The organism is Pseudoduganella namucuonensis, from assembly GCF_900116645.1.
In the GTDB taxonomy this organism is placed as follows: Bacteria; Pseudomonadota; Gammaproteobacteria; order Burkholderiales; family Burkholderiaceae_D; genus Rugamonas; species Rugamonas namucuonensis.
Window position 1 is genome coordinate 56,661 of record NZ_FPBO01000034.1, and the last position, 44,940, is coordinate 101,600.

At 69.0% G+C, this 44,940-nt stretch carries 41 protein-coding genes and 1 pseudogene (1 of these 42 cut by a window edge); 20 read left to right on the top strand and 22 right to left on the bottom strand.

Annotation, left to right across the window (positions count from 1 at the left end):
• From BM436_RS27655 to BM436_RS27670, 5 genes are all read left to right on the top strand, one after another.
• Positions 1-1,198: the 3' portion of a CaiB/BaiF CoA transferase family protein gene (locus BM436_RS27655; protein WP_093558838.1), read on the top strand. It extends 56 nt beyond the left edge of the window; the window shows 1,198 of its 1,254 coding nt (coding positions 57-1,254); its start codon lies beyond the left edge, outside the window; its stop codon occupies positions 1,196-1,198.
• Positions 1,199-1,233: 35 nt separating this feature from the next.
• Positions 1,234-2,664, top strand: coding sequence for an aldehyde dehydrogenase family protein (locus BM436_RS27660; RefSeq protein ID WP_093558918.1), 1,431 nt, complete (start codon positions 1,234-1,236; stop codon positions 2,662-2,664).
• 41 nt (positions 2,665-2,705) lie between these two features.
• Entirely contained in the window at positions 2,706-2,882 is a 177-nt protein-coding gene (locus BM436_RS37250) for a hypothetical protein (protein WP_177307549.1), read from the top strand.
• Between the two features lie 4 nt (positions 2,883-2,886).
• Positions 2,887-3,654, top strand: a complete 768-nt coding sequence (locus BM436_RS27665; protein WP_093558839.1) for a TIM barrel protein — start codon at positions 2,887-2,889, stop codon at positions 3,652-3,654.
• Between the two features lie 165 nt (positions 3,655-3,819).
• The gene (locus tag BM436_RS27670) at positions 3,820-5,001 is read left to right on the top strand and encodes a chromate transporter (protein ID WP_093558920.1); all 1,182 of its coding nucleotides are present in this window, start codon (positions 3,820-3,822) and stop codon (positions 4,999-5,001) included.
• A gap of 17 nt (positions 5,002-5,018) precedes the next feature.
• Here BM436_RS27670 and BM436_RS27675 read toward each other — a convergent pair whose 3' ends face one another.
• From BM436_RS27675 to BM436_RS27685, 3 genes are read right to left on the bottom strand one after another with little or no spacing between them, the layout of a single operon-like run.
• On the bottom strand, positions 5,019-5,630 hold the full coding sequence (locus BM436_RS27675) for a transmembrane anchor protein (protein ID WP_093558841.1): 612 nt from the start codon (positions 5,628-5,630) through the stop codon (positions 5,019-5,021).
• A gap of 11 nt (positions 5,631-5,641) precedes the next feature.
• Positions 5,642-6,382, bottom strand: coding sequence for a HupE/UreJ family protein (locus BM436_RS27680; protein ID WP_229490799.1), 741 nt, complete (start codon positions 6,380-6,382; stop codon positions 5,642-5,644).
• 58 nt (positions 6,383-6,440) lie between these two features.
• On the bottom strand, positions 6,441-6,863 hold the full coding sequence (locus tag BM436_RS27685) for a hypothetical protein (RefSeq protein ID WP_143133328.1): 423 nt from the start codon (positions 6,861-6,863) through the stop codon (positions 6,441-6,443).
• A gap of 173 nt (positions 6,864-7,036) precedes the next feature.
• Between BM436_RS27685 and BM436_RS27690 the strand changes: the two genes are divergently transcribed.
• The 7 genes from BM436_RS27690 (at position 7,037) to BM436_RS27720 (ending at position 12,380) form a co-directional block, all read left to right on the top strand.
• Complete coding sequence (locus BM436_RS27690) at positions 7,037-7,303, top strand: hypothetical protein (protein WP_093558845.1); 267 nt, start codon at positions 7,037-7,039, stop codon at positions 7,301-7,303.
• A 23-nt stretch (positions 7,304-7,326) separates the two neighbouring features.
• Entirely contained in the window at positions 7,327-8,127 is an 801-nt protein-coding gene (locus tag BM436_RS27695; RefSeq protein WP_093558847.1) for a ThuA domain-containing protein, read from the top strand.
• Positions 8,128-8,228: 101 nt separating this feature from the next.
• The gene (locus BM436_RS27700) at positions 8,229-8,897 is read left to right on the top strand and encodes a glutathione S-transferase family protein (protein ID WP_093558849.1); all 669 of its coding nucleotides are present in this window, start codon (positions 8,229-8,231) and stop codon (positions 8,895-8,897) included.
• A 99-nt stretch (positions 8,898-8,996) separates the two neighbouring features.
• Positions 8,997-10,643, top strand: a complete 1,647-nt coding sequence (locus BM436_RS27705; RefSeq protein ID WP_093558851.1) for a right-handed parallel beta-helix repeat-containing protein — start codon at positions 8,997-8,999, stop codon at positions 10,641-10,643.
• Positions 10,644-10,654: 11 nt separating this feature from the next.
• The gene (locus BM436_RS27710; protein ID WP_093558853.1) at positions 10,655-11,254 is read left to right on the top strand and encodes an NF038129 family PEP-CTERM protein; all 600 of its coding nucleotides are present in this window, start codon (positions 10,655-10,657) and stop codon (positions 11,252-11,254) included.
• A 102-nt stretch (positions 11,255-11,356) separates the two neighbouring features.
• Complete coding sequence (locus tag BM436_RS27715; protein WP_093558855.1) at positions 11,357-12,085, top strand: GntR family transcriptional regulator; 729 nt, start codon at positions 11,357-11,359, stop codon at positions 12,083-12,085.
• A gap of 16 nt (positions 12,086-12,101) precedes the next feature.
• A complete protein-coding gene (locus BM436_RS27720; protein ID WP_093558857.1) occupies positions 12,102-12,380 on the top strand; it encodes an acylphosphatase in 279 nt (92 codons plus the stop codon).
• A gap of 111 nt (positions 12,381-12,491) precedes the next feature.
• Here the strand turns inward: BM436_RS27720 and BM436_RS27725 are convergent, their stop codons facing one another.
• A complete protein-coding gene (locus BM436_RS27725; RefSeq protein WP_177307551.1) occupies positions 12,492-15,458 on the bottom strand; it encodes a glycoside hydrolase family 2 protein in 2,967 nt (988 codons plus the stop codon).
• A gap of 144 nt (positions 15,459-15,602) precedes the next feature.
• On the opposite strand from BM436_RS27725, the gene BM436_RS27730 reads away from it, so the two are divergent.
• A complete protein-coding gene (locus BM436_RS27730; protein ID WP_093558859.1) occupies positions 15,603-17,084 on the top strand; it encodes a glycoside hydrolase family 88 protein in 1,482 nt (493 codons plus the stop codon).
• 215 nt (positions 17,085-17,299) lie between these two features.
• Here BM436_RS27730 and BM436_RS37585 read toward each other — a convergent pair whose 3' ends face one another.
• The 4 genes from BM436_RS37585 to BM436_RS27750 all read right to left on the bottom strand — a co-directional run bounded on the left by BM436_RS37585 (position 17,300) and on the right by BM436_RS27750 (position 21,474).
• A complete protein-coding gene (locus BM436_RS37585) occupies positions 17,300-19,516 on the bottom strand; it encodes a sialate O-acetylesterase (protein ID WP_218164942.1) in 2,217 nt (738 codons plus the stop codon).
• Between the two features lie 107 nt (positions 19,517-19,623).
• Positions 19,624-20,001 carry a cupin domain-containing protein gene (locus BM436_RS27740; RefSeq protein ID WP_093558861.1) on the bottom strand — a complete coding sequence of 126 codons (378 nt, stop codon included), beginning with the start codon at positions 19,999-20,001 and terminating at the stop codon, positions 19,624-19,626.
• A gap of 46 nt (positions 20,002-20,047) precedes the next feature.
• Positions 20,048-21,022, bottom strand: coding sequence for a DUF2145 domain-containing protein (locus BM436_RS27745; RefSeq protein ID WP_093558863.1), 975 nt, complete (start codon positions 21,020-21,022; stop codon positions 20,048-20,050).
• Positions 21,019-21,474, bottom strand: a complete 456-nt coding sequence (locus tag BM436_RS27750) for a hypothetical protein (protein WP_093558865.1) — start codon at positions 21,472-21,474, stop codon at positions 21,019-21,021. Before BM436_RS27750 ends, BM436_RS27745 begins: the two co-directional genes overlap by 4 nt.
• A 103-nt stretch (positions 21,475-21,577) precedes the next feature.
• Between BM436_RS27750 and BM436_RS27755 the strand changes: the two genes are divergently transcribed.
• A complete protein-coding gene (locus BM436_RS27755; RefSeq protein ID WP_093558867.1) occupies positions 21,578-22,189 on the top strand; it encodes a glutathione S-transferase family protein in 612 nt (203 codons plus the stop codon).
• A 49-nt stretch (positions 22,190-22,238) separates the two neighbouring features.
• Positions 22,239-23,039 (top strand): ferritin-like domain-containing protein, encoded by an 801-nt coding sequence (locus BM436_RS27760; RefSeq protein WP_093558869.1) that lies wholly within the window; start codon positions 22,239-22,241, stop codon positions 23,037-23,039.
• A 24-nt stretch (positions 23,040-23,063) separates the two neighbouring features.
• Here BM436_RS27760 and BM436_RS27765 read toward each other — a convergent pair whose 3' ends face one another.
• The 9 genes from BM436_RS27765 to BM436_RS27805 all read right to left on the bottom strand — a co-directional run bounded on the left by BM436_RS27765 (position 23,064) and on the right by BM436_RS27805 (position 33,890).
• Positions 23,064-23,765, bottom strand: coding sequence for a response regulator (locus BM436_RS27765; RefSeq protein WP_093558871.1), 702 nt, complete (start codon positions 23,763-23,765; stop codon positions 23,064-23,066).
• Position 23,766: 1 nt separating this feature from the next.
• Complete coding sequence (locus tag BM436_RS27770) at positions 23,767-25,269, bottom strand: DUF4118 domain-containing protein (RefSeq protein WP_093558873.1); 1,503 nt, start codon at positions 25,267-25,269, stop codon at positions 23,767-23,769.
• Positions 25,259-27,139 (bottom strand): potassium transporter Kup, encoded by a 1,881-nt coding sequence (locus BM436_RS27775; RefSeq protein WP_093558875.1) that lies wholly within the window; start codon positions 27,137-27,139, stop codon positions 25,259-25,261. The genes BM436_RS27770 and BM436_RS27775 overlap by 11 nt, the downstream gene beginning before the upstream one ends.
• 108 nt (positions 27,140-27,247) lie before the next feature.
• Positions 27,248-28,594 (bottom strand): DUF3526 domain-containing protein, encoded by a 1,347-nt coding sequence (locus BM436_RS27780; protein ID WP_093558877.1) that lies wholly within the window; start codon positions 28,592-28,594, stop codon positions 27,248-27,250.
• Positions 28,594-30,081, bottom strand: coding sequence for a DUF3526 domain-containing protein (locus BM436_RS27785; RefSeq protein WP_093558879.1), 1,488 nt, complete (start codon positions 30,079-30,081; stop codon positions 28,594-28,596). Before BM436_RS27785 ends, BM436_RS27780 begins: the two co-directional genes overlap by 1 nt.
• The gene (locus tag BM436_RS27790; protein ID WP_093558881.1) at positions 30,078-30,809 is read right to left on the bottom strand and encodes an ABC transporter ATP-binding protein; all 732 of its coding nucleotides are present in this window, start codon (positions 30,807-30,809) and stop codon (positions 30,078-30,080) included. Before BM436_RS27790 ends, BM436_RS27785 begins: the two co-directional genes overlap by 4 nt.
• A 23-nt stretch (positions 30,810-30,832) precedes the next feature.
• A complete protein-coding gene (locus tag BM436_RS27795; RefSeq protein ID WP_093558883.1) occupies positions 30,833-33,007 on the bottom strand; it encodes a TonB-dependent siderophore receptor in 2,175 nt (724 codons plus the stop codon).
• Between the two features lie 100 nt (positions 33,008-33,107).
• Positions 33,108-33,437 carry a hypothetical protein gene (locus BM436_RS27800; RefSeq protein WP_093558885.1) on the bottom strand — a complete coding sequence of 110 codons (330 nt, stop codon included), beginning with the start codon at positions 33,435-33,437 and terminating at the stop codon, positions 33,108-33,110.
• Positions 33,438-33,554: 117 nt separating this feature from the next.
• Positions 33,555-33,890 (bottom strand): hypothetical protein, encoded by a 336-nt coding sequence (locus BM436_RS27805; RefSeq protein WP_143133329.1) that lies wholly within the window; start codon positions 33,888-33,890, stop codon positions 33,555-33,557.
• A 208-nt stretch (positions 33,891-34,098) separates the two neighbouring features.
• Here BM436_RS27805 and galB point away from each other — a divergent pair, with 208 nt between their 5' ends.
• Positions 34,099-36,603 carry a beta-galactosidase GalB gene (gene galB, locus BM436_RS27810; RefSeq protein WP_218164943.1) on the top strand — a complete coding sequence of 835 codons (2,505 nt, stop codon included), beginning with the start codon at positions 34,099-34,101 and terminating at the stop codon, positions 36,601-36,603.
• Between the two features lie 58 nt (positions 36,604-36,661).
• Here the strand turns inward: galB and BM436_RS27815 are convergent, their stop codons facing one another.
• On the bottom strand, positions 36,662-38,860 hold the full coding sequence (locus BM436_RS27815; protein WP_093558891.1) for a xanthine dehydrogenase family protein molybdopterin-binding subunit: 2,199 nt from the start codon (positions 38,858-38,860) through the stop codon (positions 36,662-36,664).
• A 15-nt stretch (positions 38,861-38,875) separates the two neighbouring features.
• Positions 38,876-39,334, bottom strand: coding sequence for a (2Fe-2S)-binding protein (locus BM436_RS27820; protein ID WP_093558892.1), 459 nt, complete (start codon positions 39,332-39,334; stop codon positions 38,876-38,878).
• Positions 39,335-39,486: 152 nt separating this feature from the next.
• Here BM436_RS27820 and BM436_RS27825 point away from each other — a divergent pair, with 152 nt between their 5' ends.
• Positions 39,487-40,392: an AraC family transcriptional regulator gene (locus BM436_RS27825; RefSeq protein WP_093558894.1), complete on the top strand. Its 906-nt coding sequence runs from the start codon at positions 39,487-39,489 to the stop codon at positions 40,390-40,392.
• Positions 40,393-40,408: 16 nt separating this feature from the next.
• Here BM436_RS27825 and BM436_RS27830 read toward each other — a convergent pair whose 3' ends face one another.
• The 3 genes from BM436_RS27830 to BM436_RS27840 all read right to left on the bottom strand — a co-directional run bounded on the left by BM436_RS27830 (position 40,409) and on the right by BM436_RS27840 (position 43,516).
• Complete coding sequence (locus BM436_RS27830; protein ID WP_093558896.1) at positions 40,409-42,319, bottom strand: hybrid sensor histidine kinase/response regulator; 1,911 nt, start codon at positions 42,317-42,319, stop codon at positions 40,409-40,411.
• Between the two features lie 128 nt (positions 42,320-42,447).
• Positions 42,448-42,972, bottom strand: a complete 525-nt coding sequence (locus tag BM436_RS27835; RefSeq protein WP_093558898.1) for a hemerythrin domain-containing protein — start codon at positions 42,970-42,972, stop codon at positions 42,448-42,450.
• Positions 42,973-43,024: 52 nt separating this feature from the next.
• A complete protein-coding gene (locus BM436_RS27840) occupies positions 43,025-43,516 on the bottom strand; it encodes a KGG domain-containing protein (protein WP_093558900.1) in 492 nt (163 codons plus the stop codon).
• 257 nt (positions 43,517-43,773) lie between these two features.
• On the opposite strand from BM436_RS27840, the gene BM436_RS27845 reads away from it, so the two are divergent.
• From BM436_RS27845 to BM436_RS27855, 3 genes and pseudogenes are all read left to right on the top strand, one after another.
• Positions 43,774-44,157 carry a hypothetical protein gene (locus BM436_RS27845; RefSeq protein WP_143133330.1) on the top strand — a complete coding sequence of 128 codons (384 nt, stop codon included), beginning with the start codon at positions 43,774-43,776 and terminating at the stop codon, positions 44,155-44,157.
• Positions 44,158-44,242: 85 nt separating this feature from the next.
• Positions 44,243-44,527 carry a type II toxin-antitoxin system Phd/YefM family antitoxin gene (locus BM436_RS27850; RefSeq protein ID WP_093558904.1) on the top strand — a complete coding sequence of 95 codons (285 nt, stop codon included), beginning with the start codon at positions 44,243-44,245 and terminating at the stop codon, positions 44,525-44,527.
• 116 nt (positions 44,528-44,643) lie between these two features.
• Positions 44,644-44,940, top strand: a pseudogene (locus BM436_RS27855) (transposase); the annotation flags it as partial.

The following is a 44,940-nucleotide window of genomic DNA, read 5'->3' on the forward strand; positions in this document are numbered from 1 at the left end:
GGTGCTGGACCTGTCGCGCGTGCTGGCCGGGCCGCTGGCCGGGCAGGTGCTGGGCGACCTGGGCGCGGACGTCATCAAGGTCGAGCGCCCGGAGCAGGGCGACGACACGCGCGCCTGGGGCCCGCCCTACCTGAAGGACGAGGAGGGGACGGACACCGACGTCGCCGCCTACTTCCTGTGCGCCAACCGCAACAAGCGTTCGGTGGCCATCGACATCGCGCGGCCGGAAGGCCAGGCGCTGGTGCGCAAGCTCGCCATGCGGGCCGACGTGGTGCTGGAGAACTTCAAGGTGGGCGGCCTGGCGCAGTACGGCCTGGACGCGGCCAGCCTGATGGCGCTCAATCCGCGCCTGGTGTACTGCTCCATCACCGGCTTCGGCCAGGACGGGCCCTACGCCGCGCGGGCCGGCTACGACTTCCTGATCCAGGGCATGGGCGGCCTGATGAGCGTGACCGGCGCGCCCGACGGCGAACCGGGCGGCGGCCCGCAAAAGGTGGGCGTGGCGCTGACCGACGTGATGACCGGCCTGTACGCCGCCATCGCCGTGCAGGCCGCGCTGCTGGAACGCACCCGCTCCGGCCTGGGTCAGCACATCGACCTGGCCCTGCTGGACGTGCAGATCGCCGGCCTGGCCAACCAGGCCTCGAACTACCTGGCGGGTGGCGTGCTGCCGCGCCGCATGGGCAACAGCCATCCCAACATCGTGCCCTACCAGGACTTCCCCACGGCCGACGGCGACATGATCCTGGCGATCGGCAACGACGGCCAGTTCGCGCGTTTCTGCGGCGTGGCGGGACATCCGGAGTGGGCGACGGACGAGCGCTTCGCCACCAACCCGCGGCGCGTGGCGCACCGCGCCGAACTGATACGCATGATGCGCCAGGCGACGATCTTGCGCGGCACCGCCGAATGGATCGCCGCGCTGGAATCGGCCGGCGTGCCCTGCGGACCGATCAACCGCATCGACCAGGTGTTCGACGACCCGCACGTGCGCGCGCGCGGCATGCGCATCGAGGTGCCGCATCCCGAGGCGGGCGTGGCGCCGCTGGTGGCCAGCCCGATGCGCCTGTCGGCGTCGCCGGTGCGCTACCGCATGCCGCCGCCGGCGCTCGGCGAGCATACCGACCAGGTGCTGGCCGAGTGGCTGGACATGGACGCGGACCAGCTGCACCAGCTGTATTTGAACGCGGCGATTTGAACGCGGCAATCCAGGAAGAAGAAAAGAAAATGGACATGAAACCGAACTATATCGACGGGGCCTGGCGGGAAGCCGCCAGCGCCAGGCCGAACATCAACCCCTCGGACACGGACGACGTGATCGCCCACTACGCGCAGGGCGACGCGGCGCAGGCCGAGCAAGCCGTGGCGGCGGCGCGCGCCGCCTTCCCCGCGTGGTCGCGCGGCGGCATCCAGCAGCGCGCCGACGCGCTGGACCGCATCGGCGCCGAATTGCTGGCGCGCCAGCGCGAACTGGGCGAGCTGCTGGCGCGCGAGGAGGGCAAGACCTTGCCCGAGGCCGTGGCCGAGGTGGCGCGCGCCGGCATGATCTTCCGCTTCTTCGCCGGCGAGGCGCTGCGGCCGAGGGGCGAATGCCTGCCGTCCGTGCGGCCCGGCATCGACGTCGAGATACGGCGCGAACCGGTGGGCGTGGTCGCCATCATCACGCCGTGGAACTTCCCCATCGCCATCCCGGCGTGGAAGATCGCGCCCGCGCTGGCCTACGGCAATTGCGTGGTGTTCAAGCCGGCCGACCTGGTGCCGGGATCGGCCTGGGCGCTCAGTGAAATCATCAGCCGTTCCGGCCTGCCGCCGGGCGTGTTCAACCTGGTGATGGGGCCGGGAAGCATGGTGGGGCAGACCTTCATCAACGCGCGCGCCGTCAACGCCATCAGCTTCACCGGCTCGGTGGGCACGGGACGGCGCATCATCGCGGCCGGCTGCGAACGCGGCGCCAAGGTGCAAGTGGAAATGGGCGGCAAGAACCCGCTGGTGGTGCTGGCCGACGCCGACCTGGCGCAGGCGGTCGAGGTGGCGGTGCAGGGCTCCTATTTCAGCACCGGCCAGCGCTGCACGGCGTCCAGCCGGCTGATCGTGGAGAAGGCCGTGCTGCCGCGCTTCGTTGAGGCGGTGGTTGCGCGCCTGGGCGAGTTGCGGGTCGGGGACGCGCGCGCCCCGGGCACCCATATCGGCCCGGTGGTGGACGAGGGCCAGCTGCGGCATGACCTCGACTATATCGCCCTGGGCCGGGAAGAGGGGGCCACGCTGGCCTTCGGCGGCAGGCGCCTGGAGCGCGAGCGGCCGGGCTTCTACCTGGAGCCGGCGCTGTTCGTCGACGCCGATCCCGGCATGCGCGTCGCGCGCGAGGAGATCTTCGGGCCCGTGGCCTGCGTGATCGCGGCCGACGATTACGAGCACGCGCTGGCGCTGGCCAATGACAGCGAATTCGGGCTGTCGGCCGGCATCTGCACCACCTCGCTCAAGCACGCGGTGCATTTCAAGCGCGAGGCGCAGGCCGGCATGGTGATGGTGAACGCGGCGACGGCCGGTGTCGACTACCACGTGCCCTTCGGCGGCAGCAAGGGCTCCAGCTACGGCGCGCGCGAGCAGGGGAGCTACGCCGCCGAGTTCTACACCACCGTGAAGACCGCGTACACGGCCTGCTGATGCGATACGAGGGGGCAGCCGCGCCGGGGGAGCGCTTCAGCATGTCGAGACTGACCGACCTCGGCAAGGAGAAGCGCTGCCTCACCTGCGGCGAGTATTGGCCGGCGGACGGCGAGTTCTTCGAGCCCACCAAGAAAACGCGCGATCGCCTGTCGGCGCGCTGCATCGCCTGCATCAAGGAGAAAACATGGTCGTCGGTATTGCTGCGCGGGGGCTGAGGCCATGAGGTTCGTGGCCAATCTCGGCATGCTGTTCGCCGACCTGCCGTTCCGGCGGCGCTTCGCGGCCGCCAGGGCGGCGGGATTCGACTGCGTCGAATTCACGTTTCAGCAAGAACCGAGCGGGCCCGACGTGGCGGCCCTGCTGCGTGAACACGGCTTGACACAGCTGCTCGCCGGCCTGCCCGGCGCCGCGGACGACAAGGGACTCGCCGCCGCCCCCGGCAGGGAGAGCGAGTTCCGCGAGCGTTTCGCGCGCGGCCTGGCCCGCGCGGTGGAGGCGCGCGCGCCACTGCTCCATGTGACCACCGGCGTCGTCGCCGACGCGGATCTGACGGTCTCCGGCGACACATTCGCCGCCAATATGCGCTGGGCGGCTGGATTGGCCGCCAACGAAAACGTGTGCCTGGTGCTCGAGGCGATCAATCAGACCGACGTGCCGGGCTATTTTCTGCGTTCGCTGGCGGACACCATCGCATGGCTGGCTCGGCTGGACCTGCCGAACGTGGGCCTGATACTGGACCTGTATCACGCGGCCAGGGAGGGGTTGCCGCTGGCACGGGCGGTGGACCTCGGCTTGCCGTGGGCGTGGCACGTGCAGGTGGCCGACCCGCGGACCCGCCATGAACCGGTGATCGCGGGCGAGCTGGCGCTGGCCCTGCGTACCATCCACCGGCGGCGCGAAGACGCGACCATCGGCTGCGAATACAGTCCGGCGGGCGACACCGTCGCGGGCCTGGCGTGGATGGCGGAGTTGAAAAACGTTTGGTAGGTATCGCCACATAATTTGTAAAGTTCGATTCATTCCAATATCATGCCGGGATGACATCCCCCCAATTCCCGGGCCAGGCCGCCATGTTGGCCGAGGCCGGCGGCTTCGAGGCGATGCTGTCCGGCGCGCGCCAACGCGCGCGGACGTTAGCGAATGAAGGAGAACATGTTGTCGGCAGACGAGAATCACGGCGGGGCCCCCCCTTACACCTTGTGGCAGATGGTGTTGTACATGCTGCGGCTGGGTAGCCTGGGCTTTGGCGGGCCGGTGGCCCTGGTCGGCTATATGCACCGCGACCTGGTGGAAGCGCGCGGCTGGGTTTCGGAGGCCGATTACAAGGAGGGCCTGGCGCTGGCGCAGTTGGCGCCCGGGCCGTTGGCCGCGCAGCTCGGCATCTATATGGGCTATGTGCATTACCGGATCATGGGCGCGACACTGGCCGGATTGGCCTTCGTTCTTCCCTCGTTCCTGATGGTGGTGGCCCTGGGCTGGGCCTATACCCGCTTCGGCGGCCTCTCCTGGATGCAGGCCGTGTTCTACGGCGTTGGCGCGGCGGTGATCGGCATTATCGCGATCAGCGCCAGGAAGCTGACCATGAAGAGCGTCGGCAAGGACAAGCTGCTGTGGGCGATCTACCTGCTGCTGGCGGTCGTCACCGTGGTGACCGAATCGGAAATCGCCTGGCTGTTCATCGCGTCGGGCGTGTTGGTCTGGCTGCTGCGCGCGCCGCCCAAGTGGCTGGCCAAGGGCAGCCTGCCCGCGGTCGGGCTGGCGCAGGCGCCGGCGCTGCCGGCGCTCCTCGCCGGCGCGGATGTCGGCGTGCTGACGCAGATCGCGGTTTTCTTCGCCAAGGCCGGGGCCTTCGTGTTCGGCTCCGGGCTGGCGATCGTGCCCTTCCTGTACGGCGGCGTGGTGACGGAACACCATTGGCTCAGCGACAAGCAGTTCGTGGACGCGGTCGCGGTGGCGATGATCACGCCCGGTCCGGTGGTGATCACGGTCGGCTTCATCGGCTACCTGGTGGCCGGTTTGCCCGGCGCCACGGTGGCGGCGCTGGCGACCTTCATTCCCTGCTACCTGTTCACGATCCTGCCGGCGCCGTACTTCAAGAAGTACGGCAAGCTGCCCGGCGTGCTGGCTTTCGTCGATGGCATTACGGCGGCCGCCATCGGCGCGATCACCGGATCGGTGATCGTGATCGCCCGGCGCTCGATCGTGGACGTGCCCACCGCGCTGATCGCGCTGGTCACGATCGTCCTGCTGCTGAAATATAAGAAGCTGCAGGAGCCCGTTGTGATCGCCGCCGCCGCCGCGGCCGGCCTGCTGATCTATCCGATGCTGCACTGACGCCGGCGGCGCCAGGCCTACGTCATTCTCTTGATGCTCGAGTAGACGCCGTTGGTCTTCAGCGTGATCGTGACGGGCTTGTCGCCGCGATTGCGCCAGAACCAGCCGTGCTTGCCGTCGAAGACCGCCTGGAACTCGCCGCTGCTGCCCGCCACCTGCTTTTCCTTCTTGTAGCTGTGGAAGGCGTTCGCCGGGCCGTTCGCCGGGTCGCCGTGGGTGTCGTGATTGACCAGGCCTCCGTCGGTTTTCCATTCATAGTGGACGGTGGCGCCTTTCAACATGGTCATCTTGACCTCGGTGCCCTCTCCGGGATTGAGCGTCACGGTCATCTCGTCAGAACGGAGCGCGCCGGCCGCGGCGACCGGCGCTTCGGTCGGCGCGGCTTTCGGCTTGCGCGCGACCGGGGACGCCTGGTCCGCCGCGGCCTCCGCCGCGAGCGACGTCTTGATCTTGCCCATTTCCGTCAGGCCGAGGACGCGCCCGATCCCGCTGGGATCGATGCCGTATTCGGAGGGCAGCACGACGGTGGTGAGCAGGACGGCCGCCACGACGATCGCGGTGGCGGTGGAGCGCAGAAGCTGGCGCGTGCTGGGGAGTTCGGCGCGGGTGGGGATATCGGTGTTGTACATGATCGATCCATTCAAAGAGTAGAGTAGCCGGCCAGCTGGTAGCCGATCAGCATGAAGCCACAGGTCATCATGGCGATGTTGGCGGTGTAGGCGTGGCGCAGAAAGCTGTCCGTCCTGCGCCAGAAGCCCATGGCGATCAGGATGGTGGCGAGGGCCAGCAGCTGGCCGACCTCCACGCCGAGGTTGAAGGCGACCATGTTGGCGAGCAGCCCGTCGGGCGATATCTCGTATTCCCGCACCTTGGTCGCCAGGCCGAATCCGTGGAACAGGCCGAAGACCAGGGTGGCGACCTTGGTGTTGGGCTGCACGCCGAACCAGCGCTGGAAGGCGCCGACGTTGTCGAGCGCCTTGTACACCACGGACAGGCCGATGATGGCGTCGATCAGGTAGCCGTTGATGCTGGTGCCGAAGTACACGCCCAGCATCATCGTGGTCGAGTGGCCGGCGGCGAACAGGCTCACGTACAGCCCGATGTCCTTCAGTTTGTAGAGGAAGAAGATCACCCCGAACAGGAAGAGGATGTGGTCGTAGCCCGTGAACATGTGCTTGGCGCCGAGGTACATGAACGCCAGGAAGTGGACGCCGGTGATTTCCTGGATATAGCCTTTGTCGCCGTCGGCGATGCCATGGGCGTGGGCGGCGCCGGCCGCGAACGCGTACAGCAGCAGGACGCAGGCCAGTGGGAACAGGAGGGGAAGCCGCCGCGCGCGCGCAGTCAGGCGTCCGCCCCCGGGGTGGGACAGTGCAAACATGGGATTTCTCCGAATATGGATGGTGAACGGGGGCCGGCCGCAAGGGCGGCCGGCCTGGTCAGGCGCTCGCCGGCGGTTTCGGAGGACGTTCGATCGGATCGAGGGTGTGGGAGACGACGGGAACGGGTGGCGCCGGGCGCCAGTCCGGCGTGAACGTGAATTGCACGCTCGCGAGGACGAGGCGCAGCGGGACGTCGTGCGTATGGTCGCCCGGGTTGTGTTTGTGGGTGTGCTTGGTCCCGGACACGTCCGGCGCCGCGCCGGCATCCTCGTGATCATGGTCGTGATCGTGGGCCGGTTCCACGTCGCCCTGGAGCGCGCCCGCGGCGGCATGGCGGTGTTCAAGCTGGCTGTGGGATGTGGAGCACGCGTTGACGAACAGGAGGCCCAGCACGAAGAACACCAGGATGGTCGCGATCACGCGCTGGCTTTGCCAGCCGATGTTCAACCGCCGCGCGGCGGGTCCACGGTGCGCACCCATCACTCATCCCTTTAAAGGCTTTGCTTGTCCAGTGGGTCATTACACCATGCGTATCCCGTCCGATTATCCCGTTCTGGCGGCTCCGCGCGGCTGGAAAGATGGTTTTCGCCCGCCGATTCGGCATAAGCGGCATCCATAGCGCGTAGAATGGCGCCTTTAAAGAGGACATCAACGTGAAAAAAACAGGAATGGCTAAGAGCGACGCGAAGAAGCTTATGGGTAAAATGACGGCGCCCGGCGCGGCGGGTTTCGGCCAGGGCGAGTCCGTGGCGGTCGACAAGCGCGAACAGCGCAAGCGCGACCAGGCGCTCGGCCTGGTGCCGTTCGCGGTCAAGCTCAATGGCGACCTGGTGCAGCAACTGCATGCGCTGGCCAAGGAGCGCGGGCTGGACATGAACGAAACCGTCGCCGAAGTACTGGCCAAGGGCCTGGCCACCTGACCCATCATATTTCAAGGAGAATCATGTTCAAGCGAATCGCCGGCGCCGTGGCGCTGACCATGGCCGCGGCCGTCCCCGCGGGGGCGCAGACCGCCAAGCCGCTGAAGGTGCTCATCGTCAGCGGCGGCTGCTGCCACAACTACGCGGCGCAGAGGGACATCCTGGAGACGGGGCTGAAGTCCAGGATAGGGGCGGAGGTCACGCACGCCTATTACGACCCGAAACCGGGCGAGCAGGCCACCCGGCCCAAGCTGCCCATCCACGGCAATCCCGGCTACGCTGACGGCTACGACGTCGTCGTCCACAACGAATGCGCCGCCGACGAGAACGACCAGGCCGTGCTGGAGGCCGTGCTGGCGCCGCACCGTCGGGGCGTCCCGGCCGTCAATCTGCACTGCGCCATGCACTCCTACCGCTCCGGCGCGTGGCAGCAGCCGGTCAAGGCCGGCGACGGCAACGCCAAATGGTTCGAATTCACGGGCATCCAGTCCAGCGGGCACGGCGCGCAGTCGCCGATCCAACTGGCGGTGGCGGGGGAGCATCCCATCGCCAAGGGTTTCGTGCCGTTCACCACGACCAGCGACGAGCTGTATAACAACCTGGCCGACTTCGGCGTGACGCCGGTGCTGACGGGCGTGCAGCCGCAGGCCGGCGATGCGGCGGACCGCGCCAAACGCTACACCGTCGCGTGGACCCACCTGTACGGGCCGCAACGCACCCGCGTGTTCGGCATGACGCTGGCGCACAACGAGTCCGTGATGGCCGATTCCCGCTACCTGGACCTGGTCGCGCGCGGCGTGCTGTGGGCCACCGGCCGGCTCTAATCCCGCCGGCCAGCGCCGCCCCGGACTGTCGCCGCGTGGACATTTATCCGGGGAAATCGATGCTACCCTGACGTCATCGTCAACGACAGGGGACCATCCGCATGATCGTTTTATACCACTGCGTCGCCGCCCGTTCCTTCCGCCCCTTGTGGGCGCTGGAGGAGCTGGGCCTGCCTTACCAGCTCAACATGCTGGCCTTCCCGCCCCGCGTGGCGAGCCGCGACTACCTGCAACAAAATCCCCTGGGCACCGTGCCGCTGCTGGTCGACGGCGCGGTGCGGATGACGGAGTCCGCCGCCATCTGCCACTACCTGGGCGAAAAGCACGGGCCGTCCGACCTGGTGGTGCGGCCGGAAGAGGCGGACTTCGGCGCCTTCCTCAACTGGCTGCATTTCGGCGAGGCCACGCTGACCTTCCCGCAGACCATCGTTCTCCGCTACGAGCGCTTCGAACCCGCCGGGCGCAAGCTGCCGCAGGCGGTGGCCGACTACCGGCGCTGGTTCCTCGGCCGCCTGCGGACGCTGGAACCCATCCTGGCCGTGCGGAGCGACATGTGCGCCGGCCGTTTCACCATGGCGGACATCTCGATCGGCTACGCGCTGCTGCTGGCCGCGCACCTGGGTTTCGAGCCCGAGTTCCCGCCGGCGGTGCGCGACTACTGGCTGCGGTTGCGTGAGCGTCCCGCCTTCCTGCGCGCCCGCGCGGCCGAAACCGCGGCCGCCAACGCCCAGGGTGTCAGCCCCGTCCCGGCGCCGCTGCTGGAGCCGTAAATACCCCTGGGGTATTTTTGAATCACTCACGATGTTGAGTGATCAAAATGTCATCGCCGAACTAGTATATTAGTACCTCAAAAAATATACGGAGACAATATGCGGCAATGGCAAGGAAAAATGGCGCTCACGGGACTGGCGCTGGGCCTGTCCACCTGGGCGTCGGCGGCGACCTATTACGTGGCGACGAACGGCAGCGACGGCGGCGCGGGCACGCTGGCGTCGCCCTGGCAAACCATCGCCAAGGCCCAGGCGATGGCGGCGCCCGACGACACGGTCTACTTCCGCGGCGGGGCCTACGTCTACACGGCGGGCCTGAACGCATGTTCCAGCATGACGGCCACCGTCAACGTGGTCACGCTGAACAAGAGCGGGCTGGCGAACAAGCCCATACGCTACTGGGCCTATCCGGGCGAAACCCCGAAGTTCGACTTTTCGCAGATGAAGGACAACTGCCGCGTCAAGGGCTTCAATATCACGGCCAGCCACCTGCACCTCAAGGGCCTGGAAATCACCGGCGCCCCGCAGCAGCCGGGCAATCTGCTGAACAACGAGTCGTGGGGCGTGTGGGTCAACGGCAGCAACAACGTGTTCGAGCAGCTGGACACCCACCACCACATGGGGCCGGGCTTCTTCATCTCCGACGGCAGCTACAACCTCGTGCTCAACGTCGATTCGCACCACAACTACGACCCCTACAGCAAGAGCGGCGCGGGACAGAACGCGGACGGCTTCGGCGCCCACGTCAAGGCCAACCGCCCGGGCAACGTGTTCCGCGGCTGCCGCGCGTGGTCCAACACGGACGACGGCTTCGACACCATCAACGCAGGTTCGCCGGTCCTCATCGAGAATTCCTGGGCCTGGCTGCACGGCTACCTGCCCGGCACCACGACCTCCCTGCCGGCCGGTAACGGCAACGGCTTCAAGATCGGCGGCTTCGGCGGCGATTACGAGCCGAACGCGCCGGTCCATGTGACGCGCAACTCGGTCGCCTTCAAGAACAAGTCCAGCGGCTTCTACGCCAACCATCATCCGGTGGCGAGCGAGTTCCACAACAACACCAGCATCGGCAACCGCTACGGCTTCAACATGCTGGGCGTGGACACCAGCGGCGCCGCCATCAACCTCGGCGTCTTGCGCAACAACCTGGCATACACGGGGACGGTGGCCACCAACGTGGCCGGCGCCGACGTCGCCAACAACAGCTGGAACCTGCCAGTCAGCATCACCAGCGCGGATTTCCAGAGCCTGTCCTACGAGGGCTGGGACGCGCCGCGCCTGCCCGACGGCGGCCTGCCGGCGCTGCCGCACTTCCGCCTGGCCGCAGGCAGCGACCTGCTCGACAAGGGCGTCGACGTCGGCCTGCCGTACACGGGCGCCGCGCCCGATCTGGGCGCCTTCGAGGGCAGCACGCCCGTGCCGCTGTACAAGGACGCGACGGCCAGCGTGCAGCTGGTGCAGTCGGGCCTGACCCTGAACCGCACCACCGGCAAGATGAGCGGCACGGTGTCGTTCACCAACAAGTCCAACGCGGCCTTGAGCGGCATCCTGCTGTTCCGCCTGGACGGCCTGACGGCCGGCGTCACGCTGGACAACCAGGGCGGCGTACAGGGCGGGGCGCCCACGCTGACCTTGCCGAAGTCCTCGCTCGCGCCCGGCGAGACGGTGACGGTGACCACCGTCTTTTCCAATCCGGCGAGGCTGAGCATCGCCTACACGCCCAAGCTGTTCACCGGCGCACTGTGAGGGGATCGAACATGAAGATATTGAAATCATCCGCGGCGCGCGCCATGCTGGCGCTGCTCGTGTCCATCGCCATGGCCTGCGGCGCCGGCCCGGCGCTGGCGGGACCCGTCTACCGCGTGTCGGTCAACACATCGACGCTGGCGGGGCAGGCCGGCTATCTGGATTTCCTGTTCCTGGGGCTGGGCGGGGCGGCACCAGCCACGGCGCGGCTGAGCAACTTCTCCGGCGATTTCGGCGCCTCCAGTTTCTCGATGGGCGACGCGGGCGGCTCGGTGGCGAGCGGCGTCACCATCGGCAACGGCACGGGGTGGAACGAGTTCGGGCAATGGGCCAATTTCGGCGGCATGTTCGGCTTCGACGCCGAGTTCGACGTTTCGCCCGTCCCCGGCGCGGGCAGCACGCTGGCCGTGGCCTTGCTGGACGAGCGGTTCGGCTATCTGGGTTCGGCCGGCGACATCGTCACCTTCGCGCTGCAGCCTGGCGCGCCGGACACGGTGGCGGCGGACGGCGGCCTCGCGGCGGTGAACCCGGTGCCCGAGCCGTCCGCGATGCTGTTGATGGCGATAGGCGTGCTCGCCCTCGGCGGAGCGCGGCGCCGCCGGAGGGATTGAATCGCGGTCCGGTTTGAGCAGAAAGGCGCCTCCGGGCGCCTTTGTCGTAAAAGCTAATGTGTTAGTATCCTAGCCTTCACTTTAGTGCAGTTTCAGAGACAAATGAGCGTCGACTCCCTCCCAGGCATCTTCCAGCTGGACCGTACGCGCAACGCGACCGTTCAGGTATTCGAGCATCTCCGAGAATTGATCGTGACGCTGGCCATCAAGCCGGGCACCGTGCTGCCCAGGGGGCAACTGGCCGACTACTTCAACCTGTCCCTGACGCCGATACGCGAGGCGCTGGCGAGGCTGGAGGAGGAGCGCCTGGTCGACATCTATCCGCAGCACCAGACCCGCGTCGGCAGCATCGACCTGGCGTCCGCGCGGCAGGCGCACTTTTTCCGGCTGTCGGTGGAGCTGGAGATCGCCCATGTGCTGGCGGAGCGAGCCAATCCCGCGCTGGCCAAGCGGCTGCTGGACATCCTGGGCCGCCAGCGCGCCTGCCTCGACTCGGGCGACCTGGAAAATTTCACGCGGGTGGACCTCGAGTTCCACCAGACCATGTACAACGAAGTGCAGTTGCCGGCATTGTGGACCATGATGCGCAGCAGCAGCGGCAACCTGGACCGCCTGCGCCGCCTGCATCTGCCCGTGAACGGCAAGGCGCAATCCATACTCGAACAGCACACCCAGATCGCGCTATGCATCGGCGAGGGCGACGCCGTCAAGGCGCAGGCCTGCGTGCGCAGGCATTTGTCCGGCACGCTGGTGGTGCTGAACGCGCTCAAGGACAAGTATCCGGACAACGTGCTGCCGGAGGACTACACGCCGGTGGCGTTCCCGGCCTGACGATCGGAGGGGAACGATGGGCAAGCGGCTGTTGATCGAAGGGCGGGTGCAGGGCGTCGGCTACCGCGCCTCCTTCGCCGAAGAGGCGGTGGCCCTGGGGCTCCAGGGCTGGGTGCGCAATCGCCGCGATGGTTCGGTGGAAGCCGTCGTTGACGGCGACGCGGCCGCGATCGAGGCCGTCATCGTGTGGGCCAGGCGCGGCCCGCCGGCTTCCCGCGTGTCCCATGTCACCGTCGAAGAGGCGGCCGCGCAGGCGGCCGGGGACGGGACGTTCAACATTCTGCCCACGGCGTAGGTACCCGCGGGACATCAGCCACACGCCGGGCGCGGCGTTCCAGCCGTACCACACGATAGGCTTCGTGCTGTTCCGAGGCGCTTCCGGCGCGCGTGCCACCAGCGCGGGAGCTCATGGCTTTTCGTAGAATTCAGCCTCCACGATGGACAGCACGCCCGTCGGCGTCTGGTTCGCGCCGGTGTCGGCGATTGCCTGGTTGGCCACCTCGGTCAGCTGGATCGCGTTGCTCTCGTCGGCGACGCCGTTGAGCGCGATCCGCACGGTCCTGCCCGAGGCGCGCTTCAGCGGCAGCGTCACATAGCCCAGGCTCTTCGGCGTCTTGCCGTCGTAGACCAGCTTTTCGTCGACGTACACGCGCAGCGGGTAGCCGCGCTCGCGCCAGCCGGACAGCTTCAGCACCAACTCGCTCAGCGTCGCCTTGCGCGCCAGCCTGTACGTGATGGACGGCGCGCCTTCGCCCGGCTTGCTGGCCCACTTGGTGGTCTCGTCGTCGTCGATCGTGTTGCCCGCGTCCGCGCCGTTGCTGGCCGCTTCGACCGAGGCGACCTTCACCGGAACGCGGCTGGCCTTGAACGACGGCGTGGCCGGCGTCGGGCCGCGCGCCAGGCTGGAAGGCAGGCCGTCGCCGGGTAGCTGCGCCGACAGTCCGCCCCGCACGTCGACCGGCTTCGATTCCAGCGTCAACTCGGCGGGCGGCAGGCCCTCGGCGCGCGCGCGCACCACGATCCTGCCGGCCTGCGTCGCGCTGCGTATCAGCACGCGGTTGACGCCGCCCTCGACCGGCAGCGAGCGCGCCAGGATATGGTTGTTCGGCCCCTGCGCGATGCCGCCGCGCCACTCGGCCGGACCCTCGACATCGAAGTCCACGGTGTCGAGCGCGAGCGGATTGCGCCGTCCCTTCGCGTCCACCACCTCCACCTGCACCAGGGCCAGGTCGGCGCCGTCGGCCTGGAAGCCCTTGGGCGAGACGATGGGTGTCAGCAGCAGCCGGGCCGGCGCGCCCGCCGTCGCCAGCACCGCCTCGCACACGCGCCTGCCCCCGGCGTCGTAGCCCACCGCCTTCAACTCGCCCGGCCGCCACGCCACGCCGTCGAAGGTGAACAGGAAGCGCTCGCTCTGGCGGCCCTTGCCCAGCTTCTTGCCGTTCAGGTAGAGCTCCACGCGCTCGGCGCTGGAGACCACGGTCACCGGCTTGACCGTGCCCGCCTCGTAATTCCAGTGGCCGAGGATGCGCGCGCGCGGCCGCTCGACGTCCACCCAGCCGTCCCACATGACCTGGTGCGCGTGGTAGCCGTCCTTCAGGATGCGCATGGCGTCCACCTCGCCGCTGCGGCGGTAGTTCTCGGCGCCGCGGTGGTGGGTGTTGCTGTCCGAGAAAATGATGTTGACGCCGCCGCTGGACACGCGCGCCCCGGTGCCGGGACGCTGCTCCCAGTAGTCGTACCAGCGCTTCACGTTCTCGATCGCGTGCGAGTCCATATTGTGGTTGTAGGCCTTCGCGCTCTGGCCCTTGTGCGGGGGGCCGTCGCCGTTGCGGTGGAAGGGCGGCGTCAGCTCGTCCCAGAACTTGCGCGCGCCCTCGTCGCGCGAGTACTCCATCGCCCACATCGGCATGCGCGCGCTCTTGTTTATGTACAGCATCTCGCCGCCGTATTCGGCCGTCTCCTGCAGCCTGGAGCTGAGCATCTCGCGGCTGCCGGCCGCGCGTCCGCCGTGCGGGTCGAACTGGTCGCGCAGCGCCTTCATCTCGCGCATGTGCTCCTCGCTGACGCCGCGGTTGCCACTCTCGTAGAACACGATGCTGGGGCTGTTGCGGTTGTAGACGATGGCGTCGCGCATGGCCTCGATGCGCTGGGTCCAGCGCCGGCCCGTCGCGTCGGCCTCGGAGTCCCCGGCCGGCATGGCCTGCATCATGCCCACGCGGTCCAGCGATTCCACGTCCTGCCTCCACGGCGTGATGTGCATCCAGCGTATCAGGTTGGCGTTGCCGGCCACGGCCAGGCCGTTGCTGTAGTCGCTCAGCCAGGCCGGCACGGACATGCCGACCGCCGGCCACTCGTTGGAGGTGCGCTGGGCGTAGCCCTTCATCTGGATCACGCGGTCGTTCAGCTTGACCATGCCGTCGCCGAACGCGGTCTTGCGGAAGCCGGTGCGGGTGGTCACGCTGTCCACGTCGGCGCCGTCCACCCTCAGCGTGGTCACCACGTCGTACAGGTAGCCGTAGCCCCAGCTCCAGAAGCGCAGGCCCTCGACGGGCGCGCTGGCCTTGACGGTGGCGGTGGCGCCGGCGGCGACGGTTTGCGGCGGCGAGGAGAAGCGCGCCACCTCCTTGCCGTCGCGGTCCCTGAGCCGCACCTCGTAGGTGAAGGTGCGCGCCTCGGGGTGCTCGTTGCGCACTTCCGATTCGGCCGCGATGGTGGCGCGCTGGCGCGGGATGTCGAAGTCGCGCGCGTACACGTAGACGCCGGTGGTGCCCAGCGTGGAATACAGGGGCAGGGTCTGGTACAGCCGGTCCGTCACGTGCAGGCGCACGTTCTTGGGCAGGCCGCCGTAGTTGGCGTTGAAGTTCCTGTCCGCCCATTGATAGCGCTGGTTGGTGGCCTTTTCGCGGTAGTCCCAGCTGTTATCGGTGCGCACAGCGATCACGTTCTCGCCGGGCGCGAGCGCGCCGGTGATGTCGAAGCCGAAGGCGTTGATGCCGTTTTCATGCAGGCCCAGTCGCTTGCCGTTGACGAACACCTCGGCCGCTTGGCGCGCGCCTTCGAACTCGATGAACACCTTCCGGCCGGCGGCCGAAGCGGGCAGGGTGAAGCGCTTGCGGTACCAGGCCACGCCGGTGGCGTGGTCCACGATGTCCTTGCTGAAGGCGTCGTCCTCGTTCCAGGCGCGAGGCAGCGTCACCGGCTTCCACGCGCTGTCGTCGAACGCCGGCTGGCCGGCCTCGGCCGGATCGGCGACCGCGAGCCTCCAGCCGGGATTGAAGTTGTACGACAGGCGCTCGGCGTGCGCCGGCAGCACCATGCCCGCCGCGACCAGCGCGAGCGCCAGCCGGGAGTTGAGGGGGAGACGCGGTTTCATCGGGTTCGGTTCCAGGTTAATGCTGAGCTAAAATATTAGCATGTCAAATCGCCCGGATGCGGACGCCGCCGCTCAGAGGCATGACTATTTGCCCCCGGCGCTTCGTGCTAGCATCGAGGACCTCAATCATGGAGAGCAGAGCTGGTGAGAACCGCGACCGTCATAGGGCTGACCACCGACAGGCGGCCGATCCGCGCCTACGCGGACGGCGGCCATTCCGACTACCGCACGGACAAGACCCGTGTGCTGCTGCTGGGTCCCGAGGGCTGGGACGCCGCGCCGCTGCTGGCGTGGTTCGACACCGCCGCCGGCCTGCGCGAGCGCATCGCGCTTTCGGCCGTCGCCGATCCCGCTCCGCTGGCCAGCTATCCGCCGCAGGGCGAGGCCTACGCCGCCGCGCCGGAGGCGCATTGCCTGTGGCGCTGGATCGGCCTGCAGGCGCCGGACCTCGTGGTGGCGGTGCGAACCGGTGCGCGCGATGACGGCCTGGCGGCGCGGCTGCCGCATGCCGCCGCGGCGGGCGTGGGTGCGATACCCGTGGTCGCCGTGGCCGCGCTGAACGCGGAAACCCTGGCGCCGTTGCTGGCGGAATGGCGCGGCGGCCATTCCCCCGCGCGCGCGGAGATGTGGCGCCGCCTGGCGCGCGAGCCGCACGAGATCGCGCGCCTGCTCAGCGCCAAATACGCGACCGCGCTCGAGCAGCCGGTCTACATTCCCGCCATGGCGCTGCTCTGCCGTCTCCGGCTGGGCGACACCGCGGCGGTCGAAGCCATCGTCGCGCCCTACGTGGACGGGCGCAAAAGCGCGCTGGCCAATCTCACCAGCAGCCACTTCGCCGGCCACCTGCTGTTCGGCGCGCTGGCGCGGGCGACCGGCAAGCGGGCCTACCTGGACCTGGCGCGGGCGGCGGCCGATCTGGCCTTCGACAACGGCGAGCCGCTGGAGGCCATGCCGCTGCACGACGAGATGAGCGACTCGCTGTTCCTGGTCTGCCCGCTGCTGGCGCAGGTCGGCGCGCTGACCGGGGAGCGCCGCTACGCCGACATGTGCGTGCGCCACATGCGCCACATGCGGCGCCTGACGCTGCGCGCCGACGCGCTCCACCGCCACTCGCCGCTGTCCGACACCGCCTGGGGGCGCGGCAACGGCTTCGCGGCGCTGGGCCTGCTGTTCAGCCTCGAATACCTGCCGCGCGGGCACGAGGCCTGGCCCGCCGTGCTGAAGGACTTCCAGGCGCACATGGCGGCGCTGCTCGCGCACCAGGACGCGTCGGGCATGTGGCGGCAGGTGATCGACCTGCCGGGCAGCTTCCCGGAATTGAGCGCCACCTGCATGATCGCGGCGGCGCTGGCGCGCGGCGTGCGGCGCGGATGGCTGCCGTCCGGGGCGCACGGGGACGCGCTGGCGCGCGCCTGGTACGGCATCCGCATGCGCGTTTCGGCCGAGGGGGAACTGGTGGATGTCTGCGCCGGCACCGGCAAGCAAACCAGCCTGCAAGCCTATATCGGCCGCCCGGCGCTGCTGGGCGCGGACCCGCGCGGCGGCGCGATGGCGCTGCTCGCCGCCACGGAACTGATGGGGGTGGAAAAAGAGGGCGAAAAAGGGGTCAGGTTCGGTATTTTTTAATACCGAACCTGACCCCTTTTTCGGAACAAAAAAAAGCCCGCTACTGAGAGCGGGCTAAATCCAATTCTTTTGAAGAGTTGGAGGAGACAAGTGCAATTATGCTGTGTTTCTGCGTTCCGATCCAATTTTTTATTGCGATAGCTGATATTCCCTACGCGAATATCAGATGATTTGTCCTTGACGGCTGATTAACTTCAGCCGGCCACGGGCGGCCCTCACTGGCACAGCGATTTCGTGTCCAGCGCCGGCAAGGCCGGGGAGGGTACGGCCAGCGCGATGCCGCGCTGTTTCGCTACCCGGTCGATGACGCCGCCGCCGCCCGGCTCCGCGTACGCCGGATCGGCCTGCGCCTGGGCCAGCGTCACGTAGCGCGCGCCCGCCGTGCCGAGCCGGGACATGACCTCCGGCAGCGTCTCCGCGCTCCAGCCGCCCATGTGCGTGAGCAGCACCTGGGGAATGACGCGGCCGAACACCCGTTTCGAATCGGCCTTCATGCGGGCGATCTCACTATCGACGCGGGCGTAGTAGTGCGCCTTCATGGCCGCGATCGCGGCGGTGTCGCCCTTGGCGGCGCAGCGCGCGTAGGCGTCCGTGTAGTCCCAGTCGCTGAACGACAGGCTGACATCGGCGATGCGATAGCCGCGTTCCTTCAGGTAGGCGAAGGCCTCTGTTTTGCGGCCCTCGCCGACGTTGAGGTAGGGGAAGCGCAGGTAGCGCCAGTCCGCGCCCGCCATGCGGGACGTGACGGCCGGCTCGCCCGCCGCCACGTCGGCCTTCCATGCCTCCATCGACGGAGCCCGCTCCAGGCTCATGTGGGTGTAGGTGTGGTTGGCCAGCGGGTAGCCGGCCTTGCGCCAGGCGTCGAGGGCCGCGCCGCCGTCCGGCGCGTTATTCAGCTTGACGGCGTTGACGAAACCGTAGGCCTCGGCCACGCCGTGCGCCTTCAGCGTCCTCACGTGCGATTCGGCGATCCCCGGCCAGGTCATCCCCGGCGGCAGCTTGCCGTGCGCGGGCAGGTCGTCGATGGTGAAGGCCACGTCGAAGGGCTCGGCCGGACGCTGCGAGCGGAACGGCATCGCCGGCAGGCCCGCCCGGTTGACCAGGTTGGGCTGGGCCGCCTCGTCCCAGCCGAAGCGCACCGCCACCGGCGCCGCCACCTTCGGGCTGGTGACGACCACCTTGCCGTCCCTGATTTCGGCCGTGCCGGCGTGATAGCGGCCGTCCGCGCCGGCGATGTCGAACCAGCCCAGGGGCTTGCCGTCGCGCGCGGCCAGGCCATCGGCGTGGTCGAAGCTCAGCACGGCCCGCGCGCCGTCCACCGCGAGCGCGCGGAACACCGGCCCGGACGCCACGATTTCGGCGCGTCCATAGGTCCTGGCCAGCGCCAGGTTGGCCAGCCGCAGGCCGATCGACTTCTTGTCGCGTGGATGGATGTCGGCCAGGTCGTCGGTCAGGTCGTTGGTGCCTATCATGCCGGTGCCGGGGATGCGTAGCGCGTCGGCCTGGGCCTCCCACATGCGCGGCAGCGTTTGCGGATCGATCACGGTGGCGCGCCGCACGGTGTGGTACAGGTGCGGCGCCAGCTGCGTGTAATAGAAGGGGAATTCGATGCCCCAGTGCCGGCGCCATTCGCCGACCAGCGCCTCCATCTTGCCGACGTAGAGGCCCGCGTCCTCGCCGTCTGCGACGTTGGATTCGCCCTGGTACCACAGCACGCCCTTGATGGCGGAGGGCGCCAGGCCGGCGACCATGCCGTTGAACAGGACCGCGTCCTGGCCGGAGCCCGGCGTCCAGGGCTCGATGCGGGTGCCGCCCCAGCTGGCGTCTATCATGCCCACCGGCGTTTTCAGTTCCTGGTGCAGGCGCCGCCCGAAGAAATACGCGGCCGCCGAGAACTTGATCGCCTCGATGGACGCGGGCGAGCAGCGCTCCCACTTGCCCTCCACGTCCGCGCCGGGCTGGCTGGACTTTTTGCGCGCCACCTTGAACAGGCGGAGTTCAGGGTGGCTGGCGGCGGCGATCTCCTCCTGGGCGTTGAAGGTGGGCAGCTGTCCCTGGCGCTCGCCGAGCGGCTTTTCCATGTTGGACTGGCCCGCGCCCAGCCACACCTCGCCCACCAGCACGTCCTGGATCACGATCTCGTTGGCCTTGCCGCGCACGGAGACCGAGGTGGCGGCCGGCTGGCCCTTGCTCAGGTCCAGGTCCACCCGCCAGCGCCCGTCGGCGCCGGCGCGCGCGCGCTTGTTCTGCGCGCCGAAGCGCACGTTGACCTCTTCCCCGGGATCGGCCCAGCCCCAGACGGGAACGCGCTCCCCGCGCTGCAGCACCGCGTGGTCGGACAGCACGGCGGGCAGCCGCACCGCGGCGTGAACCACCGAAGAGAGCGACAGGAGGACGAGGAGCGGCAGCAGGGGCAGGGCGGTTCGTGGCATGGCGGTCCGGGCGGTGTGATGAAATGGCCGGCGGCGGGGCGCCGCGAGTCCATCGATTATCCGGATCGCCCCGCGCATGTCCAGCCGCCCGGGGCGCGATACGGCGATTACTCAGCAGGTTGATCGGCCTTGCGTTCGACGATCACATAATGCTTCTTCACGGGTTCGAGCACTTCGAACACGCCCCGGAAGCCGGCCGGAATGACCAGCGCCGATCCCGGCCCGGCTTCGACGGCGTGGCCGTCGTCGTCGATCAGCCGGCAGCGGCCCTCGGTGACGAAGAAGAATTCATCCTTGTTGGGCGCGAACGCGATGCGCCAACTGCCGACCTCGCAGGCCCACACGCCCGCGTGCACCTCGCCGCTATGGTTGGTGAAGTGGTTCCACGTGGTGCGGCGCGGATTGCCGTCCAGGCGGCGCTCCTCGCGCGGATGGTCGTATTCGGGCGTCGGCGCCCGGGCGCTGAAATCGGTAATGGCTGGCATGACGGAATTGGCGGATTGAAAACCCGGCGATTGTACCCCGCCCGATTCAGTCCAGCGGGATCACCCGGTCGCCATCACCGGGCACGCAGCCGGACGCGATGGGCGTCCAGCCGCGGTGCACCACGACCCGCTTGTCGTCGTGGCAGATCTCGACCCGCTCGGCGCCGGGCACGCGCCCGCGGATGAAGCCCTCGATGGACGAGGGCAGACTGACGCGCAGCTTCATCCCGGCGCGGTCCGGCGCCGGATGGTCGTCGAGGTGCAGCAATGGCATGAACAGGGGCGCCAGCATCAGCAGGCGCGAGCCGACATCGACCGGCTCCGGCGCGTAACCCTCGGCGCGTAGCCAGTCCTGGGCGCGCCCGCGCAGGCCGGCGCCGTCCTCCAGGCCGCCCCACGCCACGGCCAGCAGCTCCACCAGCCACTGGTTGCAGTTCTGATAATCCAGGCCGTAGGCGTAGGCGTTGGCGCTGTATCGGCCAGCCAGCAGGCGCAGCACGCGCGGCGTGTCGAGCAGGGCGCTCCGCAGCGGCGCCACCGCGCCGGCCGGGACGCGCACCAGCGAGATGTAGCCCAGCGCGGGATCGTCCGTGCCCATGGCGAAGCCGGCCAGGCCCTGGTCGAAGATGCGTGGACGGCCCTCGTCGCATGCGTAGTACAGCTGGCGCGCGGCCCAGGCGCCGTTGTCGGCGCGCCAGGCCAGCGCGGCGTGCGAATAGCGGATGCCGAAGCGAGACAGGTCCAGGCCGGAACGGCTCACCAGCGCGAGGCCGCCATCGCTGGCGGCCAGTTCCTCGCGCACCACGGCGGCGAAACGCAGCAGCTTGTCCTGTTCGACGGCGCTCAACTCGGGGGAAATGTCGCAGAAGCGCGACGATCCGGGGTTGCCGGACGCGGAGGCGTTCGATGCGCCGGCCGTCGTGCTGGCGGCCGCGCCGCCGGCCGCGCACGCAATCGCGCAGGCCGCCGCGCAGGCGGCGAACGCCGGCGCGCGGACGCGGACACGGCGGCGTGGCGTCAAGTGCCGAGCGGGCGCGCGGCCAGCTCGCCGTACCACTCGTCGGCCAGCACCAGGTAGAAGGCCTTGCGCGTGTCGTTGCGGGCGAACTCGATGCCGTACACGCGGTTCTGCGCATACACCATGTCGCCCTTGTCCAGCCGCTGCTGGTCGAAGGTGGTCTGCGGCAGGTCGAGCACGATGCGCATTTGCGGCTCGTCGCCCTGCATGGTCACGCGGGCCATGCCGGCGCGGCCCGGGGTCTGGGCGATGTCGATGATGTGGTAGGCGCCGTCGGCGGTCTTGTTGCCGCCGGTCGAACTGTTGCTGGAACCGCTCAGCGAGTCGGACACGCTGCCGCTGGAGGCGGAACCGGCGCTGGAGGCGGAGGAGGTGGAGCTGCCGGCCTGCGCGTTCAGGCACAGGGCCAGCGCGGCGGCGATACTGGCGAGGCGAAGTGGGGATGGAATATGCACAACGGATCCTTGGAATGCGGTTACATGGCTGAGCCGACATGATAACGCATGACCGTGCGGTTTCGGGTAGCATGGCTCTTCTTTCCACTCACACCACACCGCCATGATCGAACTGCACCACCTGAACGCGTCCCGTTCCCGCCGCATCACCTGGCTGCTCGAAGAGCTGGGCCTGGAATACAAGCTGTTTCAATACGAGCGCGACGCCAAGACGCACCTGGCGCCGCCCGAGCTGGCGCAAATCCACCCGCTGGGCAAGGCGCCCGTGCTGCGCGACGACGGCCAGGTGCTGATCGAGTCCGGCGCCATCGTCGAATACCTGGTGCGCAAGTACGGGAACGGCCGCTTCGCCCCGGCGCCGGACACGCCGGACTACAACCGCTACATCCAGTTCCTGCACTACGCCGAGGGTTCGGCCATGCTGCCGCTGATGCTCAAGCTGTACACCGGCCGCCTGGGCGAGGGCGGCGCGCCGCTGCAGCCGCGCATCGAGAGCGAACTGAAAAACCACCTGGGCTACCTGGACCGGGAACTGGAAGGCCGCGAGTACTTCGTCGGCGACGAACTCACCGGCGCGGACGTGCAGCTGTCGTTCGTGGCGCAGATGGCCCTGCGCTTCGCCGGCCGCGAGGCCTATCCCAACCTCACCGCCTTCGCCGACCGCATCGAGGCGCGTCCCGCCTATCGGAAGGCCATCGCCGCGCACGGCGCGTGAGCGGCGCGCGGATTTGCTAAACTGCGTCCTTTTTGCTTCAAGGACCACCATGGCGGTACCAACCGAACTGCGCGCCCGCGCGCTGCAATGCCTGCTCGAACGCGACCCGGCCGCCAAGGCGGCCGCGGTCGCGGCGATGGCCGCGGCGGACCTGGCGGGCGAGCGCACGCTGGACGCGGACGCCGCGTTGGCGACCCCGCCCGGCATCCCCGGCCGCCCGGAGCGCCCCGAACTTGTGCCGCCGCTGAAGGTGGGGCGCCGCTCCATGGCGACCGTGGAGGGGCGCGCCATGCTGATCCATGCGCTGGCCCACATCGAGTTCAACGCCGTCAACCTGGCACTGGACGCGCTGTGGCGCTTCCCCGGCATGCCGGAGCGGTATTACACCGACTGGCTGCGCGTGGCGAAGGAGGAGGCCACGCACTTCTCCATGCTGTCGGCCCACCTGCAGACCCTGGGCTACGCCTATGGCGACTTCCCGGCCCACGACAGCCTGTGGGAAATGGTCGCCAAGACCTGCGACGACGCGATGGCGCGCATGGCCCTGGTGCCGCGCACGCTGGAGGCGCGCGGCCTGGACGCGATCCCGCCGCTGCGCGCCAAGCTGGCGCAGGCGGGCGACCTGGAGGCGGCCAACATCCTGGACATCATCCTGCGCGACGAGATCGGCCACGTTGAAATCGGCAACCGCTGGTACGGCCACCTGTGCGCGCAACGCGGCCTGGAGCCGCGCGCGACCTACGCCGAGCTGGCGCTGCGCTACAAGGCGCCGCCGCTGCGCGGCCCCTTCAACATCGAGGCGCGCCGCCAGGCCGGCTTCACCGAGGGGGAGTTGGACGCGCTGTCCTGAGCTGCGCGTGGGAAGACCGACAGCCTAGACCAGCAGCCGGTAGCCGACGCCGGTCTCGGTGACGATATGCGCGGGCCGCGCCGGGTCGAGCTCGAGCTTCTGGCGCAGGTGGCCCATGTAGATGCGCAGGTAGTGGCTGCGCTCGGAATGGCCGTCGCCCCACACGGCGCGCAGCAAATAGGCATGGGTCAGCACCTTGCCCGGGTTGGCCGCCAGCTCGGACAGCAGCTTGAATTCGATGGGCGTGAGGTGCACCGGCTCGCCGGCCCGGGTGACGCGGCGCTGCTGGAAGTCGACGCCGATGTCGCCGAAGAGGAAGGGCCGCGCCTCCGCCTCCGCCTCCAGCTTGGCGGCGGGGCGCTTGCGCAGATGGACGCGCATGCGCGCCATCAGTTCCGAATTGCCGAAGGGCTTGGTCAGGTAGTCGTCGGCGCCCGCGTCCAGCGCGCGCACCTTCTGCGCCTCGTCGCTGCGCGCGGACAGGATCACGATGGGCACGTCGGTCCAGGCGCGCAGTTGGCGCACCACGTCGACGCCGTCCATGTCCGGCAGGCCCAGGTCCAGGATCACCAGCCCGGGGCGGACCCGTTCCGCCTCGGCCAGGCCGCGCGCGCCGGTCGGCGCCTCCGTCACGGTCAGGCCCTCGGCCTCGAAGGTCATGCGCAGGAAGCGCCGGATCTGCGTTTCGTCCTCGATCAGGAGGATATGGATGGGTGGCAGCCGCATGCTATTCCAGCTCCCCGCCGCACGGCGGCACGCCCAGCGGCAGCGTGAATTCGAAGCGCGCGCCGCCCTCGGGCCGGTTTTCCGCGTGTATCGTTCCGCCGTGCGCCTCGACGATGGCCTTGCAGATGGCCAGGCCCAGGCCAGCGCCGGCGCTCGCCGGTTCCGCCTCGCCGCGCGCGAACATGGCGAAAATGGCCTGTTCCATGCCTCCGGGGACGCCGGGGCCGCTGTCCTCGACCGCCACCGCGACACCGCCGCCGGCCAGCCGCGCGGAGATGGTGACGGGACCGCCAGGCGCGCCGTGCTTGGCGGCGTTGTCCAGCAGGTTGCAAAAGACCCGCTGCAGCAGCACCGCGTCGAACTCCACCAGCGGCAGCGTGGCCGGCAGCGCCACGCGCACCGGGTGGCCGGCCAGCGCGCCGGCGCACTCCGCCAGCGCGCCGCCCACGGCTTCCTCCAGCAGCTGCCACTGGCGGTTGAGTTTGACCGCGCCGGCCTGCAGCCTGGCCATGTCCAGCAGGTTGGTGACCAGCGCGTGCATGCGCCGGGCGGCGTCGTGGATGGCCAGGACCAGTTCCCGGCTGGTCTCAGGCGGCAGCGCGCGCCCCTCGGCGAGGGTGCTGGACAGGCCCACGATGGTGGTCAGCGGCGTGCGGATGTCGTGCGAAATGGCGCTCAGCAGGGAGTTGCGCAGGCGTTCCGATTCGATGGCCAGCGTCGCATCGCGCGCCACGTCGACATAGTGGACGCGCTCGATGGCCAGCGCGATCTGCGTCGCGCAGGTCTGCAGCAGGCGTTCCTGCCCGGGCGAGAGGTCCCGTCCCGGGTTCGCCGGCGCCAGCACCAGCACGCCGCGCGTGCGCATGGGCGCCCGCAGCGGCAGGTAGCGCACCCCGGCCGAGAGGGCGGCCCCCTCCTCGTAACCGGTGACGACCTCGCGCTCGTGGACGGTTTTCGCGATCATCATCATGGCGTCGGGCAGGCCGGCCGGCGCCAGCCGCCCTTGCTCGTCCGGGAACAGGATGTGGGCGCGGGCCTGGAACGTCGCGTTGAGGCGCCGCACGCCGATATCGCGTATCTCCTCGTTGCTCAGCGCGCCGGACAGCTCGCGCGACAGCTCGAACAGGGCGTTGGCGCGGGCCTCGCGCTGCAGCGCCACGCGCGCCTGGAAGCGCAAGCTGGCGGTCAGGTGGCTGATGATCAGCGAGACCGCCAGCATCATGGCGAATGTCAGCAGGTATTGCGGGTCGGCCACGCTCAGCGACAGGTAGGGCGGCACCAGGAAGACGTCGAAGGCCAGCACCGCCAGCACGGAGGCGAACACGCCCGGCGCGCGGCCGAAGCGCACGGTCACGAACACCACGGCCAACAGGTAGAGCAGGATCAGGTTGGCCGCGACCAGCGAACCGCGCAGCGGCAGGGCCAGCGCGGTGGTCAGCGCGCAGGCGGCGAAGGCCCAGGCGTGGCCGCCGGGCCTGGCCGTCGCGTCCAGGCTAGATTTCAATCTGGGTTCCCAGTTCGATCACGCGGTTGGTGGGAATCCGGTAGTACTCGGCCGCGTCCCGCGCGTTGCGCGACATGGTGGCGAACAGCGCGTCCCGCCACAGCGCCATGCCGCCGCCGCCCACCACGGGGATCACCGTCTGGCGCGCGATGAAGAAGGAGGTTTCCATCATTGCGAACTCCATGCCCTGTCCTTTGCTCAGCTCCAATGCCCGAAGTATGTCACGCTCGTCCTTGAAACCATAGTACACGTCGAGCTGGTGGCAGTTGTGCCCGAGGTCCGCGAGCCTGACACGCTCGGCCTCCGGCACGGCCGGGATGTCGCGGTTGAAGACGGTGAGGAAGACGATGCGCTCGTGCAGGATCTTGTTGTGCAGCAGATTGTGCAGCAGCGCGTGCGGCACGCCGTCGCCCTCGGCGCGGAAGAAGACGGCCGTGCCGGGAACCCGCAGCGGAGGGCTGGCGAACAGCGACTGCAGGAAGTCGCCCAGGGGAATCGCATGCTTTTTCAGATTGGCGAACAGGATGCCGCGTCCCTCGTGCCACGTCATCAGCACCGTCATCGCGATGGTGCCCAGCAGCAGGGGGAACCAGCCGCCGTGGGCGATCTTCAGCGTGTTGGCGAGGAAGAAGGCGAGGTCGATGGCCAGGAAGAAGCTGGTGGCCGCCCAGCACAGGAACAGGTTGTACTTCCACTGGTGGCGGATGACGAAGAACGTCAGGACGGTGGTGGTGACCATGGTGGTCGTCACCGCGATGCCGTACGCGGCCGCCAGGTCGGTCGACGAGCCGAAGCCCACCACCGCCGCCAGCACCACCAGCAGCTGGAGCCAGTTCACCAGCGGGATGTAGACCTGGCCGATCTCTCGCTCGGAGGTGTGGATCACCCGCATCCGGGGCAGGAAGCCGAGCGATATCGCGGACTGGGTGACGGAGAAGGTGGCCGAGATGGTGGCCTGCGAGGCGATCACCGTCGCCACCGTCGCCATCGCCACCAGCGGGTAGACGCTCCAGCTGCCCAGCTGGTGGTAGAAGGGGTTCGATACCGCCTCCGGGTTCGACATCAGCAGGGCGCCCTGGCCCAGGTAGTTCAGCGACAGCGCGGGGAACACCGCCACGAACCAGGCCAGCCGGATCGGGCGCTTGCCGAAGTGGCCCAGGTCCGCGTACAGCGCCTCGGCGCCGGTGAAGGCCAGGAAGATCGCGCCCAGCGCCGCGAAGCCCAGCCACCCGTTGTCCACCAGGAAGCGCAGCGCGTGCCGGGGATCGAGGGCGGCCAGGATGGACGGGTTGGCGGCGATGTTGACCACGCCCATCGCGCCCAGCGCGATGAACCACACCAGCACGACGGGCCCGAACCATTTGCCGATGCCCGCCGTGCCGTGGTGCTGCACCGTGTACAGCGCCACCAGCACCGCCACCGTGAGCGGGATGACGTAGGGCTGGAAGGCCGGCGTGGCCACTTCCAGGCCCTCGATGGCGGACAGCACGGAGATCGCCGGCGTGATCACGCCGTCGCCGAAGAACAGCGCGGTGCCGGCCAGGCCGACCAGCATCAGCGGATGGAACCAGCGCGATTCGCGCGTGACCGAGGACATGGCCAGCGCCATCAGCGCCATCACGCCACCCTCGCCGCGGTTGTCGGCGCGCAGTATCAGCGCCACGTACTTGAGGGAGACGATGATGGTCAGTCCCCACACGATCAGCGAAACCACGCCGAGCAGGTTGGCGTGGGTGAGCGCGATGCCGTGCTCCCTGGAGAACACTTCCTTCATGGTGTACAGCGGACTGGTGCCGATATCGCCGTAGACGATGCCGATGGCGGCCAGGCTCAGGGTGGCGAGCCTGGTGTTGGATGATGCCGATGTCATTGCTTTGCCCTTTTGTGAACGCCGAGAGCCGCAAGATATCGTTTTCGATATAAAAAAGTCGTAAAGAATGGCCGCGCCACCCGCGCGGACGCGGGCGGCGCGGCATTTTCAATGGGCCACGCGCCGCAGGCCGAGCGCCAGCGCAAGCATGGCCATCAGGCCCAGGGCGGCCAACGGGCCCGCCGGCAATTCGGCCCGGGCTTCGCTTGCGCCGAAAGAGGGCATGCGGGCGAAGTCCCGCGGGCTGAAGGGACGCTCCTCGAAGATGTAGGGATAGAAGAACTTGCGCAGGCGGGTGTGGAAATCCGCGATGCGCTCCTGGTACGCCAGTTGGCCGCGCAGATCGGTATCGGCTAGGCGGTGCAGCAACACCTGGACGGCGACCGGCGCCAGGAGCGTTCCCGCGCGCCCCGTCCAATCCTCGCGCTCCCGCAGGCTGGCCCGGTACCGCGCGACCTCGTCGGCGACCGCCTGATCCCCCACCTGCTGCATCGCGTAATACCATTTCCAGTGGAAGCGTCCCGTGACCGGCGGCGTGTCCCGCCATTCCGGATGCGTGCGGAAGAATTGCGCGAAGGTGGCCGTTTTGGGCACGTCCCAGCCCTGGTGCACCGCCTGCCGCTGCGCCAGCGCCAGTTCCACCCCCTTGGAGACGGGGACCAGGCGCGCGATGGCGGCGTCGGCCAGCGTTGGCAGCACCATCGTCAGGCCCACCAGCGCGGCGAGCAGGATGGCGGCGCTGGCGGCCGAGCCGCGGGCGTGGCCCGCGACCCAGGCCGTCACGCCGAACCAGAAGGCGAGATACAGCGACGCCACCAGCGCGACACCGGCCAGGCCCGCCGCCTCCGCGCCCGCCAGCGCGCCGCCGGCGGCCAGCGGCGCCAGCGCGGCCAGCCAAACGAGCGCGTAGCGCAGGCCTATCCTGCGCCGCCAGAGCCGGCCCGTGGCCGCCGGCAGCGACGCGAGCAGGCGCAAGCGGCCGGCCTCGCGCTCGCCGGAGATCAGGTCGTGCATCAGCGCGATCACGAACAGCGGCGCCAGATACACCAGCAGGAAGGCGAAGTCGAAGCGGCCGGCCATGGCCAGCTCGGGGTTGATGGACTCCGATTCATACAGCTGCGACTGCAGGCCAAGCAGGCGCACGCGCAGCGAATAGGGTTGCAGGTCGCGCTGGCCGAGCGCGGCGAAGGCCAGCGGAGAGGGCGGATTGACGGTCAGGTGCGGCGTCGAGTAGGCCGCCTGGCCGGCGTCGCCGCCGTCGGCGTACTTCGCCGCGATCGCCGCGACCTCGGCGCGCTGGGTGGCCGCGATGCGTTCCAGCGCCGCGCGCTGCGCCGCGCCGGCCTGCAGCCCGCTCCACACCGACAGCGCCGACAACAGCATCAGCAGCGCGAGGGCGCCGGCGGCGAGGCGGGATTGCAGCACCAGCCGCAGTTCAAACATCAGGTTTCTCATTAGGCGTTCCTTTCAAGGCGGCCGGCGATGACGCGGCCGGCGCCGGCGAGCGCCGCCAGCCAGCCGGCGAAGATGAGTAGCGCGGGCCAGGCGTGGCGCCGCGTCACGGCGCCGAAATCGGGCGGCGGGTAGCTGAATTGCGGCGTGTGCCGCCAGTGCTCCCCGCCGATGCGCTGGTCGCGGTCGTTCTGGTGGCGTATCTGCGTCGCGTGCAGGCGGTTCAGCGCCTGCACCAGCCGGTAGCGGTGGCGCTCGCCTTCGGACAGGAAGCGGATATGGGCATCGAGATTGGTGTCCGCGAGCGCGGTGGACAGGCGGCGCAGCGCGATCGCGGGGCTGAGCGCGGCGGCGGCGTGCGTGAACGCCACCTGCGCCGTTTGCCGTTCGAAGTCCTCGCGCATGAACTCCTCGAACAGGGCGCTGGTGAGCCGTTCGCCTTCCCCGGCCACGAGCCCGCCGTAGTTGACGGGCAGGTCCTCGACCCGCGCGACGCCGTAGGCGGCCAGCGTCTTTTCCCGGAACGCGCGGAAGTGGGGATCGTCCGGATTGTGGCTGTCGCCCAGCGCGGCCAGCCGCGCATGGATGGCCGCCTCGGTCTCGATGCGGCTGGGCCGCTCGTGGCGCCTTTCGGCCAGGTCCGGCATCACGCGCGGCAGCAGGATGGTGGTGACGATCCAGCAGCCCACCAGCGCGAGCAGGGCGTCCCGCGCGCGCGGCAGCGCGGCCGACGCCAGCACGGCCACCACCGCCCAGACCAGCAGGTAGAGCGCATAGCCGGCCAGCATGAGCAGCGCCTGCGCGCGCACGGCCGGCTGCGCCGCGGCGATCGCCGCCAGCGCCGCGAACGCGGGCAGCGCCAGCAGCATGGCCACCGCCGCGTGCGCGGCGGCCTTGCCCGCCAGGAGCTTGCCGGCGCCCGCGCCCTGCGCGAGCTGCAGCCGCAACTGGCCCCGCTCGCGCTCGCGCGCCACGCTGCCGAAGGCGAGGAACGCGATCAGCAGCGGCGCGAGCGTCTGCAGCACGAAGGCCGGCGTCAGTTGCCCGAAGCGCAGCATCAGGGAGGACTGGCTGGCGTCGCTGAAATTGGCGCTGTTCTGGCGGTGGCCTTCTAGGAACAAGGTGCTGCCGGTGTAGGGATCGACGCCGAAGTCGAAGAAGGCGAGCGGGCCGAGTGGCCGGAACACGTACTGGCCGTAGTGGACCATGCGGTGCGGATGGCGGTCGGGCTGCGCTTGCCACTGCTCGTCGGCGCTGTGCTGGAAGCGCTCGCGCTCGGCGTCCACGGCTCGGACGCGCTCATGGCTGACCAGGATGGCAGCCAGCGTCAGCGCCAGCATCAGGACCCCGGCGGCCAGCGCCACGCGGTTGCGCAGCATGGCGCGCCACTCGGCGCGGACGATGGCCGCCAGCACTCCGCCGCCGATGCCGCCGTTGCCGCCGTTGCGCACGCCGCGTCCCCCGCGGACGCCGCCGAATGGCGCGGTCATGCCGCCTCCCGCGTGCCGGCGTAGCGCCGGTACAAGTCGCGCACGTCGAAGCGTTCCGCGCCATGGGCCGCGCACTCGTGGACGATGCGGCCGCGTTCCAGGAAGCCTATCCTGTCGGCCACCTCGGCCGCGCCCAGCAGGTCGTGCGTGACCATGAAGACGGCCGTTCCGCGCGCCCGCAGCGTGTGCAGCAGCGCGTTGAACTCGCTGGAGGCCTGCGGGTCGAGGCCGCTGGTGGGTTCGTCCAGCAGCAGCACCGGCACCGCGCGCGCCAAGGCCAGGGCGATGGCGACCTTTTGCCGCATGCCCTTGGAGTAGCCGCCAAGACGGCGCCGCCATGCGGCGCGTTCCAACCGCACCGCGTCGAGCGCGGTTTCGATCGCGCCCGGTGTAGGAGGCGTCCCGGCGAGGCGCAGGAAGTACTCGATGTTCTCGTGCGCGTCCAGGTGTTCGTAGAGCGCCACGTTCTCGGGCACATATGCCAGTTGCGCGCGCGCCGCGCGCGGATCCGCCGCGACGTCGATGCCGCACACGCGCACGGTTCCGGCGCTCGGCCGGGTGAAGCCGAGGAAGGTGTTCAGCGTGGTCGACTTGCCGGCGCCGTTGCCGCCGAGGAGGGCGTAGATCTCGCCGGGCCGCACCCGGATGCGGAGCTCGTCGAGCACGGGGGATGAGCGGTAGGCGACCGTGACGCCGGCCGCTTCGAGGGCGAATGTTGGGTGGTTCATGGTGACTTTCTCATGTGATGGGTTCAGAACCTGGCTTGCAGGCCCAGCGTGGCGGCGCGCGCGGCGCCGGGCGTGACCCAGGTGCGCTGGAAGGAACTGCTGTAATAGTGGCGGTCGAACAGGTTGTCGATGTCGAGCGAGACCCGCAGGCTGTGCGACAGCTGCCAGTAGGCGACCAGACGCGCCAGCGCGTAGGACGGCAGTTCGAAAGCCGGCGCGCCGCTGGCCGCCTGCGCCCGCGTGCGCCCCTCGCCCAGCCGGCTGGCGCTGTAGGTGACGGCGCCGCCGACACCCACGCGTCCGCCGCCGGCCAGGCGCGCCTCGCGCAGCAACATCAGGCTGCCGTTCAGGCGCGGCACGTTCAGCAGCGGCGAGCCGGCTTCCAGCGTGTTGTCGCTGGCCACGCGCGCGTCGATATAGGACAGGCTGGCGTTGACGCGCCATGCGCGGCCGAGCTGTCCGGCCAGGTCGAAGTCCATGCCCTGGCTGCGCAGCCTCCCCGCGGCGATCGAGAAGCCCGGATGCCCAGGATCGGCGGTGAGGGCGTTGCGTTTGCGGATATCGAACAGCGCCAGCGTCGCGCCCAGTGTGCCCCCGGCGTTCTGCCATTTGGCGCCGATTTCGGCGGCCTGGGCCTTTTCGGGATCGAAGGGGCTGGCGGCGGCGTCGGCGCCGGTGTTGGGGCGGAACGAGCGCCCCGTGCTGGCGTACAGCGTCCACTCCGCGCCGGGCAGGTAGCTGACGCCGACGCGCGGCGAGACCGCATGCGGCCGCTGCGCGGTATCCGCGCCGGTGCGGTTGTTGCGCAGGTCCTGGCGGTACCGGTCGGCGCGCACGCCGGCCACCACCCGCCAGGCATGGCCCAGCACCACCGTGTCCTGCAGGTACAGCGCGCCGGTGCGCTGCCGGTCGGCGGTATCGGCGTTCGGCGCGGGCTCGGGCCGCGGATGGCCATACAGCTGGCCAAGTTCGGGCGCCAGCACGTCGATCGCGTAGGGGCGCGCGGCGCTGGGGTTGGCGCGCAGCATGCGCTGGTCGAAGTCCAGGCGCGACGCTTCCACGCCGGCCAGCAGCTGGTGCGTCACCGCGCCCGTTTGCAGGCTGCCGCCGAGTTCCGCCTGCAGGCTGATGTCGTCGGACTGGTAGTCTCGGTAGCGCCTCTGGCGCCACAGCGTGCGTCCATCCGGCTGCAGGGCGGGCTGCGCCTCGGTCGAGTAGCCGCGCATGGCGCCGCCCAGGTAGGCCAGCCCGGCGCGCGCATGCCAGCCCGGCGCCAGTTCGTGTTCGAGGCTGAACTGGTGGGCCAGGTTCTCCACCAGGATGTCGCCGTCCGCCGGTTCGCCCAGGAAGCGGCCGCGCGGCACGGCGCCCAGCGAATTGGCGACGGCCACCACCCCCCGGTCCAGGGGAGCCTCGTGGCGCAGGAACTCGCCGCGATAGTCCAGGCGCGTCCCCGGCGCCGGCCTCCAGGTGAAGGCCGGGGCGGCCAGCGTCCTGCGGGTGTCGACGTGGTCGCGGAAGCTGCCGCGCCGCTCGTGCGCGAGGTTGAGGCGGTAGGCCAGGCCGTCGGCCAGCGGGCCGGTGGTGTCCAGCGTGGCGCGGTAGGCGCCGTGGCTGCCGGCGTAAAGCTCGGCGGCGCCGGCCGCGCGCCACAGCGGGCTTTTGCTCACCACGTTGATGGTTCCCCCCGGCTCGCTGGCGCCGTACAGCGCCGCAGCCGGCCCCTTCAGGAATTCCAGGCGCTCGATGTTGGCCGTGTCGCGCGGCGCCTGGAAGCCCCGGTTGCCCGCGAAGCCGTTCTTGAGCAGGGCCATGCCGCCGTTGATGTCGCCGGCGAAGCCACGGATGGCGACGTTGTCCCACATGCCGCCGAAATTGTTCTGGCGCGAGATGCCGCCGACATAGTCGAGCGCATCGTCCATGCGCACCGCGCCCAGGTCGTCAAGGGCCTGGCGCGACATGACGCGCGCCGCCTGCGGCAGTTCGCGCAGCGGCAGGTCGGACTTGGCGCCGCTGGCCGTGGCGGCGAGATAACTGTCGCTGGAGCGGCGGCCCACGACTTCGATCGACGCGGCCGACGCCACCGGCGCGGGGGATTGCTGTGCGCGCGCGGTGGCGGGGAACAGGTACAAGGACAGGGACACGGGCAGGGAAAGCGCCATCGCGGCTGGCGCGACACTGGCGTAAATACGGTTCATCTTCTTCTCTCAAACGTTTCATAGGGGCGCAAGGAAGCGCGCGCGGCGCCGGGTGGGCGTGCGTGTTGTCATTGCCGGGACTGGCCGGCGGCATGCGGGATCAGAGGGGAGAGGGCGGGGCGCGCGCGGCGAAATACGCGGCGCGCGTCAGCAGCGGGTCGAACAGCGCGGCGGCGGGGGCGACCGGCACGCGCTGGCGGCACACGGCGGTGTGGAGGATGGACGCGGGCAGGCGGTCCGCCAGCGTGGCCGCGTCGAACGCGGCGCACGAGTGGGTGACGGCCTTGGCGGCCTTGGCGGCGTTAGCCGGCTCGCCGTTCCAGCCGTGGGCGATCCGGTGCAGCAGGCCCAGGCCGGAGGCGAACAGCAGGGCGGCGGCAAGCGCCGTGGCAAGCACGGCGCGCGCGCGTTGCGTGCGGGGTGTGAACATGGGTGACAGCACTTCCGTGTTGCCGGCGGCGGGCGCAAGGCCTCGTCGCGGGCGTCATGAAGCTTGCAGGTACGAGCTCCCCGGCGGTCCGGTGGACGCCGAAGGCCATGCAAGGGCTTAGTGAACGGGGAGGCGCGGTGCGGGCGGCCCATGGCGGACCGGGATGAGGTAGCGGCGCAGTACCACCAGCGCGGGCCGGTGCAGGCGCGCGATGACATAGGCCACGGCCAGCAGCACCGCCAGCAGGACGGGATTGACGGCCGGGAGGTCGGCCAGGGCATGGGCCGCCACCTGGCAGCTCACGCAGTCGGACAGCTGCTCGCTGAGCTCATGCTCGTGGAACGCCGAGCCGACCAGTTGCAGAGCCAGCAGCAGCGCGCACACGCACAACAGCGCACGCCGCAAGGGCGCGCTGAACCGCTGAATCTGAAATGCGCCTGCTGACGAATGCATGGGTAACCGGCCAACCGAAAGGGATTGCTGAATGTGCGCGGTAGTATAGCCCAGCCAGGGGCGCATTCACAACACGGGCCGCCGCAGCGCCCTCCGCCGGCGCGGGAGCTATCCATTTTTTCGCGTCAGCTATGCCAAATTCGCAGTGTGCGGCGCGTGGTTCGGGTTCGATACTACACTCTGGTATTTCTTATACTTTCGCCCGCCCATGCGACCCATTACCCTCCTGCCGCTCACCATGGCCGCGCTGGCCCTGACCCAGCCAGCCCACGCGGACCAACAGTCCGTCCGCGAACGCGCCTCCTTCAACGCCGACTGGCGCTTCATGAAGGGCGACCCGTCCGGCGGCGCCGACGCAGCCCTCGACGACGCCAAATGGCGCAAGCTGGACCTGCCGCACGACTTCGGCATCGAAGGCCCGTTCAAGCAGGAATACCAGGGCGAGACCGGCAAGCTGCCGTGGTGGGGCGTGGCCTGGTACCGCAAGAAGTTCACGCTGCCGGCGGGCGACGCGGGCCGCCGCATCCACCTCGACATCGACGGCGCCATGTCGCACGCGACGGTCTGGGTCAACGGCAAGCGGGTCGGCGGCTGGCCGTACGGCTACACCTCGTTCCGGGTCGACCTCACGGAGCACCTGAAGCCCGGCGCCGAGAACACGCTGGCGGTCCGACTGGACAATCCGCCCGATTCCTCGCGCTGGTATCCCGGCGGCGGCATCTACCGCAACGTGTGGCTGGTGAAGACCGCGCCGTTGCACGTGGCGCACAACGGCACCTTCGTGACCACGCCCATCGTCAAGGCCGACGCGGCCACCGTCGATGTCCAGGTCACGCTGGACAACAAGGGCGCCGCCACTGCGGCCCAGGTCTCGACCGCGCTGTACGCGCTGGACGCGGCCGGCCGCCGCACCGGCGAGGCGCTGGCCCGCAGCGAGGCCTCGGCCTTGACCAAGGTGGGCGCGGGACGCCAGATCCTGCTGGCGCAATCGCTGGAGTTGAAGCAGCCGAGGTTCTGGAGCCCGCGCACGCCGCAGCGCTACGTCGCGGTCACCACCGTGAGCGAGCAGGGCAGGGTGGTGGACGAGGTGGAGACGCCGTTCGGCGTGCGCACCGTGTCCTTCGACGCGGCGCGCGGCTTCTTCCTGAACGGCGAGCACGTGGCGATCCAGGGCGTGTGCATGCACCACGACCTGGGCGCGCTGGGCGCCGCGCTGAACGTGCGCGCGCTGGAGCGCCAGCTCGAGATCCTCAAGGAGATGGGTGTCAACGCCATCCGCACCACGCACAACCCGCCCGCGCCCGAGATGCTGGACCTGGCCGACCGCATGGGTTTCCTGATCGTCGAGGAGGCCTTCGACGCCTGGCGCCTGGGCAAGACGCCCAACGACTACGGCCTGCTGTACGACGAGTGGCACGAGAAGGACTTGCGCGCCATGGTGAAGCGCGACCGCAACCATCCGAGCGTGATCATGTGGAGCATCGGGAACGAGATCCGCGAACAGGGCGAGCCGGAAGGCTGGAAGATGGCGGCCCACCTGGCCGACATCGTGCGCAGCGAGGACCGCACGCGCCTGACCACGGCCGGCTTCAACCACGTCGTCTCCGGCTACAACGGCTTCCAGACGGCGGTGGACGTCGTCGGCTTCAACTACAAGCCCTGGGAATACCCCAAGTTCCACCAGAGCGCGCCCCAGATACCGGTGATCGGCAGCGAGACCGCGTCCACCGTCAGTTCGCGCGGCGAATACTTCTTCCCGGTCAGCGACGACAAGTCCAAGGGCCAGGCCAATTTCCAGGTCAGCAGCTACGACCTGACGGCGCCGCCGTGGGCCTCCGCGCCGGAACTGGAGTTCAAGGGACTGGACGACAACCCCTTCGTCGCCGGGGAGTTCGTCTGGACCGGCTTCGACTACCTGGGCGAGCCGACCCCTTACAACGCCGACACCACCAATGTGCTGAACTTCACCGACCCGGCGGCCCGCGAGCGCGCCGCCAGGGAACTGAAGGAACTCAGCAAGCTCAATATCCCGTCGCGCAGCTCCTACTTCGGCATCGTTGACCTGGCGGGCTTCAAGAAGGACCGTTTCTACCTGTACCAGGCGCGCTGGCGGCCGGAGCTGCCCATGGCGCACCTGCTGCCGCACTGGAACTGGCCGGAGCGCGTCGGCGAGGTCACGCCGGTGCACCTGTACACCTCCGGCGACGAGGCGGAGCTGTTCCTGAACGGGCAGTCGCTGGGCCGCAAGAAGCGCGGCCCGCGCGACTACCGCCTGCGCTGGGACGACGTGGTGTACAAGCCCGGCACGCTGCGCGCGGTGACCTACAAGCAGGGCAAGCCCTGGGCGGAGGACACCGTGCAAACCACCGGCAAGGCGGCGAAGCTGTCGCTGACGGCGGACCGCGACGCGCTGCTGGCCGACGGCAAGGACCTGTCCTTCGTGACGGTGGCGATCACCGACAAGGAGGGACGCACCGTGCCGCGCACCAGCAACCCGGTGCGCTTCAGCGTCAGCGGGCCGGCCGAGCTGGTGGCCACCGACAACGGCGACGCCACCAGCCACGTGTCCTTCCAGTCGCCGGAGCGCGCGGCGTTCAACGGGCTGGCGCTGGCCATCGTGCGGACCAAGTCCGGCAAGGCCGGCCCCATCGTGGTCACCGCCACCAGCGAGGGACTGGGCAGCGCCAAGGTGACGCTCAATAGCAAGCCTTAGGGCCGAGTAAGCCCGAAGGGCGCGGTCCGCCGGATGCGTGCGGGCCCGCGCCGGGCCGCTACGCCTTCAGCATGTCGGTGGCGATCGGCAGCCGGCGGGCGCGCTTGCCGGTGGCCGCGGCCAGCGCGTTGGCCACCGCCGGCGCCAGCGGCGGCACGGCCGGTTCGCCGATGCCGCTCGGGTTGGCGGAAGAGGGCAGGATATGCACCTCCACGCGCGGCATCTCGGCGATGCGCACCGGCTGGTAGTCGTGGAAGTTGGACTGGTCCACCTTGCCGTCGGTGAGCGTGATGGCGCCGTTCAGCACCGTGGACAGCGCGTAGCCGATCGAGCCTTCGACCTGCGCGCGCACCACGTCCGGATTGACGGCGATGCCGCAATCGACCGCGCACACCACCCGGTCCACGCGGAAGGAGCCGTCCGCCTGCACCGTCACCTCGGCCACCTGGGCGACCACGGTGGCGAACGATTCATGCACCGCCACGCCCCGGCCGCGACGCTCGCCGGCCTTTCCGGGCGCCAGCGGGCCGCCCCATCCGGCCTTCTCCGCCGCCAGCTTCAGCACCGCCGTGTGGCGCGGATGCTTGTCCAGCATGGCCAGGCGCCAGGCCACCGCGTCCTTTTTCGCGGCCTGCGCCAGTTCGTCGATGAAGCACTCGGTCGAGAACGCGGTGTGGGTCGAGCCCACCGAGCGCCACCACTGCACCGGCACGCCGATGTCCTCGGGCGTGTGCAGGTCCACCAGCATGTTCGGGATGGCGTAGGGCAGGTTGCTGGCCCCTTCCACGGAGGTGAAGTCGATGCCGTCCTTGATCGCGCCGGCGAAGAAGGAGCCGGCGAGGACGGACTGCCCCACCAGCCGGTGGCGCCAGGCCGCGATCGCGCCCTCGCCATCCAGCCCGGCCGACAGCCGGTGGTGGAACATGGGCCGGTAGTAGCCGGCGCGCATGTCGTCCTCGCGCAGCCACACCAGCTTCACCGGCGCCCGGCCGCCGATGGCCTTGACGATGTGCGCCGCCTCCAGCATGTAATCGAACTCCTTGCTGGCGCGGCGGCCGAAGCTGCCGCCCGCGTACAGCGTGTTGATGCGCACCCGCTCGGGGGCGATGCCGAACAGCTTGGCCAGCACGGCCTGGTCGGCGGTCTGCATCTGGGCGCCGTTCCACACTTCGCAGCCGTCCTTGTCCAGCCGGATCACGCAGTTCATCGGTTCCATCGCGGCGTGGGCGAGGTAGGGGAAGTCGTAGGAGGCTTCCAGCGTGCGCGTGGCGGCGCCCAGGGCCCGCTCGGCGTCGCCGCCGCTGGCGGCAACCTTGCCGGGGCTCTTGGCCAGCTCGCGGTATTTGTCCAGGATCTGCTCCGAGCCGAGCTTGAAGGCGGCGCTTTCGTCCCATTCGACGGTCAGCGCGTCGCGCCCCTTTTTCGCGCTCCAGGTATCCCTGGCGACGACCGCCACCCCGGCCGGGATCTGGACCACGTTGACGACGCCCTTGACCGCCCTGGCCTTGGCGGCGTTGAAGGACTTCACCTTGGCGCCGAAGCGCGGCGGATGCGCCACCACCGCGGTGAGCATGCCGGGCAGGTGGATGTCCTGCGTGTAGACGGCCGTGCCGGTGGTCTTGCCCACGCTGTCGGTGCGCGGCGCGCGCTGGCCGATCAGCTTGAAGCTTGCGGCGTCCTTCAGTTTCACCTCGGCCGGCGGCGCCAGCTCCGAGGCCGCGCGCACCAGTTCACCGAAGCGCGCCTTGCGCCCGGAGGCCTGGTGCGTCACCACGCCGTTGGCGACGGCGATTTCCGCCGCCGGCACTTGCCACTGCCGCGCGGCGGCCTCCACCAGCATGGCGCGCGCCGAGGCGCCGGCCTTGCGCAGCTGTTCCCATGAATTGCGGATGGCGCCGCTGCCGCCGGTGCCCTGGGCCTGGCCCCACAGCAGGTTGTTGTAACGCTTGGCGTCGGCGGGCGCGCTTTCGACACGGACCTGGGACCAGTCCGCGTCCAGTTCCTCGGCCACGATGGTGGCCAGGCCGGTGTAGCTGCCTTGCCCCATTTCCAGGTGCTTGGAGACGACGGTGACGCTGTTGTCCTCGCCGATGCGCAGGAAGGCGTTGGGTTCCAGCGCCTTCGCGGGATTTGCCGCATTGGCCGCCTTGGCGCCGGCGGCCGTGGACGCGGGCAGGTAGACGGCCAGCGTGAGCGCCGCCGCGCCATGCATGAAGCGGCGGCGGCTTTCGTTTTCGATGCGGGTGGTATTGGTCATGGTGTGGTCACCTCGTTACGCCAGCGATGCCGCGGCTTCGTGGATGGCGGCGCGGATGCGGACATAGGTGGCGCAGCGGCAGATGTTGCCGCCCATGGCGTTGTCGATGTCCGTGTCGGTCGGCTTGCGGTTCTGGGACAGCAGCGCCACCGCGCTCATGATTTGGCCGGACTGGCAGTAGCCGCACTGCACCACGTCCAGCCGCTGCCATGCCTGCTGCACCGCCTTGCCGACGCGGCCCTGGCCGACCGCCTCGATGGTGGTGATCTTCTTGCCGGCCGCCGCCGACACCGGCGTGCTGCACGAGCGCACCGGTTCGCCGTCCAGGTGCACGGTGCAGGCGCCGCACAGCGCCATGCCGCAGCCGTATTTGGTGCCGGTCAGCCGCAGCGTGTCGCGCAGCACCCACAGCAGGGGCGTGTCGGGTTCGGCGTCGGCGCGCATCGCCTTGCCGTTGATGTTCAGTGTGACCATGATTTCTCCAAGAGGGGATGCCGCAACGGGAGCCATTGTGTCGCACGCGGGACCTGAACCGTTTGCCGGATTCGCCATCGTTTTTGCACAATCCAACGAGAAGCCGTCGCCAGGGTGAATTTTCCGCCGGACCGGTGCTAGACTTCCCACCCATGAACCTCCACACCGAAAGCGCGGGCGCCGCCACGCGCGCCGCGCTCGCCGACAAGGTCGGCCACGTCGTCCAGCAAGACGGCGACTGCGCCACGGCCGTCCCCGGGCTGACCTTCCACCGCCGCAGCACGGTGACCGCGCCCATGCACTGCCTCTACGGGGTGGGACTGGGCGTGGTGGCGCAGGGCGCCAAGCAGGTCATGCTGGGGGATGAGATTTTCCACTACGGCGCCGGGCAGTCGCTGTTGACGACGGTGGACCTGCCGGTGGTGTCGCACATCACGCAAGCCTCGCAGGCCGAGCCCTTCCTGGGCATGATGCTGGTGCTGGACGGGCGTTTGATCATGCAACTGGCGGCCGAGATGGACCTGCCGCCGGTGAAGGAATACACCTACCGCGCCATGTCCATTGGTCCGCTGGACGAGGAACTGCTGGCGGCCTTGCTGCGACTGGTGCGCCTGCTGGACGACCCGAGGCTGATACCCCAGCTCGCGCCGCTGATCCAGCAGGAGATCACGGTGCGGCTGCTAGCGGGGCCGCACGGGCCGACGCTGCGCCACCTGGTTTCGGCCGGCTCGCCCGGCCAGCAGATCGCGAAGGCGATGGCCTGGCTGAAGCAGCACTTTTCGCAGACCCTGAAAGTGGACGAGCTGGCGGCCAGCGCGCATATGAGCCCGTCGACGTTCCGCCAGCATTTCCGCGCCGTCGCCGGCATGAGCCCCCTGCAATACCAGAAGCAGTTGCGGCTGCAGGAGGCGCGGCTGCTGATGCTGAACCAGAGCCTGGACGCGGGCAGCGCCGGCGTGCGCGTGGGTTACGAGAGCGCCTCCCAGTTCAGCCGCGAATACAGCCGCCTGTTCGGCGCCCCGCCGCAGCGCGACATCCAGCGGCTGCGGCTGGCCTAGCGGGCCCGCCGCCGGCTCAATGCATGGCTTTGAGTTTGCGGATGATGTCCGATAGCCGGTAGGGCTTGGTGATCAGGTCCCACTCGTCGATGTCGCCGCCGTGCTCCCGCAGCGCGCTGGCCATATAGCCCGACGCGAGCAGGATCTTGAGGTCGGGCAAGTGTTCCCGGGCGCGCCGGGCCAGCTCGATGCCGCTCAGGCCCGGCATCACCACGTCGCTGAACAGGATGCGGATGTCGGGCTTGCGGCGCAGCGTCTCCAGCGCCTCGACGCCGTTGTTGGCGGACAGCACCTCGTAGCCCAGGCTCTGGAACAGGTGCACCGCCATGTCCAGCACGTCCGGCTGGTCGTCCACCACCAGCACCTTCTCGGCCGCCTCGCCGCCGTTGACCGCGGTGCCGGCCTCCTCGACGGCGGGGAAGTACAGCGTGATGGCGGTGCCCTGGCCGGGCTGCGAGACAATGCCCATTTCGCCCTTGGCCTGCTGCACCATGCCGTACACCTGGCTCAGTCCCAGGCCGGTGCCCTTGCCGACCTCCTTGGTGGTGAAGAAGGGCTCGACCGCGCGGGCCACGGTGTCCGGCGCCATGCCGCCGCCGGTGTCGGCCACCCGCACCGTCACGTAGCGCCCGGGGGGCAGGCCAGGCGGACACGCGGTTGCGCCGTCCGGCGCCGCCGTTTCCAGCGTGATGACGCCGCCGGCGCCGATCGCGTCGCGGGAATTGAGCACCAGGTTCAGCAGAGCCGCCTCGAACTGGGCCGTGTCGGCCACCGTGTCCGGCAGTCCCGCCGCCAGATTCAGCTCCAGCGTCACCGAGCTTGGCAGAGCGCGCCGCAGCACCGCCTCGAAGCTGTTGATGGCCCGGTTCAGGTTGATGCGCTCCGGCTTCAGCGGCTGCTGGCGCGCGAAGGCGAGCAGCTGCTGCGTCAGCGCCGCGCCGCGCTCGGCCGCGCGCTGCATGCTGTCGATGGTTTTCAGCTGGCCGTGGCGGTCGTGCGTCACGCGCAGCACGTCCAGGCCGTTGACGATCACGTTCAGCAGGTTGTTGAAGTCGTGCGCCACGCCGCCGGTCAGCTTGCCGATCGCCTCCATCTTCTGCGACTGCAGCAGCGCCTCGCGGGTGCGCGCCAGGGCCTGCTCGGCGTCGCGCCGCTCCGTCACGTCGCGGGTGACCTTGGCATAGCCGATCAGCTTGCCGAGCGGGTCGCGGATCGCGTCGATGACGACGTGGGCCCAGAACTGGCTGCCGTCCTTGCGCACGCGCCAGCCCTCGGTCTCGAAGCGCCCCTCGCGCCGCGCCGTCTCCAGGGCGCGCGTCGGCACGCCGGCCCGCTGGTCCTGCTCGGTGTAAAAACGGGAGAAGTGGGTGCCGATCACGTCCTCGGCCGTGTAGCCCTTGATGTGCCGGGCGCCCTGGTTCCAGTTCGTCACCAGCCCCTCGGGCGACAGCATGTAGATCGCGTAATCGGTCACGCCCTGCACCAGCAGGCGGAAGCGCTCCTCGCTGGCGTGCAGGGCCTCCTGGGCCTGGCGCTTGTCCGTGATGTCGCGGGTGATCTTGGTGAAGCCGAGCAGCTCGCCGCCTTCGTCGCGGATGGGATCGATCACCACGCTGGCCCAGAAGCGGGTGCCGTCCTTGCGCACGCGCCAGCCCTCGTCCTCGAACTTGCCCGTTTCCAGCGCGGTCCTGAGCGCGTAGGCGGGGCGGCCGGCGGCACGGTCCTCGTCGGTGTAGAAGCGGCTGAAGTGCTGGCCGACGATCTCATCGTGCGTGTAGCCCTTGAAGCGTTGCGCGCCGGCGTTCCAGGTGCGCACGATGCCCTCGGGCGACAGCATGTAGATGGCGTAGTCGGTGACGCTCGAGATGAACAGCCGGAAGCGTTCGGCCTCGATGATGGTCTCTGCGCTGGTGATCGGTGGTTTCATTGCTGGGGCGGCGTCCATGGTGTCGCAGCGGCGCCATTGCGCCGCTCCTTAGGGATTCTACCCTCTTGCAGGAAACCAATAGTGCGATCGGGATGGCTACAGTGCTGTCATGGACAAACGACCTCCGCTCAGTTGACCGAGGGCATGCCCTCGTCCGGCAGTTCGATCTCGTCCTTCCGGGCCTGGATGGCGGCGCCCAGCTCCAACATGTCCAGATCGGCGTCGCGCGCCTTGGGGAACATCTCGCCTTCCTCTTCCTCGACGTGGTGCTCGATCTGCTCGGACAGCACTTTAACTTTCGCGTCGTACAGGTCCTCGCCCGGGGCCATGCCGATGATCTGGGCGATCAGGTCCTTGGCCGCCGCGTGCTCGACCGTGGCCTCGTCGATCAGGTCCTCGTTCTCGCGGCTGGCCGCGCGCACGGCCGGATAGAAGAGCTCTTCCTCGGCGGTGGCGTGCTTCGTCAATTCGAGGCAGATCTTCAACGCGAGCTTGCGTTTGCTCACCAGCGAGCGGTCGCTGAGCGCCTCGTACTGCTCGAACAGTTCCTTCACATTCTTGTGGTCCTGGGTCAGCAGCTCGATCGCGTCGATGCCGCTTTCCGAGCCGCCTTTGCGCGGCATGGCGTCTGCCTGGGTGGATTGGGTGGCCATGATTTTTCACTCCTGTGGTCAAAGCGGGGCGCGAACGCCCCGTACTGGTTAATTACTTGGAACGCGAACCGCCGCCGGAACCGGAGCCCGAACCCGAGCCCGACGATTTCGAGTCGCTCGAACCGGAGCCCTTGCCGCTGGCGCTGGAAGAGCCGCCCTGGCTGCCGCCCTGATTACCGCCCTGGCTGCCGCTGGACTTGCCGCGCGAGCCGCTGTCCTCGGATTCGCTCTGGCGGTTGCCGTCGTTCTTGTGGCTCATGGCGCCGGCCTTGCGCGCCTCTTCCGATGTGAACTCGTGCGCGTTGCCGGAAGCGTGGGCGGCGCGGCCACCCTCGGCAGCGATTTCACGCTGCTGTTCCGGATCCATCGACGCGAAGCCGCGGTTGCTGGTGTCGTCGCTCTGCTTGGAGCCGCCGCCGCCCGATTTGCCGCCCGAGCCGCTGGAGGCGCTGCCGCCCGAACGGCTGGAGCCTTTGTCGTCGTCCGATTGGTTTTTGCCTTGGTTGCCGCCTTGATTGCCTTGATTGCCTTGATTCGATGCCATGGTGAGTCTCCGGTCTGTGTGGTTGAAGTCGCTTTTGGTCCCTGCCGCGACAAGCTGGGTGGGACGAATTCATCATAGGGCGGGGCCATGGCGGCGCGTGTAGGAGTCGAAGCCGCGCGGTGGTCGGCGCTGGACTGGACAAACTGGAATAAAAATGTTCTAAGTGAACTATTAAATATATCTTTAAACCCGCCTCTTTAAACCCGGGGCGCCACCCCTATCTTCGCGCTGGGCTATTTCTTGTGGAGGACGAGGGTATGGAAGGCCGGTTATCGGATGAGGAATTGGCGATGCTGCGCCTGCTCGACACCGACGCGCCGCATCAGGGGGAGGGGACTGGCGCGCCCAGGCCACCCAAGCGCCTGTTCGAACTGGGGCTGGTGACGCGGCCCGGCGGCGGCGAGCCGCGGCTGTCCGCGCTGGGCAAGCGCGCCTTGTTCCAGCGGCGCTGCATCGACGTCTTGCGCGCGCTGGGGCAGGGCGGCGGCGCCATCGTGGAGGACGACGCGCGGCAATGGCTGCTCACGTGCCAGTTCATCCGCACGGCGCCCGGTGCCAGCGGCGTGGCCTACGCGGTGACGGAACGGGGCCGCGCCTGGCTGGACGACCTGGACCGCGACGGCGCGCATCGCGCGGCATAGCGCATGCGATCGGGGTATGAATCAGTGAACGAAATACGTACACTGATTCTTACCCTTTTCCTGTTCGCCACCTTCGAGGGGAGCTATGCGCATTCTGACATTTAGCGAGGCGCGCGCCGGCTTGACAGCTGTGATGGACGATGTCTGTACCGATCACACCCCCACCGTGATTACCCGGCAAAACGGGGAGCCGGTGGTGGTGGTGTCGCTGGCTGACTTCAATAGCATCGAGGAGACGCTGTATCTCCTCGGTTCGCCGAAAAATGCCCGCCGTTTGATGGCGTCTTGCGAACAGCTGAAAGCCGGCGAGGCCCGAGCACGGGAGCTGATCCGGAATGAAGTGCAAGGAATCGAACAAGGAACAGGCTAGGCAGGCGTCGGTGGCGTTCATGGACCACGCCTGGGAGGATTACCTGCATTGGTAGAATGAATCGCCACGAGTATTGTAGACACTCCTGAGCCATAATTTAGGGCAAAGGAGCAGTTATGAGCGACAAGAGGTACACCGAAGAATTCAAGATTGCGGCAGTCAAGCAGGTAACTGAGCGTGGTCATCCAGTCAGCGAAGTCGCCGAGCGACTTGGCGTCAGCATTCACAGCATCTACGCCTGGGTAAAGCGCTATGAGACGCCACCGGCGGAGCGGGCTGCGGCAGATGCTAAAGATGATGAACTGCGACGCTTGAAAGCAGAGCTGAAGCGAGTAACCGAGGAGCGCGACATCTTGAAAAAAGCCGCGGTGTACTTTGCCAAGACGTCCGGGTAAGGTACACCTTCATCCGGG

Excerpts from the sequence above, each read along its gene's own strand:
- BM436_RS27835 (WP_093558898.1), bottom strand. The coding sequence starts at position 42,972 with ATGGCCACCCAATCCACCCAGGCAGACGCCATGCCGCGCAAAGGCGGC.
- BM436_RS27670 (WP_093558920.1), top strand. The coding sequence starts at position 3,820 with ATGTTGTCGGCAGACGAGAATCACGGCGGGGCCCCCCCTTACACCTTG.
- BM436_RS27795 (WP_093558883.1), bottom strand. The coding sequence starts at position 33,007 with ATGAACCGTATTTACGCCAGTGTCGCGCCAGCCGCGATGGCGCTTTCC.
- BM436_RS27780 (WP_093558877.1), bottom strand. The coding sequence starts at position 28,594 with ATGAGAAACCTGATGTTTGAACTGCGGCTGGTGCTGCAATCCCGCCTC.
- BM436_RS27755 (WP_093558867.1), top strand. The coding sequence starts at position 21,578 with ATGATCGAACTGCACCACCTGAACGCGTCCCGTTCCCGCCGCATCACC.
- BM436_RS27840 (WP_093558900.1), bottom strand. The coding sequence starts at position 43,516 with ATGGCATCGAATCAAGGCAATCAAGGCAATCAAGGCGGCAACCAAGGC.
- BM436_RS27715 (WP_093558855.1), top strand. The coding sequence starts at position 11,357 with ATGAGCGTCGACTCCCTCCCAGGCATCTTCCAGCTGGACCGTACGCGC.
- BM436_RS27775 (WP_093558875.1), bottom strand. The coding sequence starts at position 27,139 with ATGACATCGGCATCATCCAACACCAGGCTCGCCACCCTGAGCCTGGCC.
- BM436_RS27705 (WP_093558851.1), top strand. The coding sequence starts at position 8,997 with ATGCGGCAATGGCAAGGAAAAATGGCGCTCACGGGACTGGCGCTGGGC.
- BM436_RS27725 (WP_177307551.1), bottom strand. The coding sequence starts at position 15,458 with ATGAAACCGCGTCTCCCCCTCAACTCCCGGCTGGCGCTCGCGCTGGTC.
- BM436_RS27665 (WP_093558839.1), top strand. The coding sequence starts at position 2,887 with ATGAGGTTCGTGGCCAATCTCGGCATGCTGTTCGCCGACCTGCCGTTC.
- BM436_RS27675 (WP_093558841.1), bottom strand. The coding sequence starts at position 5,630 with ATGTACAACACCGATATCCCCACCCGCGCCGAACTCCCCAGCACGCGC.
- BM436_RS27825 (WP_093558894.1), top strand. The coding sequence starts at position 39,487 with ATGAACCTCCACACCGAAAGCGCGGGCGCCGCCACGCGCGCCGCGCTC.
- BM436_RS27830 (WP_093558896.1), bottom strand. The coding sequence starts at position 42,319 with ATGAAACCACCGATCACCAGCGCAGAGACCATCATCGAGGCCGAACGC.
- BM436_RS27785 (WP_093558879.1), bottom strand. The coding sequence starts at position 30,081 with ATGACCGCGCCATTCGGCGGCGTCCGCGGGGGACGCGGCGTGCGCAAC.
- BM436_RS27820 (WP_093558892.1), bottom strand. The coding sequence starts at position 39,334 with ATGGTCACACTGAACATCAACGGCAAGGCGATGCGCGCCGACGCCGAA.
- BM436_RS27800 (WP_093558885.1), bottom strand. The coding sequence starts at position 33,437 with ATGTTCACACCCCGCACGCAACGCGCGCGCGCCGTGCTTGCCACGGCG.
- BM436_RS37250 (WP_177307549.1), top strand. The coding sequence starts at position 2,706 with ATGTCGAGACTGACCGACCTCGGCAAGGAGAAGCGCTGCCTCACCTGC.
- BM436_RS27760 (WP_093558869.1), top strand. The coding sequence starts at position 22,239 with ATGGCGGTACCAACCGAACTGCGCGCCCGCGCGCTGCAATGCCTGCTC.
- BM436_RS27685 (WP_143133328.1), bottom strand. The coding sequence starts at position 6,863 with ATGGGTGCGCACCGTGGACCCGCCGCGCGGCGGTTGAACATCGGCTGG.
- BM436_RS27845 (WP_143133330.1), top strand. The coding sequence starts at position 43,774 with ATGGAAGGCCGGTTATCGGATGAGGAATTGGCGATGCTGCGCCTGCTC.
- BM436_RS27695 (WP_093558847.1), top strand. The coding sequence starts at position 7,327 with ATGTTCAAGCGAATCGCCGGCGCCGTGGCGCTGACCATGGCCGCGGCC.
- BM436_RS27815 (WP_093558891.1), bottom strand. The coding sequence starts at position 38,860 with ATGACCAATACCACCCGCATCGAAAACGAAAGCCGCCGCCGCTTCATG.
- galB (WP_218164943.1), top strand. The coding sequence starts at position 34,099 with ATGCGACCCATTACCCTCCTGCCGCTCACCATGGCCGCGCTGGCCCTG.
- BM436_RS37585 (WP_218164942.1), bottom strand. The coding sequence starts at position 19,516 with ATGCCACGAACCGCCCTGCCCCTGCTGCCGCTCCTCGTCCTCCTGTCG.
- BM436_RS27680 (WP_229490799.1), bottom strand. The coding sequence starts at position 6,382 with ATGTTTGCACTGTCCCACCCCGGGGGCGGACGCCTGACTGCGCGCGCG.
- BM436_RS27700 (WP_093558849.1), top strand. The coding sequence starts at position 8,229 with ATGATCGTTTTATACCACTGCGTCGCCGCCCGTTCCTTCCGCCCCTTG.
- BM436_RS27850 (WP_093558904.1), top strand. The coding sequence starts at position 44,243 with ATGCGCATTCTGACATTTAGCGAGGCGCGCGCCGGCTTGACAGCTGTG.
- BM436_RS27720 (WP_093558857.1), top strand. The coding sequence starts at position 12,102 with ATGGGCAAGCGGCTGTTGATCGAAGGGCGGGTGCAGGGCGTCGGCTAC.
- BM436_RS27710 (WP_093558853.1), top strand. The coding sequence starts at position 10,655 with ATGAAGATATTGAAATCATCCGCGGCGCGCGCCATGCTGGCGCTGCTC.
- BM436_RS27765 (WP_093558871.1), bottom strand. The coding sequence starts at position 23,765 with ATGCGGCTGCCACCCATCCATATCCTCCTGATCGAGGACGAAACGCAG.
- BM436_RS27805 (WP_143133329.1), bottom strand. The coding sequence starts at position 33,890 with ATGCATTCGTCAGCAGGCGCATTTCAGATTCAGCGGTTCAGCGCGCCC.
- BM436_RS27660 (WP_093558918.1), top strand. The coding sequence starts at position 1,234 with ATGAAACCGAACTATATCGACGGGGCCTGGCGGGAAGCCGCCAGCGCC.
- BM436_RS27790 (WP_093558881.1), bottom strand. The coding sequence starts at position 30,809 with ATGAACCACCCAACATTCGCCCTCGAAGCGGCCGGCGTCACGGTCGCC.
- BM436_RS27740 (WP_093558861.1), bottom strand. The coding sequence starts at position 20,001 with ATGCCAGCCATTACCGATTTCAGCGCCCGGGCGCCGACGCCCGAATAC.